Consider the following 44,146-nt stretch of genomic DNA (forward strand, 5'->3'; position numbering starts at 1 on the left):
CACCCCCCCACCCGAAGTCAGCCTGACCAAGGCACGCCCGGTCAGCCTGTCCAAGGGCCAGAAGGTGACGCTGAAGAAGGACGGCGGCGTCGCGCTGACCGTGATTCGGATGGGCCTCGGCTGGGACCCCGTGAAGAAGGCCGGCGGGTTCTTCGGCGGTGGCCGCACCGCCAACGTCGACCTCGACGCGTCCGCACTGATGTTCGCCGGCACCCGGCACGCCGACGTCGTCTACTTCGGTCAGCTGCGGTCGAAGGACGGGTCCATCGTCCACGCCGGCGACAACCTGACCGGCGACGGCGAGGGCGACGACGAGGTGATCACCGTCGACCTCACCCGCGTCCCCGCGCAGGTCACGTCGATCATCTTCATCGTGACGTCGTACCGCGGGCAGACGTTCGAGCAGGTGGCCAACGCCTTCACCCGACTGGTCGACGCCCCCGTCGGCTCCGAGCTGGCGCGCTTCACCCTGCAGGGCGGCATGCCGTTCACGGGCCTCGTCATGGCGAAGGTCTACCGGGCCGGCGGGGAGTGGAAGCTGCAGGCGATCGGCGACGGGATCCAGGCCAAGCACGCCGGGGAGGCACTGCCGCAACTGGCGCCGTATCTCCAGTAGCTCCCCGGTTCCGATCGGGCTCCCCCGATCGGGGGAGCCGCCCCGCAATCGGGGTGCCGCCCGCTCGCGCTGCAGTCGTAGGGTGGACCCGTGACGGGGTTCGAGTACGGCGTGGACGGGGCCAAGCTGATCGTGGTCGGCCTGGACGGATCCGACTCGTCCTGGCGCGCAGCGGCATACGCCGCGGGTCAGGCCCGCCGTCAGCGCTCCCGGCTGGTACTCGTCTACGTGCAGACTCTCGGCGCGGGCGCGTTCGCGCAGGCCTCCGGGGTGCTCTACGACTCGGGCACCCAGGCCGCCGACGACCTCCTGCGCGAGATCCGGGCGCACGTGCTCCGCTTCGGCGAGGAGGAACACGTCGCGTGGGAGTTCCGCACCTTCCGCGGTGATCCCGCGACGGGCCTGGCCGCAGTGGCCGACGAACTGCGTGCCGACGCCATCGTCGTGGGCACCAGCGAACGCGCCGGCCACCGCATCTTCGGCTCGGTGGCGGTACGACTGGTCAAACTGGGGCGGTGGCCGGTGACGGTGGTGCCGTGACGACCCGCGGCCGCAGCCACGCCGGGATGCGCTCCGGGTAGGCGTCGGGCGCCTCGTCGAGCACCCCGCCGGCGGGGTCGTCGTCGCCGCTGCGGCGCACCAGGTCCTCGCCGGGGCGATAGATCTGCCACACGATCATCGCGCACAGCCCGATCACCGCGAGGTCGCGCACCAACACGGCCGAGGTGAAGTACTGCTCGGGCAGTCCCTTGTTGCTCACGCCCAGGTAGTACATCATGCGCGGCACCCACACCAGCGCGTCGATCGTCATCCACGCCAGCAGGATTCGCCGATGCGGTAGAGCCAGCACGGCCAGGGGCACCAGCCACAGCGAGTACTGCGGGCTCCACACCTTGTTGGTCAACAGGAATCCGGCGACCACCAGGAAGCACAGCGACATCAGCCGCGGTCGACGCGGCGCGGTCAGCGCCACGTACGCGACGGCGAGGCACACGGCCACGAACAGCAAGGCCGACACCGCATTCAGGATCGTCGGCTTGTCCCCCGCGCCGAGCGGACCGTCGAATCCGGCCCACCCCGTGAACGACGAGACGACGTTGTACAGCGAGTCCGGATCCGCGCCGCGGTCGGAGTTCAGCCGGAAGAACTCGGCCCACCCCCGCGGAAACAGCAGCGCCACCGGCAGATTGACGACGAACCACGTCGCGGCCGCCGCCGCCGCGGCCCGCGCCCAGAAGGCGAGCGTTCCGGTGCGGACACAGAGCACCAGCAGCGGACCGAGCAGGAACAGCGGGTACAGCTTGGTCGCGCCGCCGAGGCCCAGCAGCACCCCGGCCAGGACCGGGCGACGACGCGCCCACGCCAGCAGACCACCCGACGCGAATGCCGTGGCGAGAGCGTCGAAATTGGTGAAGACGTGCACCGCCACCAGCGGCGAGGCCGCGGCCAGCGCGGCGTCCCACACGCGTCGACCCGCCAACATCGTCGTCGCCCACACCGTGACGATCCACGCCAGCGCCGCCCCGAACGCCACCACGTTGAAGTACAGGGCGACCGTCAGCGCCTGCGGCAACCACGGCACCGCCGCCCATGCGTGCGCCACCTGCATCGACACGTACTGGTACATCCCGGCGAGCACCGGATACTCCATGTACCGGGTGATGGTGGCGCCGCCCGGACCCGTTTCCTCCCAGGACTTCTTGTAGGGCAGAGCCCCCTCGTTCAACCGCTCCGCCCCGTACAGCGGAACGATGTCCGAGTAACACATCGCGACGTACTGCCGACTGCCGCTCCAGTCCAGCCCCAGCTGACCGTCGGGACCGTTGGGCGCCTGCTGGATACACGCGGCCTTGCCGAACCACCCCAGCGCCAGGAACACCACCGTGAACGCGAAGATCACCCGCAGCGGCGTGATCCGACGCTGGCGGCCGACCATCGCATGACGCCCGACCGGCCCCCCGACCACCGACGACAACTCGGCGACCATCGGGTCCGTCCGGCTCGGCAGGTCACGCCAGCGGGCCGAGCGGCGGTCCTTCGCCAACGTGCCCGCACTCGCCAACAGCGTCTGCTCGGCTTCCGGCCTGCCCGGCACCCCTAGCCGCCGGGCGACGCGGCCGGCGGTTGACCCGCACCGGCACCGGCGCCACCGCCGGCACCCGCACCGGCACCACCGCCTGCGCCCTCACCCGCTCCCGCCCCGGCGCCTCCACCGGCACCGGCACCCGGTTCCGCGCCCGGTGCGGTGGTGGTCGCAGCCGGCGCGAGGCCGGGGACCGGAATGGTGATGCCCGGCAGGATCTCCACCTGCGACGGCACGACGACGGGCGGCGCCGGCGCTTCCGTCGTCGGCGGCGGCGACGGTGCCTCGGCCGAGGTGGTCACCGGTGCGCGGGTCGGTGCCGGTGCCGAGTACTGCGGAATTCCGGCCTGGCCGGCGATGGCGCCCGGCGCCGGGAACGACTCGACCGGGCTGCCGTCGAGCGACCCGTCGAGGGTGTCCTTCCAGATGTCCGAGGGCAGACCGGAGCCGTAGATGGGTCCGCCGTAGACGTTGCGCAGCGGCAGACCCTGCTCGGTACCCACCCAGACGGCGGTGGCCAGGGACGGCGTGTACCCGACCATCCACGCGTCCTTGTTCTCGCCCGTGTCCCCGAGCTGGGCGGTGCCCGTCTTGGCGGCGGAGGGCCGACCGTCGGCGAGGTTGTGGCCGTTGGAGTAGCCGGCGATGGGACGCATCGCGGCCGTGACGTTGTCCGCGACCACCGGCTCGACCCGCTGCTCACCGGGCTCGGTGCCGCGGTCGAGCAGGACGGTGCCGTCGGCGGTGACGACGCGCTGGACGAAGTGCGGCGCGTGGTAGGTGCCCGACGCCGCCAGCGTCGCGTACGCGCTGGCCATGTCGATCACCCGCGACTGGTACTGGCCCAGGATGATGCCGTTGTTGGGGCCGGCGCCGTTGGGCTCGGTGAGCGTCGGACCGATGCCCTCGGTCTCCTCGGGGATGCCGAGGCGGTGCGCCATGTCGGCCACGGCCTGCGGTCCGCCGTCGAGACTCAGCTGCAGGCGGTAGAAGCTGGTGTTCAGCGACCGCTTGAGCGCCTCCGCGATGGTGCAGGTGCCGCAGGACTCGCCCTCGACGTTGCCGATGGAGATGCCGTTGACGGTGAGCGGCGAGCTGTCGTACATCTGCGACAGCGGGATGCCCTGGTCGAGCGCCGCGGCGAGGCCGAACACCTTGAACGACGAGCCGGTCTGCAGACCGGACTGCGCGAAGTCGAAGCCGCGGCCGTCGGCCCCGCCGTAGTACGACTTCACCGCACCCGTGCGCGGATCGATGGACACCGACGCCGTCCGCAACTCGGACGGCTCGCCCTCCATGTTGCTGTTCACGGCGTCGATCGCGGCCTGCTGGTCCTGCGGATCGATGGTGGTGGTGATCTGCAGCCCGGCCGTGTTCAGGTCCTGCTCACTGATGCCCGACGACGACAGCTCGCGCAGCACCTGCGTCTTGATCAGGCCGTTCGGTCCCGAGTCGGTGGCGTCGCCACTGTTGACGGAGGCCAGCGGCCGGGTGGCGGGGTACTGCATCGCCGACCGGGCGCCCTGATCGAGGGCACCCATGGTGACCATGCCGTCGAGCACGTAGTTCCAGCGACTCTGCGCGCCGGCCGGGTTGTTCTCCGGGTCCAGGCCCGACGGCTGCTGGATGGTCGCGGCGAGCACCGCGCCCTCCTCGACGCTCAGCGCCTCGACGGGCTTGTCGAAGTAGGCCTTCGACGCGGCCGCGATGCCGTACGCACCGCGCCCGAAGTAGATCGTGTTGAGGTACGCGGCGAGGATGTCGTCCTTGGTCCACTGGCGGGCCATCTTCGAGGAGATGACGAGCTCGCGCATCTTGCGCGTCAGGGTGCGTTCGGAACCGACCAGCGCGTTCTTGACGTACTGCTGCGTGATCGTGGACCCGCCGCCGGCGCTGTCGCGACCGAGGACGTTGTCCCGCGCGGCCCGCGCGAACCCGGAGACCGAGAAGCCGGGGTTCGAGTAGAAGTCGCGGTCCTCGGCCGAGAGCACGGCGTTGCGGACGTGCTCCGGGATCTGCCCGATCTCGACGTCGGTGCGGTTCCCCTCCGGCGGCACGACGGTGCCGAGCACCGACGTCCCGTCCGAGGCCAGAATCGTGGCCACCTGGTTGGTCTTGATGTCACCGGGACGAGGCACGTCCTCGATGACGTACGCCACCACGAACGCGAGGATCGGCACGATCAGACCGAGCGCGACCAGCGCGTACAGCGTGCGCCGCACGGTGCGCCAGGGGGACTTCTTCGCGGTCTTCGTGGTCCTACCTCCTGATGGCGGTTCGGTGGGTCCTCCACCGGACCGGGAGCTGTCCTCGTCACGGTCGTACTCGCCGCGTCCGTAACCGGACGTCGGGGCGTCGTCGCGGGGGGAGCGTGCCTGCGAGTACGCGGCGCTGCCGGCGGCGCCTGCCGCACCGGCGCCGGCGGCGCCACCGAGGTAGCCGGTCTCGTCGTCACGCCGTTGCCCGGGCGGTGGGCCGACGGGGCGAGCCCGCGTCGCATCATCGCGCCCGGGGTCGTACGCGGGGCCGTATCCGGCATCGCGCCGCGGGCCGTACCCGGGGTCGCGATTCGGGTCGAACCCCCCGGTCCCGTAGGCCGGACGCGGCGGTCGGTACTGCGGCGGCGGACCCTGCGGAGGCGGACCCTGCGGCGGCGGTCCCTGCGGCGGGCGGCCGGCGGAACCGGGGTAGCGACCCGGTGCGTCGTCCCGGCGCGGCGGCATGGGCGGACGCGGCGGGACACCGTCGCGGCCGTATCCGCCGGGCGCGTCGTCGCGAGCCTGGTGGCGGGGCCGGTAGTCGTCTCGGCCGCCGTGGTCCGGGCCGTCGCGGTGGGGACGGTCGTTACCCGCTCCGGTCCCGTCGTCGCGGGACCCGTCGTAGGGGGTGGTCACTGACGTACTCCACTGTCGGGACGCGCGACGAAGGCGTCGGCGTCGGTGGTCCACTGAGCGCGAGCGGGCCCCGGCCGGGGTGCCCGCGCGTCGGTTCTCGGCGGACGGTACCGCCGATCACCCGCCCCGGTCACTCGCTGGCCGTGCGGCGACGGCCGGTGCTGCGGGTGCGAGGACGGGTGGGGGCCGGTGCGCTGCCCAGTACATACGACTGGACGAGGTGGTTCCAACTGCACGTGCGGCACACCTCGACCACGTGCACGGAGAATTCCTCCTGCGTGGCGGCCAGTCGGCCCAGGTCCTCGGCGGATCGCGCGGAGCCGTTCATCTGGCCCAACTTCTCCCCGAACACCCAGGACACGAGGGTGAGCTGTTCCTTGCGGCAGATCGGGCAGGCCACCGTGGAGGGGCGCCCGTGGAACTTGGCCGCGCGCAGCAGGTAGGGATCGGCGTCACAGACCTGCGCGACGGCGGTGCGACCCGAGTACACCTCGGCGAGCAGCGACTTGCGCTGCAACGCGTAGTCCACTACCTGCCGTTCGAATCGCACGACGACCAGAGTACGTGCGCCCGGGTCGCGGGGGTCCCGCGGCGGACCCACGATCGGCTCTCACAGTCGTATCATCTGCGCGTGGCGATCGGCCGACCTGCGGGAACGAGGGCCCGCGACCAGGACCGGGTGGACGCCTGCGCGGAACTCGACCGAGCCCTCGACGACGGGCAGTTGGACGCCGAGGAGCACGCCCTGCGCGTCGGGCTGGCCACGGACGCGAGCACGCTCGGCGACCTGCACGACCTGGTCGACGACCTGCAGGGCGACTCGCGGCTCGCGCCGGTCGTGTTGCCCCGAGCGCTGCCGCCCGGCACGGTGTCGGGACGCGGAATCCTCGTCGTGGTGGCCGTCGCCGTCCTGGTGGTGATCGCGACGATCGCCGCCGTCGCCGCCGGCATCCGGGCGTACGTCCGCAGCGACGATCCGACGTCGGTCTACGGGTCCGCCGGGTACCTCGCCCCGCAGGCCATCGCCGACGTGCTCGCCGCCATCCCGTCGCGGACCGGCACCACGACGGTCGATTCGGTGCTGTTCTATCCGGACTACGTCATCGTCGACGTGCAGGATCCCGAGGCGCCCCGCCGGTCCGTCTCCGTCACCTTCCGCGACGGGGAGTGGACGGACGGGTTCACCGGCGATCGGTCGTCGGACACCGTCGCGGTCGACGTGACGACGTTCCGCGCGGACGTGCTCGGCGGTCTGGTGCTCGGCGCACCGGACTCGCTGAATCTCGACCGCATCGACTCGATGTACTTCTCGCTCGGCGCCGACGACTCCGGCCCGCGCGTGATGCTCCACGCGAGCAACGACGACAACGAGGACGGCTACTTCACGGCCGGCCCGGACGGCGCGTTCGTGTACGTCGACCGGTTCGACCCGAACGAGTGACGGGGAGGACCAGCGATGACCCAGCCGCGATCGAGCCTGCGAGCGCGCGACGTCGACCGGGCGGTGACCGCCACCGCCCTCGACCGCGCGTACGCCGACGGCCAGCTGACGTTCGACGAGCACCGGACGCGCAGTGCGTCGGCGCGGTCCGCGCGGACGGTGGGTGACCTGCACGCCCTGGTCTCGGACCTGCAGTCGGACGTTCCCCTGCCCGAACCCGAGGTCCCCCGGCGGGCGCGGCGCCCGTGGCGTCGGTGGCCCCTGGTCGCGGCCGTCGCCGTGGTGGTCGCGGCCGGGGGATGGGCACTCGCCCGTGACCCGGACCCCGCACCCGCGGTCCCGACGGCCGACGCGCCGGCCCCCGCACCGGACCTGCCGCCGGACGTCTCGCCGATCGTCGCGCAGCCGTTCGCGTTCGACACCGCCGCGGGGCTCGCCGACTTCCGCGCTCGCTGGATCGAGCGCTTCGGGTCCGCGGAGATCTACTCGATGTACCTCGACCTCGGGGACCGTCGGGCGTCCGTCACGCGTCCGGTCGCGGACGGGCGGCAGCAGCAGGTCAACGTCATGGGCGGCTTCGACCCGTCCGACTCGACGTCCGAACCGTCCGACAGCGAACGCACCCTCGACTGGACCACGCTGAACGTCGACGCGTTGGCCGGCCACCTCGCCGGGGCGCCGCTGTCCCTGGGCCGACCGAACGGCGTCGTCGACACCGTCAACCTGCGGAACTTCGGCACGCCGGAGATTCGGCTGGACGTGGTGGATCCGCGTGGTGAGGGCGTCGGCACCGTCGTCGTCGATCCGGCCGGGGCCGTGCTCTCGGTGGAACCGGACTGATCCGGCGGGCGTGATCGTCCACTTCTGTGCATCGAGGCAGCCCCCGGCCGCTGATTGGGATCACGCGAGAGGGGGTACCTGTTCCTGTCTCGGTGAGTAACGCGTACCCGTATGTATCGGCCCGATACATACGACGGTTATAGTCGGACGCGTCATCACTGCGGACGTTCGTGCATCGGACGGGATCTCGATCGGGAAGGGGCGGACCGTGCTGGAACTCGCCGTTCTCGGACTGCTCCTGGACTCACCGATGCACGGGTACGAGCTCCGGAAGCGGCTCACGGGCCTGCTCGGTGCGTTCCGGGCCTTCTCCTACGGTTCGCTCTATCCGACCCTGCGCCGCATGCAGGCGGACGGACTGATCGTGGAGAACCAGGCCTCGGGGGGCACCGTGCGTCGTGCACGCCGCGTCTACGAGCTCACCCCGGCCGGCCGAGAGCGGTTCACCGAACTCGTCGCCGACACCGGTCCGCAGAACTACACCGATGATGGATTCGGCGTTCACCTGGCCTTTTTCGGGCGTACCCCCGCCGAGGCGCGGATGCGAATACTCGAGGGCAGGCGACGTCAGGTCGAGGAGCGCCGGGAAGGGCTTCGCGACGCCATCGGCCGCGCAACGGGGTCGGTGGACAGATACACGCGCGGATTGCATCAGCTCGGCCTCGAGTCGAGCGAGCGCGAAGTGCGGTGGCTCAACGAACTGATCGCTGCCGAGGCACTGGCGATCAGCTCGGAGGGTCCGCCGCCCGCAGCCGCGACCGATCCCCCGGTCTCGGTACCCGGGCACCGAGAGTCGGCCCCCACCGACGCCTCGACCCGCCGACACGAAAGCAAAGGAGATCCCGACCATGAGTGACAACAGCACTGCGGTGCGCGTGGCCATTGTGGGCGTGGGCAACTGCGCGTCGTCCCTCGTTCAGGGCGTGCAGTACTACAAGGACGCCGACGAGAACGCCACCGTTCCCGGCCTCATGCACGTGAAGTTCGGCCGCTACCACGTCCGCGACGTCGAGTTCGTCGCCGCGTTCGACGTGGACGCCAAGAAGGTCGGCTTCGACCTCTCGGAGGCCATCTTCGCCAGCGAGAACAACACCATCAAGATCGCCGACGTCCCGCCGGCCGACGTGCCGGTGCAGCGCGGCCCGACCCTCGACGGCATCGGCAAGTACTACTCCGAGACCATCGAGCTGTCCGACGCGGAGCCGGTCGACGTGGCACAGGCCCTGCGTGACGCGCAGGTCGACGTCCTCGTCTCCTACCTCCCCGTCGGTTCCGACGAGGCCGACAAGTTCTACGCGCAGGCCGCGATCGACGCGGGCGTCGCCTTCGTCAACGCGCTCCCCGTGTTCATCGCCTCGGATCCCGTGTGGGCCAAGAAGTTCGCCGACGCCGGTGTGCCGATCGTCGGCGACGACATCAAGAGCCAGGTCGGCGCCACCATCACCCACCGCGTGATGGCCAAGCTGTTCGAGGACCGCGGCGTCGCCCTCGACCGCACGTACCAGCTCAACGTCGGCGGCAACATGGACTTCAAGAACATGCTCGAGCGCGAGCGTCTGGAGTCGAAGAAGGTCTCCAAGACCCAGGCCGTCACCTCGAACCTCACCGGCACGCTGTCCAACAAGATCGCGGACCGGAACGTGCACATCGGCCCGTCGGACCACGTCGAGTGGCTCGACGACCGCAAGTGGGCGTACGTCCGCCTCGAAGGACGCGCCTTCGGTGACGTGCCACTGAACCTCGAGTACAAGCTCGAGGTCTGGGACTCGCCGAACTCCGCCGGCATCATCATCGACGCCGTGCGTGCGGCCAAGATCGCCAAGGACCGCGGCCTCGGTGGCCCGATCCTGCCGGCCTCGGCGTACCTGATGAAGAGCCCGCCGGAGCAGATGGCCGACGACACCGCTCGGGCGCAGCTCGAAGCGTTCATCATCGGCGCCGACGACTGACGTTCTTCCGCTCGATGGATTCATCCACAGGCCCCCGGTCACGACCGGGGGCCTGTCGGCGTCCGGGCGTACTGTCGCCGTCGTGAGTCAGGACAGGATGCTCACCCGTATCGGGGGGCTGCTCAGGCAGGCGGAGTCCACGGACAATCCGCACGAGGCCGAGGCGTTCATGGAGGCCGCCCAGCGGCTCGCCACCGCCGCGTCGATCGATCTCGCGGTCGCGCGGTCGCACACTGCCGGGGGGCAGTCGCGCAGCGGGCCCGTGCAGCGCACGGTCGAGATCGGTGAGCGCGGCAAGCGGGGTCTGAAGACCTACGTTCGCCTGTTCGTCGCCATCGCCGCGGCCAACGACGTCACGTGCGACGTGCTGTCCACGTCCACCCAGGTCTACGCGTACGGCTTCGCGTCGGACATCGACACCACGCAGGCGCTCTACGCGTCGCTGGTCGTGCAGATGGTCCGCGCGTCGGACGCGTACATCGCGTCCGGCGCCTACCGGGACGCGACGGTCGACCGGGTGGTGCGGCCGGGGTACGGGCGCGCGCGGGTGGAACGCAAGCCGCTCGCCGCGGTCACGGCCCGCATCGAGTTCCAGTCGGCGTTCGCCGACCGCATCGGTGCGCGTCTCGCCGCGGTGAAGGCGGAGATCACCGCCGAGGCGGTCCGGACGTCGGACGTCACCACCGGCACGGCGCTGGCGTTGCGCGACAAGGATCTCGCGCTCACCGACTTCTACCGCAGCACGTCGACGGCTCGCGGCCGGTGGCGGGGCAACGCCGCACCCACCAGTTTCTCGCGCGCTGCGCGGCGTGCCGGGGACCACGCCGGACGGCGGGCCCGGCTCGGAACCGACGCGGAGCTCGGGTCTCCGCGCGGGGCGATCGACCGCTGAGCCGCGGTGTCCGCCCGCGACTCGCAGCGCGCTCGTGTGTACGAGTCGGAAACGTTGCTGCGCACCATGATCGACCGTGCCGACGCCGCGGACGCGGGCCGGTCGGTGGAGATCGGCGGCTCGACCGTCACCCTGCCGATCGAGCGTCGGTTCGCCTCGATCGACTCGGTGCAGACCTACGTCGACGCGGTGCTCGCCCGGGGGGACGTCCGTCGCCGCTACTCCCGGGCCTCCCGCCGCTGCCGGGTCCGCGCCCGGGCCGGACAGGGCGCGGCGCACTACGAGCACGACGCCGCCGTCATCGCGGTGCCCCTGCACGTCGCCGGTCGGGCGTGGGCGATGCGGGAGCTGGTGGTGCTGCACGAGATCGCCCACCACCTCGAGGATCGCGACCCGGAGACCACCCCGCACGCCGCCCACGGCCCCGAGTTCACGGCTCGGTTCCTCGACCTTCTGGACCGCGTGGTGGGGCCCGAGGCCGCGTTCGTCCTGCGGTGCATCTTCGGCCGCAACGACGTCCGCGTGGGCTAACCTCGGGCGGTCGAACCGGGGTGGAAGGGAAGTGCGATGGACGTGTGGGGGGCCGTGACCACCACGTACCGGCGGGGGGCGGCGCGGTTCGACCGCGCGGGTCTGCAGCGACCACGGTCGGTGTCCGAGCTGGTCGGCCGCGGGCACCCGCTCACGGGGTCGACGGTGTTGGTCACCGGGGCGTCGTCCGGCATCGGCGCCGCGGCGGCTCGTCGGTTCGGAGCCGAGGGGGCGACGGTCCTGCTGGTGGCGCGCTCCGCCGAGCCTCTCGAGGAGGTTCGCCGCGAGATCGTCGACGCCGGTGGCACGGCCGTCGCCCTGACCGCGGACCTGGCCGACGAGGACGACGCCGCCCGGCTCGTCGAGACGGTGCTGCGCGAGCACGGCGCCCCCGACGTCGTGGTCAACAACGCTGGCCGCTCCATCCGCCGCCGCATGCTCGACGCCACCGATCGGCTGCACGACTACCGGCGCACCGCGGCGATCAACTACTTCGCCCCGGTGCAGCTGACGCTGGGCTTCGCGCCGGCCATGGTCGAGCGCGGCAGCGGGCACTTCGTCAACGTCTCCACCTGGGGGGTTCCGGGCGGGGCCATGCCCAAGTTCTCCGCGTACGCCGGGTCCAAGAGCGCCGTGTCGATGTTCGGACGCAGTATCGCCATCGAGCTGGCCGGCACCGGAGTCGGCGTCACCACCGTCTACTTCCCGCTGATCCGCACCCCGATGATCGAGCCGACGGCGCGCTACCGCGACGTGCCGACGCTGTCCGCGGAAGATGCCGGGGAGTGGCTGGTCGACGCCGCCCGGTACCGACCGGCCGAGATGCTGCCGCGCTACACCCGCACGCTGCGGCGCATCGGCGCCGCGCGTGTCGAGTGGGCCGACCGGTTGACCGCGATGGCGCACCTCTGACGCGGACGCCCACCGAGGGTTAGTGTCGGTCGGGTGGCCGACACTCGTGTGCGCATCGGAGTCCAACTGCAACCCCAACACGCCCCGGACTACGGGCTGATCCGGGACGCGGTTCTCCGCGCCGAGGACGCGGGCGTCGACATCGTCTTCAACTGGGACCACTTCTATCCCCTCTACGGCGACCTCGACGGCGCCCACTTCGAGTGCTGGACCATGCTCGGTGCCTGGGCCGAGCAGACCTCGACCGTGGAGATCGGCGCCCTCGTCACCGGCGGCGGCTACCGCAACCCGGATCTGCTGGCCGACATGGCGCGGACGGTCGACCACATCAGCGGTGGGCGGCTGATCCTCGGCATCGGCGCGGGATGGAACCAGAAGGACTACGACAACTTCGGGTACGACTTCGGCACCGCCGGGTCGCGCCTGGCGCTGCTGAACGAGAGCCTCGCCCGCATCGCGCACCGCCTGGACGTCGGCAATCCCGCGCCCACCCGCCACATCCCGATCCTCATCGGCGGTGGCGGCGAGAAGAAGACGCTGAAGATGGTGGCGCAGTACGCCGACGTCTGGCACAGCTTCGCCGATCTCGACGCCCTGAAGCACAAGTCCGGCGTGCTCGCCGAGCACGGGCAGACCGTCGGCCGCGACGTGTCGCAGATCGAGCGGTCGGTGGCGTGGCCGGGCGCGGAGACCGCGCAGGACTTCGTCGACGCCGGCGCCACGCTCTTCACGGTCGGGGTGAACGGGCCGGACTACGACCTCACCGAGCTCGGACAGGCGATCGGCTGGGCCCGCTCCCGCTGACCCCCCTCCGTTCGGCGGGACCGAGGTCACTCGACTCGCTGAGCGCAACACTTGCGCAGAACACCGTTCGGTGGGTGCGTTGCGGTGGCCCTACTGTTCAGGTCATGCACGCGCACCGCACGGGGCGAACGTCCGTCGCCGTGGTTCTCGTCCTTCTTCTCGCGGGTCTACTCGCCGGGTGCGGGTCGTCGTCGGACGGCGACACCGCGGCCGCCGCCGCGCCCACCGAACTCTGCGCGCCTCCCGGCGTCGAGAGCGCGTCGTCGGTGCCCACCAACTTCGACGCCGCGGCCGCCGCCGCGTCGGAGGACCGCTACACCACGCCGTCCGTGACGCCGCTCGATCGCATCGACACCGCGCAACTCGGGTTGATCACGCCGGGCACCCTCACCGTCGGCACCCTGTCCGACGCCCCGCCGAGCATCTGCGTCGACGGCTCGGGCACGTACACCGGGTACGACAACGAGCTGCTGAAGGCGGTCGCGGCAAAGCTCGGCCTGCAGGTGACGTTCTCCGGCACCGAGTTCTCCGGCCTGCTCGCGCAGGTGGCGGGGCGACGGTTCGACGTCGGCTCGTCGTCGATCACCACCACCGACGAGCGTCGCAACACGGTCGGGTTCACCAACGGGTACGACTTCGGCTACTTCTCCCTCGTCGCGAAGGCCGGCGGCCCCATCACCGCCTTCGAGGACCTCGGCCCCACCACCCGCATCGGCGTGGTGCAGGGCACGGTGCAGGACGACTACGTCGTCAACACCCTCGGCCTCGACCCGGTGAAGTTCCCCGACTACAACACCGCCTACGCGAACCTGCGCACCGGGCAGATCGACGCGTGGGTCGCTCCGTCGCAGCAGGCCGAAGGTCTGGTGAAGCCGGAGGACGGCACCGCGATCACGCAGAACACGTTCTCGCTCAACAACTTCGTCGGGTGGGCCGTCGCGCGGGACAACCAGCCGCTGATCGACGCGCTGAACTCCGGACTCGACGCCGTGATCGCCGACGGCACGTGGGCGCAGCTGTACTCGGACTGGGTGCCGCGCGAGCTGCCCGAGGGGTTCAAGCCGGGCAGCAAGGCCGCCCCGCAGCCGGATCTCCCCGACTTCGCGGCCATCGCGGCGGAGAACGACGCCGCCGCCCCGGCCGCCCAGGCCGTCGCGCCCAAGTCGACGCTGCAGCAGCTCGGGGACACGTTCTTCGACTGGGAGCTCTACAAGCGGGCCATCCCGGACCTGCTGAAGACCGGCCTGCCGAACACGCTGATCCTGGCGCTCGCGTCGGGCGTCATCGGCACCGTGCTCGGCATGCTGCTCGCCCTCGCGGGGCTGTCCCGCTCGCGCTGGCTGCGCTGGCCGGCGCGGGTCTACACCGACATCTTCCGCGGCCTGCCCGCCGTGGTCATCATCCTGATCATCGGCCTGGGCATCGGCCCGGTGACCAGCAGCCTGACCGGTAACAACCCGTACTGGCTCGGTGCGCTGGCGCTGTCGCTGCTCGCGGCGGCCTACATCGGCGAGATCTTCCGCTCCGGTATCCAGTCGGTCGAGCGGGGTCAGCTCGAGGCGGCACGCGCCCTCGGCTTCGGCTACCGCGGCGCGATGCGCCTGGTCGTGGTGCCGCAGGGTGTGCGACGGGTCTTGCCGGCTCTGGTGAACCAGTTCATCTCGCTGATCAAGGACTCCTCGCTGATCTACTTCCTCGGCCTGCTCGCCACCCAGCGCGAGCTGTTCGCCGTGGGCCGCGACCTCAACGCGCAGACCGGCAACCTGTCACCCCTGGTGGCCGCCGGCCTGGTGTACCTGGCCATGACCGTTCCGCTGACCCACCTGGTCAACTACATCGACAAGCGCCTCCGCACGGGCCGTGCGGAGAAGACCCTCGACCCGGTCGAGCAGGCCATCGTCGTGGAAAGAGGCTGACATGACCACCGAGACACTCACCGGCGTCTCCCTCGCCGGACGCGACCTGCATCTGTCCTTCGGTGCCAACAAGGTCCTGCGGGGCGTGAGCATCGACGTCGCCGCCGGGTCCACCACCACCGTCATCGGCCCGTCGGGCTCCGGGAAGTCGACGCTTCTGCGCGTGCTGAACCGCCTGCACGAACCGGAGCAGGGCGACATCCTGCTGGACGGCAAGTCCGTGCTGAAGGACGACCCCGACGCGCTGCGTCAGCGCATCGGCATGGTGTTCCAGCAGTTCAACCTCTTTCCGCACCGGACCGTGCTGGACAACGTGGCGCTGGGCCCGTGGAAGCTCCAGGGGCAGAGCAAGGAGGCGGCCCGCGAGGTCGCCCTAGAGCAACTCGACAAGGTGGGGCTGAAGGAGAAGGCGGGCTCGCGTCCCGGCAACCTCTCCGGCGGTCAGCAGCAGCGTGTCGCCATCGCGCGGGCGTTGGCCATGACCCCGCAGGTCATGTTCTTCGACGAGGCCACCTCCGCCCTGGACCCGGAGCTGGTCAAGGGCGTCCTGGCGCTCATGGCCGACCTCGCGACCGGCGGCATGACGATGGTCGTGGTCACCCACGAGATGGGCTTCGCCCGCTCGGTGTCGGACCGCGTGCTCTTCATGGACCACGGCAGCGCCGTCGAGGTGGGCCCGCCCGCCGCGCTCTTCGACGACCCGGAGACCGACCGTCTCAAGCGGTTCCTCTCCGAGGTGCTCTGACACCGGCGCCACCGCACACAGCACGCCCCGATCGGCGGTTTCCCGTCGATCGGGGCGTGTCGTGTGCAGCCGGGCAGGTCGGCGCGCGCGGAGGTCTTCTGCCGCCGCCGTTCGTGACCCGCATCACACGGTGTCCCGTACTGTCGAGATCGGTGCAGGCATGCGCATCCAGGCATGCCTGCACCGGCCATCGTGATCGACGAGACGGGAGACCCCATGTCGGACAACAGAGCCGTTGCCTACGCCGGAGCCGGGAAGGTCGAGGTGATCGACATCGACTTCCCCAGCTTCACCCTGCAGGACGGTCCGGGGGTGAATCCGGCGAGCGTGGGCCGCGAGTGCCCGCACGGCGTCATCCTGAAGGTGGTGTCCACCAACATCTGTGGCAGCGACCAGCACATGGTGCGCGGTCGGACCACGGCCCCGGAAGGTCTGGTGCTGGGCCACGAGATCACCGGTGAGGTGGTCGAGGTGGGACCGGGCGTCGAGTTCATCCAGGTGGGCGACCTGTGCTCGGTGCCGTTCAACATCGCCTGCGGTCGCTGTCGCAACTGCAAGGAGCGCAAGACCGGCATCTGCCTGAACGTCAATCCGGATCGCCCCGGCGCCGCGTACGGCTACGTCGACATGGGCGGTTGGGTCGGCGGTCAGGCGCAGTACGTGATGGTGCCGTACGCCGACTGGAACCTGCTGAAGTTCCCCGACCGCGACCGGGCGATGGAGAAGATCCTCGACCTGACCATGCTGTCGGACATCTTCCCCACCGGCTTCCACGGGTGCGTCACCGCCGGAGTGGGGGTGGGCTCGACGGTGTACATCGCCGGCGCCGGCCCCGTCGGCCTCGCCGCGGCCGCCAGCGCCCAGCTCCTCGGCGCCGCCGTGGTGATCGTGGGCGACCTCAACGCCGACCGACTCGCGCAGGCGCGCAGCTTCGGCTGCGAGACGGTCGACGTGTCCAAGGGTGACCCGGCGGACCAGATCGAGCAGCTCCTCGGCGTCCCCGAGGTGGACTGCGGCGTCGACGCCGTCGGCTTCGAGGCTCGCGGCCACGGTGACGGCAGCGCGACGGAAGCCCCGGCCACCGTGCTGAACTCGCTGATGGACGTCACCGCGGCCGGTGGTTCGCTCGGCATTCCGGGCCTGTACGTCACCGGCGACCCGGGCGCGTCCGACGAGGCCGCCAAGAAGGGTTCCCTGTCGCTCAGCCTGGGAACGGGCTGGGCGAAGTCGCTGGCCTTCACCACCGGTCAGTGCCCGACGATGAAGTACCACCGCGGGCTGATGATGGCGATCCTCCACGACCGCGTGCAGATCGCGAAGGCCGTGAACGCCCGCGCCATCGGGCTCGAGCAGGCGCCGCAGGGCTACGCCGACTTCGACCGCGGCGAGGCCACCAAGTTCGTGCTCGACCCGCACGGAATGCTCGGCGCCGCCTGACACCGGCGCCGCCCGACACCTGCACCACCCGGCACCTGCACCACCGCACACAGAACGCCCCGATCGGCGGGAACCCGTCGATCGGGGCGTTCTGTGTGCAGCCGGGCAGGTCAGCGTGCGAGGAACTCCAGCAGTGCGGCGTTGAATTCGTCCGGATGCGAGGCGTTGAACCCGTGGGGCCCGCCCTCGATCACGACGAGCGAGGAATCGGCGATGGCCTCGTGCGAGCGCTTTCCGCTCACCTCGAGCGGGACGATCGCGTCGGCGTCGCCGTGGATCACCAGCGTCGGCACGTCGATCTTCGGCAGATCGTCGCGGAAGTCGGTGTAGGAGAACGCCTTCACGCACCCGAGCATCGCGGTGGTGGAGGCCTCGGCGGCCATGTCGACGGCGTACTGCCGGGTCTCCTCGCTGACCTTCAGTTCGCCGTTCGCGCTGTAGAAGTTGGTGGCGAAGCCGTCGATGAACGCGTTCCGATCGTTCTCCACGCCGCCCAGGAAGCCCTCGATGGTCTCGTCGTCGAGGCCGCCGTCCGGGTTGTCGTCGGTCTTGTACAGGTACGGCGGCACCGCCCCGGCCAGCACGGCCTTGGCCACCCGCTCGCTGCCGTACTTGGCCAGGTAACGCACCACCTCGCCGCCGCCCATGGAGAAGCCGACCAGGGCGGCGTCGCGCAGGTCGAGGGTCTCGAGCAGCACCGACAGGTCCGCGGCGAACGTGTCGTAGTCGTACCCCGACTCGGGCTGCGAGGAGCTGCCGAACCCGCGGCGGTCGTAGGTGACCACGCGGTGTCCGGCGTCGAGCAGCGACGTGATCTGCGGCTCCCAGGACCGTCCGTTCAGCGGCCAGCCGTGGATCAGCACGACGGGAGCGCCCTCGCCGCGGTCCTGATAGTGCAGGTCGATCGGGGTGTCGTTCTCGACTCCCACCGTGAGCATGGGCATGGCTGTGTCTCCTTCGGTCTGCGGCTCGGGCACGGCCGGGCCCGGTCTCGGGTCGATGCGTGCACTCGGGTCCGGTCTACCCGACCGACCGAAACGTGACACGCGTTCGCTTTGCGTTCACGTCGACGGTTCCGGGCCGTCGCCTTCGTTCCGGTTTCCTTTTGCCTGGTCTGCCTACGGTCGCTCCGTGACCACGATTCCGCTGTCCCTCCACGTCGTGCACTCCCACGACGGCCGTTCCTCGCGTTCCACCCTCACGTGCCGCTACAAGTGCGGCGACGCCTGCTTCCACGAGGTGCCCAACACCTCGCGCGGGGAGTACTTCGGCGACGTCGTGAAGACCGCGATGACGCGACGCGGCATTCTCAAGGGCGGGGCGATGGCCGTGGTGGCCGTCGGCGCGACCGGCGCCCTCGCGGCGTGCGGCGGCGGAGGCGAGTCCGGGACCGCGACGACGGCGGACCCGTCGTCCACCCTGCCCCCCGAGCCGCGCGGGTTGGACTTTGCGGCGGTGGCGCCGAACACCGAGGACGCCGTGGTGATCCCGGAGGGTCACGAGCAGGCCGTCGTGATCCGGTGGGGCGACCCGGTGGTGGCGGGTGCGCCGGAGTTCGACTTCGACAACCAGACCGCCGCGGCCCAGGAGAAGCAGTTCGGCTTCAACAACGACTTCGCCGGCCTGCTGCCGATCGACGGGTCCAGCTCCGACTACCTGCTGGTGGTCAACCACGAGTACACGACCGAGCCGTTCCTCTTCCGGGGGTACGACGCGGAGAACCCCACCGCCGAGCAGGTGGCCATCGGTCTGGCCGCCCACGGCCTGTCCGTCGTGGAGGTCCAGGGCGAGAACGGATCCGGCCGTCTCACGCCGCAGATGGGTCGCTACAACCGCCGCATCACCGGCACCACGGAATTCGTCCTCACCGGCCCGGCCGCGGGCTCGGACTTCCTGAAGACCTCCGCCGACCCGACGGGCACGAAGGTCCTCGGCACGTTCAACAACTGCTCGGGTGGCCTCACGCCCTGGGGCACGGTGCTCTCCGGCGAGGAGAACATCAACCAGTACTTCGCCAACGCCGAGTCGGTCACCGACCCGACCGCAGCGGCACGCCTGGCACGCTACGGCGTGGAAGGTGCTGCGTCCGAACGCAAGTGGGAGCGCTTCGACAAGCGGTTCGATCTGGCGCAGGAGCCCAACGAGGTCAACCGCTTCGGCTGGGTGGTCGAGGTCAATCCGTGGGACCCCGCCTCCACCCCGATCAAGCACACCGCCCTCGGCCGGTTCAAGCACGAGGCCGCGACGATCCACGTCACCGACGACGGCACCGTGGTCGCCTACAGCGGTGACGACGAGCGTTTCGACTACATGTACAAGTTCGTCTCGTCGCGAAAGATGATGCAGGGCACCGGCCCCGCGGCCGTGCGCTCCAACCTGACGCTGCTCGACGCGGGCACCCTGTACGTCGCGAAGCTCACCGGTGACTCGCCCGACGAGATCGACGGCAGCGGCCAGATTCCCGCCTCGGGCACCTTCGCCGGCAAGGGCGAGTGGATTCCGTTGCTGCGCACGGGCGAGGACGGACGCGGCGAGTCCCTCGTCGACGGCATGTCCGCGGAGGAGGTGGCGGTGTTCACCCGCCAGGCCGGGGACGAGGTCGGCGCCACCAAGATGGACCGGCCCGAGGACTTCGAGCCCAACCCGGTGACGGGCAAGGTGTACGTCGCGCTGACCAACAACTCGGGCCGCGGCACCGAGGGCAAGGCCCCCGCCGACGAGGCCAACCCCCGCAACAAGAACAAGAACGGTCAGGTCCTCGAGCTGGACGACGACCACGCGGGCACCAGTTTCACGTGGAACCTTCTCCTGGTGTGCGGTGACCCCGAAGCCGCCGACACGTACTTCGGTGGGTTCGACAAGTCGCAGGTCAGCCCCATCAGCTGCCCGGACAACCTGGCGTTCGACCCGGCGGGCAACCTGTGGATCTCCACCGACGGCAACGCACTCGAATCGAACGACGGCCTGTTCTCGGTGGTCCTCGACGGCGAGCGTCGTGGCCAGACCAAGCAGTTCCTCACCGTGCCCAAGGGCGCCGAGACCTGCGGGCCGATCGTGCAGGAGCAGCGCGTCGTGGTGTCGGTGCAGCACCCGGGCGAACTCGACGACGCCAGTGCCGACGCCCCGGCCTCGCACTGGCCGGACGGCGGCGACACCCAGCCGCGCCCGTCCGTCGTCGCGGTCTGGAAGGCCTGACCCGGCGCACGCGGCCCCGGTAGTCCCCCTCCCCGGCTTTCCGGGCGCATACTCACGGTCACGGACCGCGAGGCAGCGAAGGGGGGACCGTGGCGACGACGTCGGTACTGGTCGGGTGGTTGCCGGACGATTCCGGCCGGGACGCCGTCGGCTGGGCCGGGCGGGCGGCCGCGACGGCGCGGGAGGCCCGGCCGGGTCGATCGGTGGACAGGGCTCCCTCGGAACAGCCGCGGGTGCTGGTCCGATGCTGCACCGTCCTGCCCCGCACCTGGCCGTTCCCGACGTCCAACGCGGCCGACGCGGACTACCGACGCTGGGTGCGTGATCGCGGCGACGAGTCGGTCCGGGCGGCGCACGACGCGCTGACCGACGTCCTGCATCCGGACGAGCTGGACCAGCCGGCCGCGTTCCACGTCGACAACCCCGCCGAATCGGCGGGGTTGATCGGCGCGGCCGCCACTCACCACACCGACATCGTGGTGCTCGGGTCCACCGACGGACCGCCGGGCCGCTTCTCGTCGGGAAGCACCAGCGACGCCCTCCTGCACTCGTCGCGGGTCCCGCTCGCGCTCGTCCCCCGCGGCTACGCCGAGCGCCGCGGACCCTTCCGCCGCATCGCGTGCGCCTACACGGGAACCGCCGAGTCCGACGACGCCGTCGACACCGCCGCGGTGCTCGCGGACCGCTGGAACCTGCAGTTGCACCTGGTGGCGTTCGCGCCCCGTCGGTCGACGACGTTCCCGCCGCTGGGCGGCTACGGCGCCGAGGACCTGGTGACGGCGCAGTGGTCCGAGCAGGCGACCGGCCTGCTGCGCGCCGCCGCGACGCGCGTCGGCACGACCTATCCGGCGCTGACACCGACGTGCGCCGTGGGGGTCGGCGGGGGCTGGGAGGACGTCCTGCGCTCGGTCGATCTCGTCGACGACGACGTCCTGGTCCTCGGATCGTCCCGTCCCGGTCCGCTGGCGCGGGTCTTCCTGGGGTCGACGGCGACCAAGATCGTCAGGCACAGTCCGGTTCCGGTGATCGTCGTACCGCGGGGCAGTCGCCTCGGGTCCGCACGTCCGGCGCACTCGTCGAAGGAGACAGCATGAACGACCGCAGTGCCGCGGGATCCGGACACGGATTGCTCCGCCGCAAGCCGCTGGCGGACATCGCCGCCCTCGAGACGTCGGGCGGCAGCGACCTGAAACGGTCGATGACGACGTTCCAGCTGACCTGCATCGGCGTCGGCTCGACCGTCGGCACCGGCATCTTCTTCATCTTCTCGTCCGCCGTTCCCGTCGCCGGGCCCGCGGTGATCTTCTCGTTCGTCATCGCCGCGATCACGGCCGGACTGACCGCACTCTGCTACGCCGAGCTGGCGTCGTCGATTCCCGCGTCGGGGTCGACGTACACGTACACCTACACGATCATCGGCGAGTTCGTCGCGATGCTCGTGGGCGCCTGCCTGGTGCTCGAATACGGGGTGTCGACGGCCGCCGTGTCGGTCCTGTGGTCGCAGTACCTCAACGACCTGCTCGACCGCACGGTCGGCCTGCGCATTCCCGACGTGCTCTCGCACGCGCCGGGCGGCGGCGAGGGCTTCGGCGTCAACCTCCCCGCCGTGGTGCTGGTGGGTCTGTGCGCTCTGCTGCTGATCCGCGGCACCAGTGAGTCCGCGCGCGCCAACGTGATCATGGTGATCGTGAAGATCGGCATTCTCGCGATGTTCGCGGTGGTGGGATTCACCGGCTTCAGCCTGGACAACCTGGAGCCGTTCGCGCCGTTCGGCGTCGCGGGCATCGGCGCGGCGTCGGGCCTGATCTTCTTCTCGTTCATCGGTCTCGACGCCGTGTCGACCGCCGGCGAAGAGGTGGAGAATCCCCGCCGCACCCTCCCGATCGCGCTGATCAGTGCCCTGGTGGTGGTGACGCTCGTCTACCTGCTGGTGACCCTGTCCGCCATCGGTGCGCAGAAGTGGACGGAGTTCGACGGTCAGGAGGCGGGGCTGGCGGAGATCCTGTCCTACGTCACCGGGTCGAGCTGGCCGTCGATCGTGCTCTCGGCGGGCGCCGTGGTGTCGATCTTCTCGGTCACCCTGGTGACCCTCTACGGCCAGACGCGCATCCTGTTCGCGATGAGCCGCGACGGCATGCTGCCGTCGGTCTTCTCCGACGTCGCGCCCCGCAGCCTGGTGCCGGTGAAGAACACGGTGATCGTCGCGAGTTGCGTGGCGCTGCTCGCCGGGCTGCTGCCCCTCGACTTCCTGGCCGACCTGGTGTCCATGGGCACGCTCGTGGCGTTCCTGGTGGTCTCGGCGGGCGTGATCGTGCTGCGGCGGCGCGAACCCGACATCGACCGCGGGTTCAAGGTCCCGCTCTACCCGGTCCTGCCGTTGCTCTCGATCGCCGCGTGTCTCTACCTCATCAGCACGCTGCACGTGCAGACGTGGATCCTGTTCGCGATCTGGCTCGGGGCGACGTCGGCGCTGTACTTCGGGTACTCCCGGCGGCGGTCCCGGTTGGAACCCACCGCCGGGTAGGCGCCGGGTCACCGCCGGGTAGGCGCCGGGTAGGCGCCGGTCTAGCGACCGATGGACGCGTGCATCTCCCACACGATGACCTCCGCCGCGGACGTCGTCGTCAGTCGCTGCCCGCCCCCGCCGCTGACGCGCACCGCGTCGCCCTCGCCGAGCACCCCGACGCCTTCGAGCGACGCCTCGCCGCGCGCGACGAACACGTGGAGGAAGGGGGCGTCGGGCAGGGTCTGCGGGACGCCGTCGGCACGCAGGCGGGCGACGTGCATCGCCGCGTACTTGTTGCGGATGCGGATGGCGGAGTGGTCGCGGTAGGCGTCCATGCCCGACGCGACGGGCACCAGTCCGCCGGAGAGCAACTCGTCGTCGATCTCGAGTTGCTCGTACCCCGGCGTCACGCCGGCCTCGTCGGGGACCACCCACATCTGCACGAAGTGCACGGGGTCGGCGGACGGGACGGTGGCGTCACTGCGCCGCCACGCGTCGTTCTTCTCGGAGTGGAGGATTCCCGTACCGGCGCTCATGCGCTGCGCCAGGCCCGGGTAGATCACGCCGTTGTGTCCGATGGAGTCCTGGTGGACCAGCGACCCCTGCAGCACCCAGGTCACGATCTCCATGTCGCGGTGCGGGTGGGTGTCGAAACCCGTTCCCGGCGCGACGATGTCGTCGTTGTTGACCATGAGCACCCCGTGGTGCGTGTTGTCCGGGTCGTAGTGATGCCCGAACGAGAACGAGTGGTGCGAGTCGAGCCACTCGATGCGGGTGTGCGGGCGGGCGTCGGCCCGTCGCACGTCGAGCACGGGGGAGGTGGAGGCAGTCATGACGACCTTCCGTCGGGGGTGCTGCAGGGGAGGCGGACTCAGCTCGCGAGCTTGGCGGCGATGCCGGTAACGCGGGTGGCGAGGTGCTCGAGGGCGTTGCGGGTGGCGTCGTCGATCTCGTTCTTGTTCTCCGGTCCGGTGACGTGACCGACGCCGTAGGGGTTGCCGTCGGCGAACTTCAGGCCGTCGGTGTAGCCCGGGGGAACCAGCACGCCGCCGAAGTGCATCAGCGAGGTGTAGAGGTTGACAATGGTGGTCTCCTGGCCGCCGTGCGCGGTCTGGCTGGAGGTGAACGCGGCGTACGCCTTGTTCGCCAACGCACCCTGCGCCCACAGTCCGCCGAGGGAGTCGATGAACGTCTGGAACTGGCTGGTGGTGCTGCCGAAGCGGGTGGGAGACCCGAAGATCACGCCGTCGGCCCAGACGATGTCGTCGCCGGTGGCCGCGGGGAGATCCTTGGTGGCCTCGTAGTTGGCGGTCCAGGCCGGGTTCTCGGCGAACGTCGCCGGGTCCTTGGTCTCGGCGATGTGGCGGACGCGGACCTCCGCGCCGGCGGCTTCGGCGGCCTTGGCGACGATGTCGGCCATCGTGGTGCCGTGGCCGGTGGAGGAGTAGTAGAGAACGGCGATCTTGGTCATGGTGTGCCTTTCTGTCGGTGGTTCTCTCGGGGGTGATCGGTTCTGCGGAATGGTTCGGGGCTAGAGGACCTGCTGGCCGTACATCTCGCCGAGCGGATCGGCGATGAGTTCGAGGCGGGCGCCGTCGGGGTCGCGGAAGTAGAGCGACACCTCGCTGTGCTCGACCAGCTCGACCCCGGCGTCGATCAGCTTGATACGCAGGTGATCCCAGCGTTCCTGCTCGACACTGATGGCGACGTGATGCAGCCCGCCGAGCACCTCGGCGTAGGGGCCGACGTCGAGGCCGGGGAAGTCGAAGAAGGCGAGCAGGTTGCCGTTGCCGATGTCGAAGAAGAAGTGCGACGAGCCGGGGTAGTCGCGGTTCTCGATCAGCTCCGTCAACGGGAACTCGAGAACGCCCTGATAGAAGTCGATGGTGCGTTCGACGTCGCTGCTGATGAGCGCGGTGTGGTGCAGACCGCGGGCGGACGACGTCGGCCTCGACTCGGCGGGCTGCAGATGCAGGCCACGCAGGCGCTCGCGCTCGGCCTCGCCACGAGCCGCGCGCTGCTCGATCGTCTCGCTCTCGTGGATACTCATGGTGGCGCCTCCGAGTCGTGGTCCGGCGAAGATCGTTGCGGTGTCAATCACTCATCACCGTAGCCGAAATAATTGCGCCGTCAACTATCTGTCGTAGACTGAGTGCATGGCGAACTGGTTGACGGACGACGAACAGCGTGCCTGGCGCGCCTATCTCGACTCGACCCGGTTGCTCCTGCAGACCCTCGACCGCCAGCTGGTTCGCGAGTCCGGCATCTCGTTCACCGACTTCGAGCTCCTCGTGAAACTGAGCGAGGCGCCCGGCCGCAGCATGCGCATGCGCGACCTCGCCGACGCCGTCACCACCACCCGCAGCGGCGTCACCCGCGCCATCACCCGACTCGTCGACGCCGGGTGGGTCGTGCGCGTCGAGTGCGAGGACGACCGACGCGGCATGTCCGCCGAACTCACCGACGCCGGCATGGAGAAGTTGGCGGCGACCAGCCCCGGCCACGTCGACGCCGTCCGGGAATCCATGTTCGACGTGCTCTCCGACGACGACGTCGACGCCCTCGGCCGCATCTACTCCGACATGCGCGCCCACCTGCAGACCACCGCGCGTCACTAGGCTCGCGGGTATGTCACCCACCGCACTCGTCACGGGCGCCGGCCGCGGACTCGGCGCCGGCATCGCCCGACTGCTCTCCGCCGATCACGACGTGCTGATCGGCGGCACGACGGCCGACTCGGTGGCCACGGTGGCCGAGGAACTCCTCACCGCCACACCGTGGCCCGTCGATCTCACCGACGCCGACGCCCTCCGCGCGGCGACCGCCGACATCGAATCCCTCGACGTCCTGGTGCACAACGCCGGCGTCGCCGACCTCGGGACCGTCGAGGAACTGTCCCTGGCCGACTGGCGACACACGTTCGAGGCCAACGTCTTCGCCGTCGCGGAGCTGACCCGCCTCTTGCTGCCCGCACTCCGGCGCGCTCACGGTCACGTGGTGCTGATCAACTCCGGCGCCGGCCTGCGGGCCAACCCGCGCTGGAGTGCCTACGCCGCCAGCAAGTTCGCGCTTCGCGCGTTCGGCGACGCACTGCGCCAGGAGGAGCCGGACATCCGGGTCACCAGCGTGCATCCGGGTCGCATCGACACCGACATGCAGCGCGCCATCGTTGCCGGTGAGGGCGGGGAGTACGACGGCTCGCGATACCTCACCGTGGACACCGTCGCGCGTGCGGTCCGCCAGGCGATCGACACCCCGGCGGACGCGCACCCGACCGAGATCGTGTTGCGCCCCCGCTGAATTCGGTGGGTCAGTGCTCGGCCTTGACCACCAGCACCGGCACCGGGCAGTCGAGCAGGACACGCTGCACGGTGCTGCCCATGAGGAACTTGCCGACGGCGCTGCGCCGCTTGGATCCGATGACCACCAGCGTCGCCCCGACCTCGGCCGCGAGGTCGACGATCGCCCCGGCCTCGTCGCCGCCGTCCGGCTCGACGCGCGTCGTGAACGCGGTGTCGCCCAGCAGCTCTCGGGCCTGACTCTCGACCGAGTCGCGATCGGCCGGGGACACCTCGTCCGCGTCGAGTACCGAGAGCACCACCAGGTCGTCCCCGCGGAACTGCGCCTCCGCGCCTCCCGCCAGGAGCGCCGCGCGACCCTCGGGGGTGGAGTTCATGGCTACTGCAACGGTCATGGTGTGCCTTTCGGTGAGGTCGGCCCGGCGCCGAACCGATACCAGGGTTGCCCGAATCGGCGGAGCGCGGTAGCCCTTTCCGCGAACCGCGCCGTGCACACTATGCGCACAATTCGGATTGTCTGGACTAAACGGACAGATCACCCATACCGTCCCGAGCTGTGACCGACACCACGTTCCGAAAACCACGCTCATGCAGATCACGCTGACGCGCGCCCTCGGCGCCGTCGCCGTGGCCGCCGCCGTCACGGTGGCCGGTATCGACGCCGCCGGCAGCGCCGGCGGCTCCGACGCCCGCGCCAAGCTGACCCTCGTCGCACCCGCCGCCGCGGGTGGCGGCTGGGACCTGGTGGCCCGAGAGGCCCAGCAGGCGCTTCGCTCCGACGGCATCGTCAACAACGCCCAGGTGGTGAACGTGCCGGGCGCCGGCGGCACCATCGGACTGAGCCAGCTCGAGACGCTGACCGGCCAACCGACGACCGTCATGGTCACCGGCACCGTCATGCTCGGCGGCATCGCGATCAACGACTCGCCGATCACTCTGCAGGACACCGTGCCCATCGCTCGGCTCGCCGAGGACTTCGAGGTGTTCGTGGTTCCCCGCGACTCCCCGTACGAGAACCTCGAGGACTTCCTCGCGGCCTGGCGCGCCAACCCCGGCGGTCTGCCCATCGGCGGCGGCTCGCTCGGCGGCATCGACCACATCGTCTCCGGCCAGCTCGCGCAGCAGGCCGGCATCGACCCCGCGGCCATCAACTACATCGCCTTCTCCGGTGGCGGTGAGGTGCTGACGTCGTTGCTGTCCGACACCGTCGGTGTCGCGGTCAGCGGGTACAACGACTTTCGCGACCAGATCGAGTCCGGCAACGTCCGGGCCCTCGCCGTCGCGGCGCCGGAACCGGTGCCGGGCATCGACACCCCCACCTTCATCGAGCAGGGGTACGACGTCGACCTCGTCAACTGGCGCGGCGTCGTCGCGCCGCCGGGAGTCTCGGACACGGATCGGCAGACGCTGATCGACATCGTCACCGAGATGACCGCCACCGACCAGTGGGCGACGGCCGTCGAGCGCAATCGCTGGAAGGAGTCGGTGCTGACCGGCGACGAGTTCGGCGACTTCCTCGAGGTCGAACAACAACGCATCTCCGACATTCTCCGAGAATTGGGTCTGATATGAGCAGCAACGTGATCACCGACCCGCCGGACACCGGCGCACGGTCCGGACCTCTCACCGGCCGCGCCGGCCTGGTGGTCCCCGCCCTCCTGGTGGCCCTCGGCCTGTTCCTGGTCTACGGCACCGTGACGATGGTCGTCCCGGACACCGCGACGTCACCCGGCCCGCAGGTGTTCCCCGCCATCGTCGCCGGATGCTGCTTCCTCGTCGCGGCTCTCGTTGCGGTGCAGTTGATCCGGCGTCCCGAGCCGGTCGAACTCGGTGTCGACGACGACGGCCGCGCGAACACCGGGACCTTCTCCAACTGGCGCAGCGTCGGTATCACGGTCGGCACCGTCGCCCTGTTCGTCGCGCTGCTCGAGCCGCTCGGCTGGGTACTGGCGGGCGCGTTCCTGTTCTGGGGCGTCTCCGTCGGTCTCGGTGGGCGCCGGTACGTCTTCGACGCGGCGGTGGCGCTGCTCGTGTCGTCGGCCGTGCAACTCGTCTTCTCCGGCGGTCTGGGCCTGACCCTCCCCGGCGGACTGCTGGCGGCGGTGTTCTGATGGATGCCCTCGGCAATCTCCTCGACGGGTTCGGCACCGCCCTCACACCGATGAACCTGGTGTGGGTGGTCGTCGGCGCCCTCCTCGGCACCGCCGTCGGCGTCCTGCCCGGCCTCGGTTCCGCCATGGCCGTCGCACTGCTGCTGCCCGTGACGTTCACCCTCGAGCCGACGTCCGCCCTCATCATGTTCGCCGGCGTCTACTTCGGCGGACTGTTCGGCGATTCCATCTCCGGCATCCTCATGAACACGCCGGGCAACTCCACGGCCATCGCCGGCACCTTCGAGGGCCACCGCATGGCCAAGAACGGCCGTGCGCCACAGGCTCTCGCGACGTCGGCGATCGGCGCGTTCATCGGCGGCATCGTCGCCACCACGCTGGTGGTGTTCTTCGCCCCGACCCTGGCCTCCTTGGCGACCAACTTCGGCCCGGCCGAGTACTTCGCGCTGGCGGTGTTCGCATTCATCGCCACGTCCGCGGTGGTCTCCGATTCGGTGCTCAAGGGCATGTCCGCGTTGCTGATCGGCCTGACCCTGGCCGTCGTCGGCATCGACGGACCCTCCGGCGCATCACGATTCACGTTCGAGGTCCCGGCGCTGTTCGACGGTGTGCACATCGTCGTCATCACCGTCGCCATGCTCGCGCTCGGTGAGGTGATCCACGTGGCCTCGAAGATCGGCAAGCCCGACGACACCACGCTGATCCCCTCGAAGGGCCGCCCGTTCCTGACGCGGTCGGAGTTCCGCGAAGCCCTGCCGGCGTGGATGCGCGGCACCGCGTTCGGCGTGCCGTTCGGCATCATCCCGGCCGGCGGCGCCGAGGTCCCCAGCTTCCTGGCCTACGGCACGGAGCGCCGGTTGGACCGTCGTCGCCCGAACCCCATGTTCGGCAAGGGCGCCATCCGCGGCGTCGCGGGTCCCGAGGCCGCCGGCAACTCGACGGCCGGCACCGCCATGGGCGCGCTCCTCGCCCTCGGTCTGCCGACGTCCGCCACCGCGGCGATTCTGCTGGCCGCGTTCCAGCAGTACGGCATTCAGCCCGGGCCGCTGCTGTTCGACCGCAACGGGGAGATCGTCTGGGCGCTGATCGCCAGCCTGTTCGTCGGCATGGTCGTTCTGCTGATCCTCAACCTGCCGTTCGCGCCGTTGTGGGCCCAGCTGCTGCGGATTCCCAAGAACTACCTGTACGCCGGCATCACCGTGTTCGCCTCGCTCGGTGTCTACGCGTCGAGTGCCTCACTGGTCGACCTGATCCTCATGCTCGGCCTCGGAATCATCGGATTCATGCTGCGGCGCTTCGGGATTCCGCTGGCGCCGGTGTTGATCGCCGTGATCCTCGGGCCGCTCGCCGAGGACTCCCTCCGCCGCGCTCTGGCCGTCAGCGAGGGTGACCCCACCGTCCTCGTCGGCAGCGGCATCACCGTGGTGCTCTACACGCTGATGATCATCGCGGTGGTGTTCTCGGCGGTGACCAAGGTCCGGTCACGGCGGCGGGTGGACTTCTAGGGGGTCCGCCGTCGGGCATGGCCTGCCTGCGTGCACACAGGTCGGCCGGATCGCCGGGAACCCGTCGGTTCGGCGCACCTGTGTGCCGTGGCGCAGGTCTGGGACACTCGGCCGGTGCGGATACGACGTGAACAGCCCTCCGACCGGCCCCGCGTCCTGCGTGTGGTGCACGAGGCGTTCGCGAGCGGCCCCGACGAGCCCGGGGAAGTGGCCCTGACCCGAGCCCTGTTCGACGATCCCGGGTACATCCCCGAGTACTCCCTGGTCGCCACGGCACACGAGCAGGTGATCGGGTACGTGATCGGCACCCGCGGGTACATCGGCGACACTCCGGCCGTGGGGGTCGCGCCCCTGGCCGTGGGCAGGGCGGACCAGCAGAGAGGCGTGGGGTCCGCGCTGATGTGGGCGCTGATCGGGGCCGCGCAGGCGCGGCACGAACCGGCGCTGGTGCTGCTCGGCGAGAACGACTACTACCGGCGGTTCGACTTCGCACCCGCCGCCGGCGAGGGGATCGACGCGCCGGTCGCCTCGTGGGGGCGGTACTTCCAGGCGCTCGTGCTCACCGACGACCCGGTCGCCGGGCCATTCCGATACGCGGAGGCCTTCGGGCTCTGAGGCGGGCCGGCTCGTTCGGGCTCTGAGCCCGACCTGCCTCCGTGCACACACAACGGGACCTCAGCGCCGGGAACCCGTCGATCCACCACTCCTGTGTGCCGCCACGCAGGTCGAGCGGGCGCGTTCACCCCACCGTCACCGCGGTGTGGCTGACTGCTCCGCATGACCTACGACGCGAGCTTCCTCGGTACCGCCGATGCCCTCCCGATCCCGTCGCGCGACGGCCTGGTCACCCTCGACTACACGCACTTCGCGGTGTCGATGGACACCGGGCGTCGGCTGGCGGCCGTGAGCGCGGTGAACATCGACGGCGGCGACCTCCGCGACGTCGAGCGCGGCGACGACTGGCGCCTCGACCCCCGGCTGCCGGCGACGCAGCAGGCGGGGCCGGAGCTGTACTCCGACAACGACCTCGACCGCGGTCACCTGGTTCGGCGCCGCGATCCGGTGTGGGGCGAGGACGCCGAGCGCGCCAATGCCGATACGTTCCACTACACGGTGTGCGCTCCGCAGACGGCGACCCTCAACCAGTCGAAGACGCTGTGGCTCGGGCTCGAGGACTACGTGTTGGACCACGCCCGGCAGTACGAGGAACGGCTCTCGGTGTTCACGGGGTGCTTGTTCGAGTCGGACGATCCGGTGTACCGAGGTGTCCCGATTCCTCGACGGTTCTTCAAGGTCGCGGCGTGGGCGCAGGAGGAGAGCCTCGCCGCCACCGGGTACGTGCTCGACCAGACGGACTCGCTGGGTCCGATCCTCGAGCGCGGCGTCCTGGCCGACGACGTCCCCCCGCTCGGTGCCTACCGCACCTACCAGGTTCCGATCGCGGACATCGCCGCGGCGACGGACCTCGCCATGCCGCTGCTCGTGAATGCGGACCGTCTCGCCGCGGTTCCCGGCGCGCGGCCCGTGCCGTGGATCGAACTGACCGGTCCCGACGACCTGCGCCTGGATCGGTGAGTGCCGGGAATGCCGAGAGCGCACCGCCGGTTCCGCTCGACATGACCACCGAGGAGGGCACCTCGACATGACCACCGAGGACCCCACCGCGCAGATCGTCCGCAGCGCCGACCGGAAGCACTGGTGGGACGGCGCGATCGATTCGTGGCAGTCCTTCCCCGCCACCGGCAACTTCGACCTCGCGAGTGCCGCCCACGGGCTGCTGCTGGTCCACAACGAGGACACCGTCGCGCCCGGCGAGGGGTTCGATCGTCACCACCACCGCAACATGGAGATCGTCACCTGGGTCCTGGACGGGACACTGCGGCACGAGGATTCGGTGGGCAACACCGGCGTCCTCCGACCCGGGGTGATCCAGCGGATGAGCGCGGGCTCCGGCGTCCTGCACTCGGAGCGCAACGCCACCGGGTACACCTCGCGTCGCCCGCTGCGCGTCGTCCAGATGTGGGTCCCGCCGAGCACCCCGGACACGGAGCCGTCCTACGAGGAACGCGACGTGTCCGACGCCCTCGCCGGCGGCGACCTGATCGTGGTCGCGTCCGGCCTGCCCCGCGACGCGGACCGCACCGCGGTCACCCTCGGCAACCGTGACGCGGCCCTGCACGTCGCGAGACCGGCTGCGGGGCAGTCGATCACCGTGCCGGACGCGCCGTTCGTCCACGTCTTCCTCGCGCGCGGCGACGCGACGATGGACGGCGTCGAGCTCCGCCAGGGCGACGCCGTCCGCCTCACCGGCGGCGGCTCGCCCCGCATCACGACGACGTCACCCGGCGAGATCCTGATCTGGGAGATGCACTCCGCGGCGGCGTGAACCGCGTCAGAGAACCACGTTGACCATGCGCCCGGGGACGACGATGACCTTCTTCGGCTCCCCGCCGTTCAGCAGCGCGACGATCTTCTCGTCGGCCAGCGCCGCCGCCTGCACCGCCTCGCGAGACGCATCCGCCGCCACGCTGATCCGGCTGCGGACCTTGCCGTTGACCTGGATGGGGTAGTCGACGGTGTCGTCGACCAGCCACGTCTCGTCGGCCACCGGGAAGGGTCCGTGGGCCAGCGATCCGTCGTGCCCGAGAACCGACCACAGCTCCTCGGCGATGTGCGGCGCCAGGGGCGCGAGCATCAGCACCAGCGGCTCCACGGCGCTGCGCGGAGCGCCGCCCGGGTACTCCTTGGTCAGGTGGTTGGTCAGCTCGATGAGCTTCGCCCCGGCCGTGTTGTCCCGCAGCGCAGCGTAATCCGCGTCGACGCCCTCGATCGCCCGGTTCACCGCGCGCAGGGTGTCGTCCGACGGAGCATCGTCGGTGACCCGCAGCGCTCCGGTCTCCTCGTCGACCACGAGCCGCCACACGCGCTGCAGGAATCGCTGCGCGCCGACGACGTCCTTGGTGGCCCAGGGGCGCGAGGTGTCCAGCGGACCCATCGACATCTCGTACACCCGCAGGGTGTCCGCGCCGTACTCGGTGAAGATCTCGTCGGGCGAGACGGAGTTCTTGAGCGACTTGCCCATCTTCCCGTACTCGCGGTTCACCGGCTGGTCCTGGAAGAAGTACTGCCCGTCGCGCTCGACCACCTCGTCGGCCGGGACGTACACCCCGCGGGCGTCGGTGAAGGCGTAGGCCTGGATGTAGCCCTGGTTGTACAGGCGGCGGTACGGCTCCTTCGAACTCACGTGTCCGAGGTCGAACAGCACCTTGTGCCAGAAGCGGGCATAGAGCAGGTGCAGCACAGCGTGTTCCACACCGCCGACGTAGAGGTCGAGACCACCGGGATCGTTCTCGCCGTGGACGTCCGGCCGCGGGCCCATCCAGTACGCCTCGTTCTCCGGGGCGCACAGTGCGTCGGCGTTGGTGGGGTCGATGTACCGCAGCTGGTACCACGAGCTGCCCGCCCACTGCGGCATGACGTTGGTGTCGCGGGTGTAGGTCTGCAGGCCGTCACCGAGGTCGAGATCGACGTGCACCCACTCCGTCGCCTTGGCCAGCGGCGGCGAGGGCTCGCTGTTGGCGTCGTCGGGGTCGAACGACACCGGCGCGTAGTCCTCGACGTCCGGGAGTTCCACCGGGAGAGCGGAATCGGGCAGCGCGTGCGCGTGACCGTCGGCGTCGTAGACCACCGGGAAGGGCTCGCCCCAGTACCGCTGCCGGGCGAACAGCCAGTCCCGCAGCTTGTACTGGATGGTGCCGCGCCCGGTGCCCTTCTCCTCGAGCTGGGCGATCACCCGCGTCTTGGCCTCGTCGACCGTCAGGCCGTCGAGATCGCCCGACGAGACGAGCGTGCCGTCGCCCGTCCACGCTGCCTCGGTGACGTCGCCGCCCGAGATGACCTGCACCACGGGCAGTCCGAACGCCGTCGCGAATTCCCAGTCCCGCTGATCGTGCGCGGGGACGGCCATGATCGCGCCGGTGCCGTAGCCGGTGAGCACGTAGTCGGCCACGAACACCGGCACGGACTCGCCGGTGACGGGATTGACCGCGTAGGACCCGGTGAAGACGCCCGTCTTCTCCTTGTTCTCCTGCCGTTCGAGGTCGGACTTCGCGGCGATGGCACGGCGGTAAGCGCCGATCGCCTGCAGCGGCGTGCCCTCCCCGAGAGTCCAGCGCGGATCGACGTCCGCCGGCCAGGCGACGGCCGTGATGTCGTCCACCAGAGGGTGTTCCGGAGCGAGGACGACGTAGGTGGCGCCGTGGAGCGTGTCCGGTCGCGTGGTGAAGACCTCGATACCGGCGGTGCCCGTGCCGTGCGGCAGCTGGGCGTCGAACCGCACCTGGGCACCGCGCGAGCGCCCGATCCAGTTGCGCTGCATGGTCTTGACCTTCTCGGGCCAGTCCAGCAGGTCCAGATCGTCGATGAGCCGGTCGGAGTACGCGGTGATACGCATCATCCACTGACGCAGGTTCTTTCGGAAGACCGGGAAGTTGCCGCGGTCGCTGCGGCCGTCGGCGGTGACCTCCTCGTTGGCCAGCACCGTGCCCAGGCCGGGGCACCAGTTGACCAGCGAATTCGACTGGTAGACCAGCCGATACCCGTCGATCACCTCGCGGCGCTCGGCGGGCGAGAGCGCGGACCAGGCCCGGCCGTCGTCGGGAGTCCGCGTCCCGGACTCGAATTCGGCCTCCAACTCGGCGACGGGACGCGCGCGACCCGCCTCGGCGTCGTACCAGGCTCCGTGGATCTGCAGGAAGATCCACTGGGTCCAGTGGTAGAAGTCGACGTCCGTCGTCGCGACCGACCGGCGCATGTCGTGGCCCAGCCCGAGCCGACCGAGCTGCCGCCGCATGTTCGCGATGTTCGCCTCGGTGGTGGTGCGCGGGTGCGTCCCGGTCTGGACGGCGTACTGCTCGGCCGGCAGCCCGAAGGCGTCGTAGCCGAGGGTGTGGAGCACGTTGCGTCCGCGCATGCGGTGGTAGCGGGCGAACACGTCGGTGGCGATGTACCCCAGCGGGTGCCCGACGTGCAGACCGCTGCCCGACGGGTACGGGAACATGTCCTGGACGAAGAGCTTGTCGGCCGGGAGCTCGCCGTCGGTGGCGAGATCGCCCACCGGGTTGGGCGCCGCGAACGTCTCCTCGTCGGCCCAGCGCTTCTGCCACCGCGCCTCGATGGAGCCCGCGAGGTCCGCCGTGTAGCGGTGTCCGGGCGTCGTCTCGGCGGTGGGGTCAGGCTGCGAAGTCACGCGACCAGCGTAAAGCGTGCCCCGGGCCGTGATCGGCCCGGTCACCGACGGACCGTAAACTGGACCCCGTGATCGTCGTGTCCGTGATTCTGTTCGTCCTGCTCCTGGCCGCCGCCGTCGCCCTCGGCGTGGTCGCGGTCCTCGGGCTGCGCGGGCGTCTGCGTCGCAACGCCCTGGTCGGCGTGCGTACCGAGGCGAGCATGGCCAGCGACGAGTCCTTCGCCCTCGCCAACAAGGTGGCCGCGCCCACCACCGCGGCCGCTGCCGTGATGCTGCTGCTCGGCGCCGTCGCCGCGATCGCGCCCGGTGGGCTCTTCGGTGTCCTCGCCGCGGCCGTCACCACGGCCGCCGCACTGGTCTCCGCCGCATACGGCGGCACCATGGGCACCCGCGCCGCGGCCGCCGCCGCGGCCGCCCCCGACGAGCAGGGCGGCTGCGGCCATTCCTGCATCTCGTGCAGCCTCAAGGACGCCTGCAAGCCCGCCTGACATGGGACCGGTGCGGCGACTCGCCGCGGTTCTGGACGGCTTCGTCCTCGCGATCTTCGGCGTCGCCGCCGTCGCGACCCTGCTGCCCGCGACCGGACGCGCGTCCGACGTCCTGCACGCGGTCACCGTCGCCGCGATCGCGCTGCTGTTCTTCCTCTACGGCACCCGGCTCTCCCCGCGCGACGCCCTCGACGGCCTCACGCACTGGCGCCTGCACGCCGTCGTCCTCGGATGCACGTACCTGCTGTTCCCGCTGCTCGGGCTGGCCATGCGCATCCTCGCGCCGACGATCCTCACCGACGAGCTGTACACCGGCTTGCTGTACCTCTGCCTGGTCCCGTCGACCATCCAGTCGTCCATCGCGTTCACCTCGATCGCCCGCGGGAACGTCGCCGGCGCCGTCGTCAGCGCGTCGGTCTCCAACCTGCTGGGCGTCGTCGTCACGCCGTTACTCGTGGTCCTGCTCGTGACGACGACGGGGGAGGCGAGCGTCGACGCCTCCGCGATCGGCGACATCCTCCTGCAGCTGTTGGTGCCGTTCCTGCTCGGCCAGCTCGCCCGTCGTCGCATCGCCGGGTGGGTGCAGCGGCACGCGTCGGCCACCAAGCTCGTCGACCGCGGCTCGATACTGCTGGTCGTCTACGCCGCGTTCAGCGTCTCCCGTGTGCAGGGCGTGTGGTCGGTGCTCTCGCCGTGGCGCATCGCCGCGGTGGTCGCCGTGTGCAGCGTGCTGCTGGCGGTGGTGCTCGGACTGACCGAGCTGATCGGCCGGCTGTGCCGGTTCGACCGCGCCGACCGCATCGTGGTGCTGTTCTGCGGCTCCAAGAAGTCACTGGCCAGCGGGCTGCCGATCGCCTCGGTGCTCTTCGCCGGCCAGCCCATCGGCATCATCGTGCTGCCGTTGCTGATCTTCCACCAGATCCAGCTGGTGGTGTGCGCGATGCTGGCCGCGCGGTACGAGCGGCAGGCGATCAGGGACGCCGCATCGACTTCCTGATCTCCTCGAGGCGCGCCTTGCCGGCCCGCTCGCGCTCCGCGAACTTCTCCGCCTCCGTGCGGCCGACGGCACTCTCGGCGTCCAACTCGGCCGCACCCATGGCCGTCCCGGATCGACCCTCGACGCGCTCGCGAACCCCGTCCCACGTGGGGACGCCATCCGCGGTCCAGGGCGTTCCCGCCACGGTGCCGGGGGCGGCGAGACCGGGTTCGGTGACACCGACGCCCACCGGCGGGCCGACCGGGTCGTCGACGATCTCCGCGTCGACCGTGACGCCGGGTTCCGGTCCCGCGAGCAGAGACGACGCCGCCTCCCGCACCGCGGCCAGCGCGGGGCGAGAGGCGGTGAGCGCCACCACGGTCTCGAGCACCTCGCGATCGGAGGGGGTGGAGTCGGTGGGCGTGGTGGCGTCGTCGGTCATGGCGTCGAGGGTAGGCCCGAACCGTTACGGCGTCGGCCCGCCGACGCCCGGTGTCACGGCGTCGGCATGCCGCCGTTGACGTTGAGGGTGTCGCCGGTGACGTAGCTCGACTCTGCGGAGGAGAGGTAGACGTACGCCGCGGCCAGCTCGGCCGGCTGACCCGCGCGGCCCAGCGGTGTCTCCTGGCCGAATTCGGGCAGCGCCGACGTCGGCTGTCCGCCGGACGCCTGCAACGGCGTCCAGAACGGTCCCGGCGCCACGACGTTCACGCGAATGCCGCGGGGCGCGAGCTGCTGGGCGAGCGCCTTGCTCATGGTGTTGATGGCCATCTTGGTGGTCGCGTAGTCCACGAGTCCCGGCGACGGCGTGTAGGCCTGGATCGAGCTGGTGGTGACGATGGTCGACCCCGCCGGCATGTGCGGCACGGCCTCCTGCACGATCCAGAACAGCGAGTAGACGTTGGTCTTGAACGTGGCGTCGAACTGCTCCGGAGACAGATCCTCGAGCTTCTCGACGTACTGCTGCTTGCCCGCGACGGCGACGAGGAGATCGATGCCGCCGAAGGCGTCGACGGTGGTGCGGACGAGGCCGCGGGTGGCCTGCTCGTCGGTCAGGTCGGCGGGGGCGAGGACGGCGGTCCGGCCGGCCTCGCGCACCAGCTCGGCGACCTCCTGTGCGTCCTGTTCCTCGGACGGGAGGTAGTTGAGGACGACGTCGGCACCTTCGCGGGCGAGGGCGATGGCGACGGCGCGTCCGATGCCGGAATCGGCACCGGTGACGAGCGCCTTGCGGCCGGTCAGTCGGCCGGTGCCGCGGTAGGACCGTTCGCCGTGGTCGGCGCGCGGCTCGAGGTCGGCGGCGAGGCCGGGCGGGTCTTGGTGCTGCTCGGGAAAACCGTCCTGGTGGTACTGCGTCACGGGGTCGGTGAAGGTGTACTGATCGGTCACGGCAAGGCTCCAACCGGGGGTGGTGGACGGAATGGGAACGAGGCGACGGGTGGTTTCCATCGGGTCGCTGCTGCCGCATGCCCGGCCGGCGTCGGCGGCAAACGACCCCCGGTGGGGTGTGGCGAACGACCCCCGGTGTGGTGTGGCGATCGGCCGCCCGGGTACTCGCGGCGCATGGCGAAGTTCCCCGGCGCGGCGACGTTCGTGCCCGACACCCTCGATCTGGCCGACCTCGCGACGTCGGCGCGGGAGTGCCGCGGATGCGATCTCTGGGAGCCGGCGGAGCACGTGGTGTTCGGCGCGGGCTCGGCCGGAGCGCGCATGATGCTGGTCGGCGAGCAGCCCGGTGACCAGGAGGACAGGCGGGCCGCACCCTTCGTCGGACCCGCCGGCATCCTGCTGAACCGCGCTCTGGCGCAGGCGGACATCGATCGGGAGGTCACCTACGTGACCAATGCGGTGAAGCACTTCAAGTTCACCCGCGGGTCGGGCCCGCGGCGCATCCACCAGAAGCCGCTGCGCTCGGAGGTCACGGCGTGTCACCCCTGGTTGCAGGCCGAACTCCGGGCCGTCGATCCGGAGGTGGTGGTGCTGCTCGGCGCGACGGCCGCGCAGGCGCTGATGGGCCCGTCGTTCCGGATCGGGGCGAGCCGCGGGGAGGTCCTCGCGCTCGGGGACGCGAAAGCCGTTGCCACCGTGCATCCGTCGGCCGTCCTGCGGACCGACGACGCCGACCGCGACGCGGCGTTCGACGGCCTGGTCGCCGATCTCCGCATCGCGGCCGGTCTGTTGAGGTGACCCCCGCGCCCGCCCGACTCCCCGTAGCGTGGCGAGGGTGACGGACACTCATCCCGACGGCACCATCGCGCCTGCGTACACCGGCCGGTTGGCGAACGATCCCGTGCCGGCCCTCCGGCTTCCCACCGACCGCACCGATCCCGACGCGGTCTACCGCTTCGTGCACGACGAGTTGATGCTCGACGGCAGTTCCCGGCTGAACCTGGCGACGTTCGTCACCACGTACATGGAACCGCAGGCCGAGAAGCTCATGGCCGAGACGTTCGACAAGAACATGATCGACAAGGACGAGTACCCGGCGACGGCGGCGATCGAGCAGCGCTGCGTCAACATGGTGGCCGATCTGTGGAACGCGCCGAACCTCGACCCGACCGATCCGTCCAGTGCCACCGGGGTGTCGACCATCGGCTCGTCCGAGGCCGTCATGCTCGCCGGGTTGGCCCTCAAGTGGCAGTGGCGCGCACGGCGGCAGGAGGCCGACGCCGACGCGACGCGGCCGAACCTGGTGCTGGGCACCAACGTTCAGGTGGTCTGGGAGAAGTTCTGCCGGTACTTCGACGTGGAGCCGATCTACCTCGACATGGAGCCGGGCCGCTACGTCGTCACGCCCGACCAGGTCCGGGACGCGGTGAACGAGAACACCATCGGCGTCGTCGCCATCCTGGGAACCACGTTCACCGGTGAACTCGAGGCGGTTCGCGAGATCACCGAGGCGCTCGACGACGTGGCCGCGGCGGGCGGGCCGGACGTGCCCGTGCACGTCGACGCCGCCAGCGGCGGGTTCGTCGTCCCCTTCCTCGACCCCGATCTGCTGTGGGACTTCCGCCTGCCGCGGGTCAAGTCGATCAACGCCAGCGGCCACAAGTACGGATTGACCTATCCGGGACTGGGTTTCGTGGTCTGGCGCGAGGCGCAGGACCTCCCCGACGATCTGGTGTTCCACGTGAACTACCTCGGCGGGGACATGCCGACCTTCACGCTGAACTTCTCCCGCCCCGGCAACCAGGTGGTGGGGCAGTACTACAACTTCCTGCGTCTGGGACGACGCGGGTACACCGACGTCATGGCGTCGCTCCGCGCGACGGCCACCCGCGTGGCCGGGCGCCTGGCGGCGTCGGACACCTTCGACGTCATCGGCGACGGGCAGGCTCTCCCGGTGGTCGCGTTCGCGCTGCGGGGGGACCCGGGCTTCACCGTGTTCGACATCTCGCACGAGCTGCGGGCACGCGGCTGGCAGGTACCGGCGTACACGATGCCCGCCCGCGCCGAGGACGTCGCCGTCCTGAGAATCGTGGTGCGCGAGGGCTTCTCGGCCGACCTCGCCCGGCAGCTGTGCGACGCGATCGATCAGGTGGTGGCGTCACTGCGTGATCGCGGCGGGCACTCGCACGCCCGCGCGTTCGCGCACTGACCGGCGTGCCCCGGCGCCCGGACGCGCTCCGGTCAGTTGCGGGACGTGTCGATCGGGTGGGTGGCCAGCATCGCGAGCGGCATCGGCTGCCGACGCAGGACGCGCGCCCAGAGGTCGACCCGGGCCGGCCCGACGACGTCGGTCGGCAACGCCGACACCACCATCCAGTCGTCGCGCTCGAGTTCGCCCTCGAGCTGACCGAGCGTCCAGCCGGAGTAGCCGGCGAAGACGCGCATGCCGTCGACGAGCGACGCGACGACGGTGGGGTCGGAGTCCAGATCGACCATGACCACACGGCCGTCGACGCGGCGCAGTCCCGGCACGTTCTCGGTGGACACGCCGCGGCGCAGCGTCGCCAGACACAGGGCGGAGTCGCGCTTGACGGGTCCGCCCACGTACAGGGCCTTCGGCGCACTCGTCAGCGCCGCCCATTGCGGGAGGACGTCGTGCACCGCGGTGTCGCTCGGCCGGTTCAGCACCACCCCGAGACTGCCCGCGTCGTTGTGCTCGATGACGTAGACGACGGTGCGCCGGAACGTGGGCTCCACCAGCTCGTTGGACGAGATCAGCAAGCTTCCGGGCCGCACGGCGTGGTCGGGCGTCGCCGTCCGGTCCTCCGGGTCCTCTGCGTGTGCCACCGTCTCATCATGGCACCGGCGACCGCGCGGCGCCGCGAGACCGGAGGGCCCGCATGAACGGAATCCTGGCCGGTCTGCGCGTGGTCGCGCGCGCCCCCGACGCACGCCGCCTCGCGCTCGTTCGACTGGCGACGCAGTTCGGTGACGGCATGGTGCAGGCGGCGCTGGGCGGAGTCGTGCTCTTCGACCCCGCGCGGGCCGCCGACCCCCTCACGATCGCTGCCGGCTTCGCCGTCCTGTTGCTGCCCTACTCGCTGGTGGGGCCCGTCGCCGGCGTCGCGTTGGATCGTCTCGACCGCCGCGCCGTGCTGATCGGGGCCGGACTGGCCAAGACCGCGCTGATCGTGCTGGCGACGGTGTTGTTGCTGGTGGACGCGTCGACCGCGGCCGTCCTGGTGACCGCCCTCGTCCTCGTCGGGATCAGCCGCTTCGTCCTCGCGGGGATGTCGGCCGCGCTGCCGCGGGTCGTGGCGACGGACGCACTGGTCCCGACCAACTCCGCGCTGGTCACCCTGGGCGCGGTGACCGCTGCCACCGGGGCCGCCGTCGCCACCACGGTCCTCGCTCTCGCCGGTCCGACGGGCGTTCCGGCCGCCGTCGCGACCGCGGTGTCCGCTCTCGGCGCCGTCGTCGCCGCCCTTCTCGCCCGTCGGTTCCCGGCCGGTCGGCTCGGTCCGGCCGGGGACCGCACCGCCGAGCGCCACGAGTCCGGGGGAATCGTCGGCGTCGGACGCGGCGTCGCGACGGGTCTGCGCACCGTCGCCGCGACGCCGACCGTGCGTTCGGCGCTGCTCGGTGTCGGCGCGCACCGCATCGTCTTCGGGATCGACACCGTCGTGACGATCCTGGTGCTCCGCGACGCGGCGACCACCGAGCGCGCGACCGTGCTGCCGGTGGGCATCGCGGGATTCGGACTGGCCGTCACCGCGACCGCGACGGGACTGTTCGTCGCCGCCCTCACCACCCCGATCCTGCGCCCCCGCCTGGGTGCCCGCCGACTGACGGCCTCGGCGTTGGTTCTCGCCGCCGTCGTCCAGGGAACCCTGGTGATCACGCTGGAACCCGACCTGCTCGTCGTCGGCGCCTTCGTCCTCGGCGTGGCCGGCCAGACCGTCAAGCTCAGTGCCGACGCCGCCTTGCAGACCGACGTCGACGATCGCCGCCGAGGCCGCGTGTTCGCCCTGCAGGACACCGTGTTCAACGCCGCGTTCGTCGCGGCGGTGGCCGCCGTGGCCGTTGCGTTCGGCCCGGTGAGCACCGCGTCCGGCATCGTGGAGCTCGTCGCCGTGGGAGTCGGCGCGGCGATCTACCTCGTCGCCGCCGTGATCGTCGCGAGCTCGCCCGTCACTCGGCCTGCTCCGCCGAACGACGAGAGTTCCACCACGCCACCAATTCTCGCTCCGCCTCGTCGCGGTCCAGCGGACCCCGATCCAGACGAAGTTCCTTGAGGAACCGCCAGGCCCGGCCCACCTCGGGACCGGCCGGAATGTCGAGCAGCTCCATGATCGCGTTGCCGTCGAGGTCCGGACGCACCCGCGCCAAATCCTCCTGGGCGGCCAGGCGCTCGATCCGCGCCTCGAGGTCGTCGTACGTCGCCTGCAGCGCCGCCGCGCGCCGCTTGTTGCGCGTCGTGCAGTCCGCCCGCACCAACTTGTGGAGGCGGGGGAGCAGGTCGCCGGCGTCGGTCACGTAGCGCCGCACCGCCGAATCCGTCCACTGCCCCTTGCCGTATCCGTGGAAGCGCAGGTGCAGGAACACCAGCTGGGCGATGTCGTCCGCCGCCTTCTTCGGGTACTTCAGCGCCCGCAACCGACGCCGCACCATCTTGGCGCCGACCACCTCGTGGTGGTGAAAACTGACGCCGCCACCCGGCTCGTTACGCTTGGTGTCCGGCTTGCCGATGTCGTGCAGCAACGCCGCCCACCGCAGAATCGGATCCGGATCGCCCTCCTCGAGGTCGATCGCCTGCTGCAGCACCGTGAGCGAGTGCCAGTACACGTCCTTGTGCTGGTGGTGCTCGTCGATCTCGAGCTTCATCGCCGGCACCTCCGGGACGATGCGCTGCGCGATGCCTGTGTCGCACAACGCTTCCACCCCGTCCACGGCGTGTTCGCCGAGGATCAGCTTGTCCAGCTCCGCCGTGATGCGCTCGACGGTGATGCGATCGATCTGCGCTGCCATCTCCCGCACCGCCGTCCGCACTCGCGGCATGAGGGCGAACCCCAGCTGGGACACGAACCGGGCCGCCCGCAGCATGCGCAGGGGATCGTCGGCGAACGAGACCTCGGGGGCACTCGGTGTGTCCAGCACCCCCTCGAGCAGCGCGTCCAGCCCGCCGAGCGGATCGACCAACTCGCCGGCGCCGTCGGCGTCCACCCGCACGGCCATCGCGTTCACCGTGAAATCGCGGCGCACCAGATCGTCCGCCAGCGTCGACCCGTACCGCACGACGGGGTTGCGCGAGACCCGGTCGTACGCGTCGCTCCGGAACGTCGTGATCTCGATCTGCCGACCGTTCTTCACCGCGCTGACGGTGCCGAACTCGATGCCGGTGTCCCACTGATGGTCCGCCCAGCCGGCCAGCAACGCCTGCGTGTGCTCCGGGAGCGCGTTGGTGGTGAAGTCCAGATCGGTGTTCAACCGGCCGAGCAGCGCGTCGCGCACACTGCCGCCGACCAGGAACAGCTCGTAACCCGCCGCGGCGAACAGCGAGCCCAGGGGACGCAGAATGTCGTCGTGCGCCCGGAGCGCCACGGTCCCCGACGCGAGCAGACGCGCGCGTCGGTCGGGATCCGGTACGGAAGTGGACACGTCGCAACACCCTACCGACGACGCCCGGCGCCACCCGAGCACGGCGGTGACCGGGTGGAGGACGCGCCACGGACACCGGCGACGTGCCCGTCGGCAACTAGTATCGATCGGGTGTCCGGTCCCGAACGAGCCAAGCGAACCCGTCGCGGTGTGCGACGGCGTGGGCGCGGCGACGCGGCGGGCCGGACCGGCGATCGACCCACCCTCCGCACCGTGCGGGAGACGTCGGCCGGCGGACTCGTCGTCGACGGGCTGGGCGGCCCGCCCGAACGCCTCTGCGCGGCTCTGATCGGCCGCACCGACCGACGCGGGCGCCTGCTCTGGTCCCTCCCCAAGGGGCACATCGAACGCGGTGAGACCCCCGAACAGACCGCCGAGCGCGAGGTCGCGGAGGAAACGGGCATCAACGGCACCGTGCTCGCGCCGCTCGGGAGCATCGACTACTGGTTCGTCACCGAGGGCCGGCGCGTCCACAAGACCGTGCACCACTACCTCCTGCGCTTCACCGGCGGCGAACTGTCCGACGAGGACGTCGAGGTCACCGAGGTCGCCTGGGTGCCGCTCGCCGAACTCCACACCCGGCTCGCCTACGCCGACGAGCGCAAACTCGCCGCTCGGGCCGGGGACCTCATCGACCGGATGGCCACCGACCCGCAGGCCGTCATGCCCCCACCGACTCAGCCCTCCGACCTGCCCGCCCCCGAATGAGGC

The 44,146-nt window shown here is 70.6% G+C and carries 43 protein-coding genes; 30 read left to right on the top strand and 13 right to left on the bottom strand.

Annotated features, from left to right (window positions below; translation table 11 throughout):
- On the top strand, positions 1 to 616 hold a 616-nt coding region (locus HQ603_RS16525), incomplete at its 5' end, for a TerD family protein (protein WP_222685862.1).
- Between the two features lie 90 nt (positions 617 to 706).
- Positions 707 to 1,156, top strand: a complete 450-nt coding sequence (locus tag HQ603_RS16530) for a universal stress protein (RefSeq protein WP_222685863.1) — start codon at positions 707 to 709, stop codon at positions 1,154 to 1,156.
- Here HQ603_RS16530 and HQ603_RS16535 read toward each other — a convergent pair.
- The 3 genes from HQ603_RS16535 to HQ603_RS16545 form a co-directional block, all read right to left on the bottom strand.
- On the bottom strand, positions 1,119 to 2,603 hold the full coding sequence (locus tag HQ603_RS16535) for a glycosyltransferase family 87 protein (protein WP_222685897.1): 1,485 nt from the start codon (positions 2,601 to 2,603) through the stop codon (positions 1,119 to 1,121). The genes HQ603_RS16530 and HQ603_RS16535 overlap by 38 nt on opposite strands.
- Positions 2,604 to 2,713: 110 nt before the next feature.
- A complete protein-coding gene (locus tag HQ603_RS16540; RefSeq protein ID WP_261773973.1) occupies positions 2,714 to 5,422 on the bottom strand; it encodes a transglycosylase domain-containing protein in 2,709 nt (902 codons plus the stop codon).
- 301 nt (positions 5,423 to 5,723) lie between these two features.
- The gene (locus HQ603_RS16545; protein WP_068104497.1) at positions 5,724 to 6,143 is read right to left on the bottom strand and encodes a DUF5318 domain-containing protein; all 420 of its coding nucleotides are present in this window, start codon (positions 6,141 to 6,143) and stop codon (positions 5,724 to 5,726) included.
- An 81-nt stretch (positions 6,144 to 6,224) separates the two neighbouring features.
- Here HQ603_RS16545 and HQ603_RS16550 point away from each other — a divergent pair, with 81 nt between their 5' ends.
- From HQ603_RS16550 to fdhA, 11 genes are all read left to right on the top strand, one after another.
- Complete coding sequence (locus HQ603_RS16550) at positions 6,225 to 7,034, top strand: DUF1707 SHOCT-like domain-containing protein (protein WP_222685864.1); 810 nt, start codon at positions 6,225 to 6,227, stop codon at positions 7,032 to 7,034.
- 15 nt (positions 7,035 to 7,049) lie between these two features.
- Entirely contained in the window at positions 7,050 to 7,874 is an 825-nt protein-coding gene (locus tag HQ603_RS16555) for a DUF1707 SHOCT-like domain-containing protein (protein WP_222685865.1), read from the top strand.
- A gap of 208 nt (positions 7,875 to 8,082) precedes the next feature.
- Complete coding sequence (locus HQ603_RS16560) at positions 8,083 to 8,730, top strand: PadR family transcriptional regulator (protein ID WP_308126581.1); 648 nt, start codon at positions 8,083 to 8,085, stop codon at positions 8,728 to 8,730.
- Positions 8,723 to 9,823 (top strand): inositol-3-phosphate synthase, encoded by a 1,101-nt coding sequence (locus tag HQ603_RS16565; protein WP_222685866.1) that lies wholly within the window; start codon positions 8,723 to 8,725, stop codon positions 9,821 to 9,823. The genes HQ603_RS16560 and HQ603_RS16565 overlap by 8 nt, the downstream gene beginning before the upstream one ends.
- Before the next feature lie 82 nt (positions 9,824 to 9,905).
- Entirely contained in the window at positions 9,906 to 10,715 is an 810-nt protein-coding gene (locus tag HQ603_RS16570; RefSeq protein ID WP_308126582.1) for a DUF2786 domain-containing protein, read from the top strand.
- A 6-nt stretch (positions 10,716 to 10,721) separates the two neighbouring features.
- Positions 10,722 to 11,246: a TIGR04338 family metallohydrolase gene (locus HQ603_RS16575; RefSeq protein WP_222685867.1), complete on the top strand. Its 525-nt coding sequence runs from the start codon at positions 10,722 to 10,724 to the stop codon at positions 11,244 to 11,246.
- Between the two features lie 36 nt (positions 11,247 to 11,282).
- Positions 11,283 to 12,158 carry an SDR family NAD(P)-dependent oxidoreductase gene (locus HQ603_RS16580; RefSeq protein ID WP_222685868.1) on the top strand — a complete coding sequence of 292 codons (876 nt, stop codon included), beginning with the start codon at positions 11,283 to 11,285 and terminating at the stop codon, positions 12,156 to 12,158.
- 33 nt (positions 12,159 to 12,191) lie between these two features.
- Positions 12,192 to 12,962, top strand: a complete 771-nt coding sequence (locus HQ603_RS16585) for an LLM class F420-dependent oxidoreductase (RefSeq protein ID WP_222685869.1) — start codon at positions 12,192 to 12,194, stop codon at positions 12,960 to 12,962.
- A 104-nt stretch (positions 12,963 to 13,066) separates the two neighbouring features.
- Complete coding sequence (locus HQ603_RS16590; protein WP_222685870.1) at positions 13,067 to 14,878, top strand: ABC transporter substrate-binding protein/permease; 1,812 nt, start codon at positions 13,067 to 13,069, stop codon at positions 14,876 to 14,878.
- Position 14,879: 1 nt separating this feature from the next.
- Positions 14,880 to 15,623, top strand: a complete 744-nt coding sequence (locus tag HQ603_RS16595) for an amino acid ABC transporter ATP-binding protein (protein ID WP_222685871.1) — start codon at positions 14,880 to 14,882, stop codon at positions 15,621 to 15,623.
- A 216-nt stretch (positions 15,624 to 15,839) separates the two neighbouring features.
- Positions 15,840 to 17,060, top strand: coding sequence for a formaldehyde dehydrogenase, glutathione-independent (gene fdhA, locus HQ603_RS16600; RefSeq protein ID WP_068148644.1), 1,221 nt, complete (start codon positions 15,840 to 15,842; stop codon positions 17,058 to 17,060).
- A gap of 110 nt (positions 17,061 to 17,170) precedes the next feature.
- Here fdhA and HQ603_RS16605 read toward each other — a convergent pair whose 3' ends face one another.
- Positions 17,171 to 18,004, bottom strand: a complete 834-nt coding sequence (locus HQ603_RS16605) for an alpha/beta fold hydrolase (protein ID WP_222685872.1) — start codon at positions 18,002 to 18,004, stop codon at positions 17,171 to 17,173.
- 187 nt (positions 18,005 to 18,191) lie between these two features.
- Here HQ603_RS16605 and HQ603_RS16610 point away from each other — a divergent pair, with 187 nt between their 5' ends.
- The 3 genes from HQ603_RS16610 (at position 18,192) to HQ603_RS16620 (ending at position 22,779) form a co-directional block, all read left to right on the top strand.
- A complete protein-coding gene (locus HQ603_RS16610; protein WP_308126583.1) occupies positions 18,192 to 20,255 on the top strand; it encodes a PhoX family protein in 2,064 nt (687 codons plus the stop codon).
- 89 nt (positions 20,256 to 20,344) lie between these two features.
- Positions 20,345 to 21,349 (top strand): universal stress protein, encoded by a 1,005-nt coding sequence (locus tag HQ603_RS16615; RefSeq protein ID WP_222685873.1) that lies wholly within the window; start codon positions 20,345 to 20,347, stop codon positions 21,347 to 21,349.
- Positions 21,346 to 22,779 carry an amino acid permease gene (locus tag HQ603_RS16620; protein WP_222685874.1) on the top strand — a complete coding sequence of 478 codons (1,434 nt, stop codon included), beginning with the start codon at positions 21,346 to 21,348 and terminating at the stop codon, positions 22,777 to 22,779. The genes HQ603_RS16615 and HQ603_RS16620 overlap by 4 nt, the downstream gene beginning before the upstream one ends.
- Positions 22,780 to 22,820: 41 nt before the next feature.
- Here the strand turns inward: HQ603_RS16620 and HQ603_RS16625 are convergent, their stop codons facing one another.
- Genes HQ603_RS16625 through HQ603_RS16635 form a run of 3 tightly spaced genes read right to left on the bottom strand, consistent with a single transcriptional unit; the run spans position 22,821 to position 24,811 of the window.
- Entirely contained in the window at positions 22,821 to 23,594 is a 774-nt protein-coding gene (locus tag HQ603_RS16625; RefSeq protein ID WP_222685875.1) for a pirin family protein, read from the bottom strand.
- Between the two features lie 38 nt (positions 23,595 to 23,632).
- Positions 23,633 to 24,232: an NAD(P)H:quinone oxidoreductase gene (wrbA, locus tag HQ603_RS16630; RefSeq protein WP_222685876.1), complete on the bottom strand. Its 600-nt coding sequence runs from the start codon at positions 24,230 to 24,232 to the stop codon at positions 23,633 to 23,635.
- Between the two features lie 60 nt (positions 24,233 to 24,292).
- On the bottom strand, positions 24,293 to 24,811 hold the full coding sequence (locus HQ603_RS16635) for a VOC family protein (RefSeq protein ID WP_222685877.1): 519 nt from the start codon (positions 24,809 to 24,811) through the stop codon (positions 24,293 to 24,295).
- A gap of 106 nt (positions 24,812 to 24,917) precedes the next feature.
- Here HQ603_RS16635 and HQ603_RS16640 point away from each other — a divergent pair, with 106 nt between their 5' ends.
- Both HQ603_RS16640 and HQ603_RS16645 read left to right on the top strand, forming a co-directional pair.
- A complete protein-coding gene (locus HQ603_RS16640) occupies positions 24,918 to 25,379 on the top strand; it encodes a MarR family winged helix-turn-helix transcriptional regulator (protein ID WP_222685878.1) in 462 nt (153 codons plus the stop codon).
- A 10-nt stretch (positions 25,380 to 25,389) separates the two neighbouring features.
- Positions 25,390 to 26,061 (top strand): SDR family oxidoreductase, encoded by a 672-nt coding sequence (locus HQ603_RS16645; RefSeq protein WP_222685879.1) that lies wholly within the window; start codon positions 25,390 to 25,392, stop codon positions 26,059 to 26,061.
- Between the two features lie 10 nt (positions 26,062 to 26,071).
- On the opposite strand, the gene HQ603_RS16650 is transcribed toward HQ603_RS16645, so the two are convergent.
- Entirely contained in the window at positions 26,072 to 26,455 is a 384-nt protein-coding gene (locus HQ603_RS16650) for a universal stress protein (protein ID WP_222685880.1), read from the bottom strand.
- A 193-nt stretch (positions 26,456 to 26,648) separates the two neighbouring features.
- On the opposite strand from HQ603_RS16650, the gene HQ603_RS16655 reads away from it, so the two are divergent.
- The 6 genes from HQ603_RS16655 to HQ603_RS16680 all read left to right on the top strand — a co-directional run bounded on the left by HQ603_RS16655 (position 26,649) and on the right by HQ603_RS16680 (position 32,062).
- Positions 26,649 to 27,632, top strand: a complete 984-nt coding sequence (locus HQ603_RS16655; protein WP_222685881.1) for a Bug family tripartite tricarboxylate transporter substrate binding protein — start codon at positions 26,649 to 26,651, stop codon at positions 27,630 to 27,632.
- Positions 27,629 to 28,171, top strand: coding sequence for a tripartite tricarboxylate transporter TctB family protein (locus tag HQ603_RS16660; protein WP_222685882.1), 543 nt, complete (start codon positions 27,629 to 27,631; stop codon positions 28,169 to 28,171). Before HQ603_RS16655 ends, HQ603_RS16660 begins: the two co-directional genes overlap by 4 nt.
- Positions 28,171 to 29,676 carry a tripartite tricarboxylate transporter permease gene (locus tag HQ603_RS16665; protein WP_222685883.1) on the top strand — a complete coding sequence of 502 codons (1,506 nt, stop codon included), beginning with the start codon at positions 28,171 to 28,173 and terminating at the stop codon, positions 29,674 to 29,676. The genes HQ603_RS16660 and HQ603_RS16665 overlap by 1 nt, the downstream gene beginning before the upstream one ends.
- A 114-nt stretch (positions 29,677 to 29,790) precedes the next feature.
- A complete protein-coding gene (locus HQ603_RS16670; RefSeq protein WP_222685884.1) occupies positions 29,791 to 30,291 on the top strand; it encodes a GNAT family N-acetyltransferase in 501 nt (166 codons plus the stop codon).
- A 162-nt stretch (positions 30,292 to 30,453) separates the two neighbouring features.
- Entirely contained in the window at positions 30,454 to 31,251 is a 798-nt protein-coding gene (locus tag HQ603_RS16675) for a DNA/RNA non-specific endonuclease (RefSeq protein WP_222685885.1), read from the top strand.
- Positions 31,252 to 31,318: 67 nt separating this feature from the next.
- Entirely contained in the window at positions 31,319 to 32,062 is a 744-nt protein-coding gene (locus tag HQ603_RS16680; protein WP_222685886.1) for a pirin family protein, read from the top strand.
- A gap of 6 nt (positions 32,063 to 32,068) precedes the next feature.
- Here HQ603_RS16680 and leuS read toward each other — a convergent pair whose 3' ends face one another.
- Complete coding sequence (gene leuS, locus HQ603_RS16685) at positions 32,069 to 34,924, bottom strand: leucine--tRNA ligase (RefSeq protein WP_222685887.1); 2,856 nt, start codon at positions 34,922 to 34,924, stop codon at positions 32,069 to 32,071.
- 68 nt (positions 34,925 to 34,992) lie between these two features.
- Here leuS and HQ603_RS16690 point away from each other — a divergent pair, with 68 nt between their 5' ends.
- Together HQ603_RS16690 and HQ603_RS16695 are read left to right on the top strand one after the other, a co-directional pair.
- Positions 34,993 to 35,412 carry an SdpI family protein gene (locus tag HQ603_RS16690; protein WP_222685888.1) on the top strand — a complete coding sequence of 140 codons (420 nt, stop codon included), beginning with the start codon at positions 34,993 to 34,995 and terminating at the stop codon, positions 35,410 to 35,412.
- 1 nt (position 35,413) lies between these two features.
- Positions 35,414 to 36,409 carry a bile acid:sodium symporter family protein gene (locus HQ603_RS16695; RefSeq protein ID WP_261773970.1) on the top strand — a complete coding sequence of 332 codons (996 nt, stop codon included), beginning with the start codon at positions 35,414 to 35,416 and terminating at the stop codon, positions 36,407 to 36,409.
- Here the strand turns inward: HQ603_RS16695 and HQ603_RS16700 are convergent.
- A complete protein-coding gene (locus tag HQ603_RS16700; protein WP_222685889.1) occupies positions 36,384 to 36,830 on the bottom strand; it encodes a hypothetical protein in 447 nt (148 codons plus the stop codon). The two genes, HQ603_RS16695 and HQ603_RS16700, sit on opposite strands and share 26 nt — an antisense overlap.
- Positions 36,831 to 36,883: 53 nt before the next feature.
- Positions 36,884 to 37,837, bottom strand: coding sequence for a glucose 1-dehydrogenase (locus HQ603_RS16705; protein ID WP_222685890.1), 954 nt, complete (start codon positions 37,835 to 37,837; stop codon positions 36,884 to 36,886).
- Positions 37,838 to 37,951: 114 nt separating this feature from the next.
- On the opposite strand from HQ603_RS16705, the gene HQ603_RS16710 reads away from it, so the two are divergent.
- Both HQ603_RS16710 and HQ603_RS16715 read left to right on the top strand, forming a co-directional pair.
- Positions 37,952 to 38,575, top strand: a complete 624-nt coding sequence (locus HQ603_RS16710; protein ID WP_222685891.1) for a UdgX family uracil-DNA binding protein — start codon at positions 37,952 to 37,954, stop codon at positions 38,573 to 38,575.
- A gap of 37 nt (positions 38,576 to 38,612) precedes the next feature.
- On the top strand, positions 38,613 to 39,986 hold the full coding sequence (locus HQ603_RS16715; RefSeq protein WP_222685892.1) for a glutamate decarboxylase: 1,374 nt from the start codon (positions 38,613 to 38,615) through the stop codon (positions 39,984 to 39,986).
- Between the two features lie 32 nt (positions 39,987 to 40,018).
- Here HQ603_RS16715 and HQ603_RS16720 read toward each other — a convergent pair whose 3' ends face one another.
- Positions 40,019 to 40,624, bottom strand: a complete 606-nt coding sequence (locus HQ603_RS16720) for a YqgE/AlgH family protein (RefSeq protein ID WP_222685893.1) — start codon at positions 40,622 to 40,624, stop codon at positions 40,019 to 40,021.
- Between the two features lie 53 nt (positions 40,625 to 40,677).
- Between HQ603_RS16720 and HQ603_RS16725 the strand changes: the two genes are divergently transcribed.
- Complete coding sequence (locus tag HQ603_RS16725; protein WP_222685894.1) at positions 40,678 to 42,072, top strand: MFS transporter; 1,395 nt, start codon at positions 40,678 to 40,680, stop codon at positions 42,070 to 42,072.
- On the opposite strand, the gene HQ603_RS16730 is transcribed toward HQ603_RS16725, so the two are convergent.
- A complete protein-coding gene (locus HQ603_RS16730; protein ID WP_222685895.1) occupies positions 41,969 to 43,435 on the bottom strand; it encodes a CCA tRNA nucleotidyltransferase in 1,467 nt (488 codons plus the stop codon). The two genes, HQ603_RS16725 and HQ603_RS16730, sit on opposite strands and share 104 nt — an antisense overlap.
- Positions 43,436 to 43,546: 111 nt before the next feature.
- Here HQ603_RS16730 and HQ603_RS16735 point away from each other — a divergent pair, with 111 nt between their 5' ends.
- Positions 43,547 to 44,143 (top strand): NUDIX hydrolase, encoded by a 597-nt coding sequence (locus tag HQ603_RS16735; protein WP_222685896.1) that lies wholly within the window; start codon positions 43,547 to 43,549, stop codon positions 44,141 to 44,143.
- Positions 44,144 to 44,146 lie beyond the last annotated feature (3 nt).

The organism is Rhodococcoides corynebacterioides, from assembly GCF_019834675.1.
GTDB classification, from domain to species: domain Bacteria; phylum Actinomycetota; class Actinomycetes; order Mycobacteriales; family Mycobacteriaceae; genus Rhodococcoides; species Rhodococcoides corynebacterioides_A.

Coding starts and splice junctions, on each gene's coding strand:
- HQ603_RS16535 (WP_222685897.1), bottom strand. CDS start 2,603: ATGGTCGCCGAGTTGTCGTCGGTGGTCGGGGGGCCGGTCGGGCGTCAT.
- HQ603_RS16540 (WP_261773973.1), bottom strand. CDS start 5,422: ATGCCGCCGCGCCGGGACGACGCACCGGGTCGCTACCCCGGTTCCGCC.
- HQ603_RS16555 (WP_222685865.1), top strand. CDS start 7,050: ATGACCCAGCCGCGATCGAGCCTGCGAGCGCGCGACGTCGACCGGGCG.
- HQ603_RS16565 (WP_222685866.1), top strand. CDS start 8,723: ATGAGTGACAACAGCACTGCGGTGCGCGTGGCCATTGTGGGCGTGGGC.
- HQ603_RS16580 (WP_222685868.1), top strand. CDS start 11,283: ATGGACGTGTGGGGGGCCGTGACCACCACGTACCGGCGGGGGGCGGCG.
- HQ603_RS16590 (WP_222685870.1), top strand. CDS start 13,067: ATGCACGCGCACCGCACGGGGCGAACGTCCGTCGCCGTGGTTCTCGTC.
- HQ603_RS16595 (WP_222685871.1), top strand. CDS start 14,880: ATGACCACCGAGACACTCACCGGCGTCTCCCTCGCCGGACGCGACCTG.
- fdhA (WP_068148644.1), top strand. CDS start 15,840: ATGTCGGACAACAGAGCCGTTGCCTACGCCGGAGCCGGGAAGGTCGAG.
- HQ603_RS16605 (WP_222685872.1), bottom strand. CDS start 18,004: ATGCCCATGCTCACGGTGGGAGTCGAGAACGACACCCCGATCGACCTG.
- HQ603_RS16620 (WP_222685874.1), top strand. CDS start 21,346: ATGAACGACCGCAGTGCCGCGGGATCCGGACACGGATTGCTCCGCCGC.
- HQ603_RS16625 (WP_222685875.1), bottom strand. CDS start 23,594: ATGACTGCCTCCACCTCCCCCGTGCTCGACGTGCGACGGGCCGACGCC.
- wrbA (WP_222685876.1), bottom strand. CDS start 24,232: ATGACCAAGATCGCCGTTCTCTACTACTCCTCCACCGGCCACGGCACC.
- HQ603_RS16635 (WP_222685877.1), bottom strand. CDS start 24,811: ATGAGTATCCACGAGAGCGAGACGATCGAGCAGCGCGCGGCTCGTGGC.
- HQ603_RS16640 (WP_222685878.1), top strand. CDS start 24,918: ATGGCGAACTGGTTGACGGACGACGAACAGCGTGCCTGGCGCGCCTAT.
- HQ603_RS16645 (WP_222685879.1), top strand. CDS start 25,390: ATGTCACCCACCGCACTCGTCACGGGCGCCGGCCGCGGACTCGGCGCC.
- HQ603_RS16650 (WP_222685880.1), bottom strand. CDS start 26,455: ATGACCGTTGCAGTAGCCATGAACTCCACCCCCGAGGGTCGCGCGGCG.
- HQ603_RS16655 (WP_222685881.1), top strand. CDS start 26,649: ATGCAGATCACGCTGACGCGCGCCCTCGGCGCCGTCGCCGTGGCCGCC.
- HQ603_RS16660 (WP_222685882.1), top strand. CDS start 27,629: ATGAGCAGCAACGTGATCACCGACCCGCCGGACACCGGCGCACGGTCC.
- HQ603_RS16665 (WP_222685883.1), top strand. CDS start 28,171: ATGGATGCCCTCGGCAATCTCCTCGACGGGTTCGGCACCGCCCTCACA.
- HQ603_RS16675 (WP_222685885.1), top strand. CDS start 30,454: ATGACCTACGACGCGAGCTTCCTCGGTACCGCCGATGCCCTCCCGATC.
- HQ603_RS16680 (WP_222685886.1), top strand. CDS start 31,319: ATGACCACCGAGGACCCCACCGCGCAGATCGTCCGCAGCGCCGACCGG.
- HQ603_RS16695 (WP_261773970.1), top strand. CDS start 35,414: ATGGGACCGGTGCGGCGACTCGCCGCGGTTCTGGACGGCTTCGTCCTC.
- HQ603_RS16700 (WP_222685889.1), bottom strand. CDS start 36,830: ATGACCGACGACGCCACCACGCCCACCGACTCCACCCCCTCCGATCGC.
- HQ603_RS16705 (WP_222685890.1), bottom strand. CDS start 37,837: ATGGAAACCACCCGTCGCCTCGTTCCCATTCCGTCCACCACCCCCGGT.
- HQ603_RS16710 (WP_222685891.1), top strand. CDS start 37,952: ATGGCGAAGTTCCCCGGCGCGGCGACGTTCGTGCCCGACACCCTCGAT.
- HQ603_RS16725 (WP_222685894.1), top strand. CDS start 40,678: ATGAACGGAATCCTGGCCGGTCTGCGCGTGGTCGCGCGCGCCCCCGAC.